This is a genomic window from Bradyrhizobium sp. 61, from assembly GCF_023073075.1.
GTDB lineage: Bacteria > Pseudomonadota > Alphaproteobacteria > Rhizobiales > Xanthobacteraceae > Bradyrhizobium > Bradyrhizobium barranii.
This window is the reverse complement of sequence record NZ_JADPIU010000085.1, coordinates 1-56,130: the sequence shown is the minus strand read 5'-3', so window position 1 is coordinate 56,130 and position 56,130 is coordinate 1. Positions and strand designations below refer to the sequence as shown.

At 62.3% G+C, this 56,130-nt stretch carries 56 protein-coding genes and 1 pseudogene (1 of these 57 only partly in view); 25 read left to right on the top strand and 32 right to left on the bottom strand.

The genetic code is table 11. The annotated features are described in order from the left end of the window. A protein-coding gene (locus tag IVB46_RS36250; protein WP_071917324.1) for a cyclase family protein crosses the window boundary here: on the top strand, positions 1–84 show its end. 699 nt of this gene lie to the left of the window's left edge; the window shows 84 of its 783 coding nt (coding positions 700–783); its start codon lies off the left edge, out of view; the stop codon is at positions 82–84. A 4-nt stretch (positions 85–88) separates the two neighbouring features. On the opposite strand, the gene IVB46_RS36245 is transcribed toward IVB46_RS36250, so the two are convergent. The 6 genes from IVB46_RS36245 to IVB46_RS36225 form a co-directional block, all read right to left on the bottom strand. After that, a complete protein-coding gene (locus IVB46_RS36245; protein WP_028149678.1) occupies positions 89–817 on the bottom strand; it encodes a Crp/Fnr family transcriptional regulator in 729 nt (242 codons plus the stop codon). Between the two features lie 282 nt (positions 818–1,099). Further along, positions 1,100–1,225, bottom strand: a complete 126-nt coding sequence (locus IVB46_RS44975) for a hypothetical protein (RefSeq protein WP_256461316.1) — start codon at positions 1,223–1,225, stop codon at positions 1,100–1,102. 83 nt (positions 1,226–1,308) lie between these two features. Next, positions 1,309–2,022, bottom strand: a complete 714-nt coding sequence (locus IVB46_RS36240; protein ID WP_208087833.1) for a helix-turn-helix domain-containing protein — start codon at positions 2,020–2,022, stop codon at positions 1,309–1,311. A 127-nt stretch (positions 2,023–2,149) separates the two neighbouring features. Continuing rightward, positions 2,150–3,253, bottom strand: coding sequence for an ABC-type transport auxiliary lipoprotein family protein (locus IVB46_RS36235; protein ID WP_208087834.1), 1,104 nt, complete (start codon positions 3,251–3,253; stop codon positions 2,150–2,152). A gap of 3 nt (positions 3,254–3,256) precedes the next feature. Then, positions 3,257–4,024 (bottom strand): ABC transporter ATP-binding protein, encoded by a 768-nt coding sequence (locus IVB46_RS36230; protein ID WP_208087835.1) that lies wholly within the window; start codon positions 4,022–4,024, stop codon positions 3,257–3,259. Positions 4,025–4,026: 2 nt separating this feature from the next. Beyond that, a complete protein-coding gene (locus IVB46_RS36225; protein ID WP_208087836.1) occupies positions 4,027–5,163 on the bottom strand; it encodes an ABC transporter permease in 1,137 nt (378 codons plus the stop codon). A 176-nt stretch (positions 5,164–5,339) separates the two neighbouring features. On the opposite strand from IVB46_RS36225, the gene IVB46_RS36220 reads away from it, so the two are divergent. Together IVB46_RS36220 and IVB46_RS36215 are read left to right on the top strand one after the other, a co-directional pair. Next, positions 5,340–5,615, top strand: coding sequence for a hypothetical protein (locus IVB46_RS36220; RefSeq protein WP_208087837.1), 276 nt, complete (start codon positions 5,340–5,342; stop codon positions 5,613–5,615). Then, on the top strand, positions 5,616–6,098 hold the full coding sequence (locus IVB46_RS36215) for a phage holin family protein (protein WP_208087838.1): 483 nt from the start codon (positions 5,616–5,618) through the stop codon (positions 6,096–6,098). 9 nt (positions 6,099–6,107) lie between these two features. On the opposite strand, the gene IVB46_RS36210 is transcribed toward IVB46_RS36215, so the two are convergent. After that, complete coding sequence (locus IVB46_RS36210; protein ID WP_208087839.1) at positions 6,108–8,801, bottom strand: bifunctional acetate--CoA ligase family protein/GNAT family N-acetyltransferase; 2,694 nt, start codon at positions 8,799–8,801, stop codon at positions 6,108–6,110. A gap of 69 nt (positions 8,802–8,870) precedes the next feature. Then, positions 8,871–9,710, bottom strand: a complete 840-nt coding sequence (locus IVB46_RS36205; protein WP_208087840.1) for a universal stress protein — start codon at positions 9,708–9,710, stop codon at positions 8,871–8,873. A 183-nt stretch (positions 9,711–9,893) separates the two neighbouring features. On the opposite strand from IVB46_RS36205, the gene IVB46_RS36200 reads away from it, so the two are divergent. From IVB46_RS36200 to IVB46_RS36190, 3 genes are all read left to right on the top strand, one after another. Beyond that, positions 9,894–11,417: a bifunctional aminoglycoside phosphotransferase/ATP-binding protein gene (locus tag IVB46_RS36200; protein WP_247303293.1), complete on the top strand. Its 1,524-nt coding sequence runs from the start codon at positions 9,894–9,896 to the stop codon at positions 11,415–11,417. 25 nt (positions 11,418–11,442) lie between these two features. Beyond that, on the top strand, positions 11,443–12,417 hold the full coding sequence (locus tag IVB46_RS36195) for a CHAD domain-containing protein (RefSeq protein ID WP_208087842.1): 975 nt from the start codon (positions 11,443–11,445) through the stop codon (positions 12,415–12,417). A gap of 92 nt (positions 12,418–12,509) precedes the next feature. Continuing rightward, positions 12,510–13,238: a CBS domain-containing protein gene (locus IVB46_RS36190; RefSeq protein ID WP_247303237.1), complete on the top strand. Its 729-nt coding sequence runs from the start codon at positions 12,510–12,512 to the stop codon at positions 13,236–13,238. An 18-nt stretch (positions 13,239–13,256) separates the two neighbouring features. On the opposite strand, the gene IVB46_RS36185 is transcribed toward IVB46_RS36190, so the two are convergent. From IVB46_RS36185 to IVB46_RS36175, 3 genes are all read right to left on the bottom strand, one after another. After that, on the bottom strand, positions 13,257–13,721 hold the full coding sequence (locus IVB46_RS36185; protein WP_175618118.1) for a RidA family protein: 465 nt from the start codon (positions 13,719–13,721) through the stop codon (positions 13,257–13,259). 15 nt (positions 13,722–13,736) lie between these two features. Then, positions 13,737–15,428 (bottom strand): benzoate-CoA ligase family protein, encoded by a 1,692-nt coding sequence (locus IVB46_RS36180; protein ID WP_247303239.1) that lies wholly within the window; start codon positions 15,426–15,428, stop codon positions 13,737–13,739. Between the two features lie 148 nt (positions 15,429–15,576). After that, complete coding sequence (locus IVB46_RS36175) at positions 15,577–16,068, bottom strand: MarR family transcriptional regulator (protein ID WP_028149664.1); 492 nt, start codon at positions 16,066–16,068, stop codon at positions 15,577–15,579. A gap of 275 nt (positions 16,069–16,343) precedes the next feature. Between IVB46_RS36175 and IVB46_RS36170 the strand changes: the two genes are divergently transcribed. Further along, positions 16,344–17,519 carry an ABC transporter substrate-binding protein gene (locus IVB46_RS36170; RefSeq protein WP_247303241.1) on the top strand — a complete coding sequence of 392 codons (1,176 nt, stop codon included), beginning with the start codon at positions 16,344–16,346 and terminating at the stop codon, positions 17,517–17,519. 27 nt (positions 17,520–17,546) lie between these two features. Continuing rightward, a complete protein-coding gene (locus IVB46_RS36165; protein WP_085405775.1) occupies positions 17,547–18,002 on the top strand; it encodes a cupin domain-containing protein in 456 nt (151 codons plus the stop codon). 9 nt (positions 18,003–18,011) lie between these two features. Here IVB46_RS36165 and IVB46_RS36160 read toward each other — a convergent pair whose 3' ends face one another. The 3 genes from IVB46_RS36160 to IVB46_RS36150 all read right to left on the bottom strand — a co-directional run bounded on the left by IVB46_RS36160 (position 18,012) and on the right by IVB46_RS36150 (position 21,133). Beyond that, positions 18,012–19,262 carry a flavin-dependent oxidoreductase gene (locus tag IVB46_RS36160; RefSeq protein WP_028156622.1) on the bottom strand — a complete coding sequence of 417 codons (1,251 nt, stop codon included), beginning with the start codon at positions 19,260–19,262 and terminating at the stop codon, positions 18,012–18,014. 241 nt (positions 19,263–19,503) lie between these two features. Next, positions 19,504–20,340, bottom strand: coding sequence for an enoyl-CoA hydratase family protein (locus IVB46_RS36155; RefSeq protein ID WP_014493756.1), 837 nt, complete (start codon positions 20,338–20,340; stop codon positions 19,504–19,506). 31 nt (positions 20,341–20,371) lie between these two features. After that, positions 20,372–21,133, bottom strand: a complete 762-nt coding sequence (locus IVB46_RS36150) for an SDR family oxidoreductase (protein ID WP_247303243.1) — start codon at positions 21,131–21,133, stop codon at positions 20,372–20,374. 210 nt (positions 21,134–21,343) lie between these two features. On the opposite strand from IVB46_RS36150, the gene IVB46_RS36145 reads away from it, so the two are divergent. From IVB46_RS36145 to IVB46_RS36125, 5 genes are read left to right on the top strand one after another with little or no spacing between them, the layout of a single operon-like run. Beyond that, positions 21,344–22,141, top strand: coding sequence for an alpha/beta hydrolase (locus IVB46_RS36145; protein WP_247303245.1), 798 nt, complete (start codon positions 21,344–21,346; stop codon positions 22,139–22,141). Between the two features lie 12 nt (positions 22,142–22,153). Next, positions 22,154–23,443, top strand: a complete 1,290-nt coding sequence (locus tag IVB46_RS36140; protein WP_247303247.1) for an acyl-CoA dehydrogenase family protein — start codon at positions 22,154–22,156, stop codon at positions 23,441–23,443. A 2-nt stretch (positions 23,444–23,445) separates the two neighbouring features. Continuing rightward, entirely contained in the window at positions 23,446–24,972 is a 1,527-nt protein-coding gene (locus IVB46_RS36135) for a long-chain fatty acid--CoA ligase (RefSeq protein WP_247303249.1), read from the top strand. Then, the gene (locus tag IVB46_RS36130; RefSeq protein WP_247344687.1) at positions 24,969–26,057 is read left to right on the top strand and encodes an NAD/NADP-dependent octopine/nopaline dehydrogenase family protein; all 1,089 of its coding nucleotides are present in this window, start codon (positions 24,969–24,971) and stop codon (positions 26,055–26,057) included. Before IVB46_RS36135 ends, IVB46_RS36130 begins: the two co-directional genes overlap by 4 nt. 3 nt (positions 26,058–26,060) lie before the next feature. Further along, positions 26,061–27,053: a 3-hydroxybutyryl-CoA dehydrogenase gene (locus IVB46_RS36125; protein WP_247303251.1), complete on the top strand. Its 993-nt coding sequence runs from the start codon at positions 26,061–26,063 to the stop codon at positions 27,051–27,053. Here IVB46_RS36125 and IVB46_RS36120 read toward each other — a convergent pair. The 6 genes from IVB46_RS36120 to IVB46_RS36095 all read right to left on the bottom strand — a co-directional run bounded on the left by IVB46_RS36120 (position 27,050) and on the right by IVB46_RS36095 (position 33,402). After that, complete coding sequence (locus tag IVB46_RS36120; protein WP_028156630.1) at positions 27,050–28,096, bottom strand: peptidase M29; 1,047 nt, start codon at positions 28,094–28,096, stop codon at positions 27,050–27,052. The genes IVB46_RS36125 and IVB46_RS36120 overlap by 4 nt on opposite strands. A 39-nt stretch (positions 28,097–28,135) precedes the next feature. After that, positions 28,136–28,903, bottom strand: a complete 768-nt coding sequence (locus IVB46_RS36115) for an ABC transporter permease subunit (protein WP_247303253.1) — start codon at positions 28,901–28,903, stop codon at positions 28,136–28,138. Then, the gene (locus IVB46_RS36110; RefSeq protein ID WP_247303255.1) at positions 28,900–29,685 is read right to left on the bottom strand and encodes an ABC transporter permease; all 786 of its coding nucleotides are present in this window, start codon (positions 29,683–29,685) and stop codon (positions 28,900–28,902) included. The genes IVB46_RS36115 and IVB46_RS36110 overlap by 4 nt, the downstream gene beginning before the upstream one ends. After that, the gene (locus tag IVB46_RS36105; RefSeq protein ID WP_049826286.1) at positions 29,682–30,527 is read right to left on the bottom strand and encodes an ABC transporter ATP-binding protein; all 846 of its coding nucleotides are present in this window, start codon (positions 30,525–30,527) and stop codon (positions 29,682–29,684) included. The genes IVB46_RS36110 and IVB46_RS36105 overlap by 4 nt, the downstream gene beginning before the upstream one ends. 120 nt (positions 30,528–30,647) lie before the next feature. Then, positions 30,648–32,342 carry a dihydroxy-acid dehydratase gene (ilvD, locus tag IVB46_RS36100; protein ID WP_247344682.1) on the bottom strand — a complete coding sequence of 565 codons (1,695 nt, stop codon included), beginning with the start codon at positions 32,340–32,342 and terminating at the stop codon, positions 30,648–30,650. A 76-nt stretch (positions 32,343–32,418) separates the two neighbouring features. Next, entirely contained in the window at positions 32,419–33,402 is a 984-nt protein-coding gene (locus tag IVB46_RS36095) for an ABC transporter substrate-binding protein (protein WP_085405924.1), read from the bottom strand. A gap of 166 nt (positions 33,403–33,568) precedes the next feature. Here IVB46_RS36095 and IVB46_RS36090 point away from each other — a divergent pair, with 166 nt between their 5' ends. Further along, positions 33,569–34,477 carry an NAD(P)-dependent oxidoreductase gene (locus tag IVB46_RS36090; protein ID WP_247344679.1) on the top strand — a complete coding sequence of 303 codons (909 nt, stop codon included), beginning with the start codon at positions 33,569–33,571 and terminating at the stop codon, positions 34,475–34,477. A gap of 24 nt (positions 34,478–34,501) precedes the next feature. Here the strand turns inward: IVB46_RS36090 and IVB46_RS36085 are convergent, their stop codons facing one another. The 5 genes and pseudogenes from IVB46_RS36085 to IVB46_RS36065 form a co-directional block, all read right to left on the bottom strand. Beyond that, the gene (locus tag IVB46_RS36085; RefSeq protein WP_247303269.1) at positions 34,502–35,065 is read right to left on the bottom strand and encodes a flavin reductase family protein; all 564 of its coding nucleotides are present in this window, start codon (positions 35,063–35,065) and stop codon (positions 34,502–34,504) included. A gap of 9 nt (positions 35,066–35,074) precedes the next feature. Beyond that, positions 35,075–36,304: an acyl-CoA dehydrogenase family protein gene (locus IVB46_RS36080; protein ID WP_247344676.1), complete on the bottom strand. Its 1,230-nt coding sequence runs from the start codon at positions 36,302–36,304 to the stop codon at positions 35,075–35,077. A gap of 188 nt (positions 36,305–36,492) precedes the next feature. Beyond that, positions 36,493–37,761: a CoA transferase gene (locus IVB46_RS36075; RefSeq protein WP_247303272.1), complete on the bottom strand. Its 1,269-nt coding sequence runs from the start codon at positions 37,759–37,761 to the stop codon at positions 36,493–36,495. Between the two features lie 237 nt (positions 37,762–37,998). Continuing rightward, positions 37,999–38,465: pseudogene (locus IVB46_RS36070) on the bottom strand (GNAT family N-acetyltransferase). Between the two features lie 17 nt (positions 38,466–38,482). Further along, positions 38,483–38,824, bottom strand: a complete 342-nt coding sequence (locus tag IVB46_RS36065) for a hypothetical protein (protein ID WP_247303295.1) — start codon at positions 38,822–38,824, stop codon at positions 38,483–38,485. Between the two features lie 538 nt (positions 38,825–39,362). Here IVB46_RS36065 and IVB46_RS36060 point away from each other — a divergent pair. The 3 genes from IVB46_RS36060 to IVB46_RS36050 all read left to right on the top strand — a co-directional run bounded on the left by IVB46_RS36060 (position 39,363) and on the right by IVB46_RS36050 (position 43,817). Next, entirely contained in the window at positions 39,363–39,707 is a 345-nt protein-coding gene (locus tag IVB46_RS36060; RefSeq protein WP_247303297.1) for a response regulator, read from the top strand. A gap of 239 nt (positions 39,708–39,946) precedes the next feature. Next, positions 39,947–41,476, top strand: a complete 1,530-nt coding sequence (locus tag IVB46_RS36055; protein WP_247303274.1) for an FAD-dependent monooxygenase — start codon at positions 39,947–39,949, stop codon at positions 41,474–41,476. A 352-nt stretch (positions 41,477–41,828) separates the two neighbouring features. Continuing rightward, positions 41,829–43,817, top strand: a complete 1,989-nt coding sequence (locus IVB46_RS36050; protein WP_247344671.1) for an acyltransferase family protein — start codon at positions 41,829–41,831, stop codon at positions 43,815–43,817. A gap of 582 nt (positions 43,818–44,399) precedes the next feature. Here IVB46_RS36050 and IVB46_RS45150 read toward each other — a convergent pair. The 3 genes from IVB46_RS45150 to IVB46_RS36035 form a co-directional block, all read right to left on the bottom strand. Beyond that, positions 44,400–44,837 (bottom strand): hypothetical protein, encoded by a 438-nt coding sequence (locus IVB46_RS45150; protein ID WP_346016153.1) that lies wholly within the window; start codon positions 44,835–44,837, stop codon positions 44,400–44,402. A 330-nt stretch (positions 44,838–45,167) separates the two neighbouring features. Further along, positions 45,168–45,695, bottom strand: coding sequence for a Cache 3/Cache 2 fusion domain-containing protein (locus tag IVB46_RS36040; RefSeq protein ID WP_247303278.1), 528 nt, complete (start codon positions 45,693–45,695; stop codon positions 45,168–45,170). A gap of 491 nt (positions 45,696–46,186) precedes the next feature. Then, the gene (locus IVB46_RS36035) at positions 46,187–46,594 is read right to left on the bottom strand and encodes a hypothetical protein (protein ID WP_247303280.1); all 408 of its coding nucleotides are present in this window, start codon (positions 46,592–46,594) and stop codon (positions 46,187–46,189) included. Between the two features lie 389 nt (positions 46,595–46,983). Between IVB46_RS36035 and IVB46_RS36030 the strand changes: the two genes are divergently transcribed. From IVB46_RS36030 to IVB46_RS36020, 3 genes are all read left to right on the top strand, one after another. After that, positions 46,984–47,670 carry an SOS response-associated peptidase gene (locus IVB46_RS36030; protein WP_247344666.1) on the top strand — a complete coding sequence of 229 codons (687 nt, stop codon included), beginning with the start codon at positions 46,984–46,986 and terminating at the stop codon, positions 47,668–47,670. Positions 47,671–47,882: 212 nt separating this feature from the next. Continuing rightward, complete coding sequence (locus IVB46_RS36025) at positions 47,883–48,083, top strand: hypothetical protein (RefSeq protein ID WP_247303285.1); 201 nt, start codon at positions 47,883–47,885, stop codon at positions 48,081–48,083. Beyond that, the gene (locus tag IVB46_RS36020; RefSeq protein ID WP_071911797.1) at positions 48,080–48,274 is read left to right on the top strand and encodes a hypothetical protein; all 195 of its coding nucleotides are present in this window, start codon (positions 48,080–48,082) and stop codon (positions 48,272–48,274) included. Before IVB46_RS36025 ends, IVB46_RS36020 begins: the two co-directional genes overlap by 4 nt. 39 nt (positions 48,275–48,313) lie before the next feature. Here IVB46_RS36020 and IVB46_RS36015 read toward each other — a convergent pair whose 3' ends face one another. The 3 genes from IVB46_RS36015 to IVB46_RS36005 form a co-directional block, all read right to left on the bottom strand. Then, the gene (locus tag IVB46_RS36015) at positions 48,314–48,562 is read right to left on the bottom strand and encodes a hypothetical protein (RefSeq protein WP_014493719.1); all 249 of its coding nucleotides are present in this window, start codon (positions 48,560–48,562) and stop codon (positions 48,314–48,316) included. Between the two features lie 674 nt (positions 48,563–49,236). Beyond that, positions 49,237–49,551: a hypothetical protein gene (locus IVB46_RS36010; RefSeq protein ID WP_166100204.1), complete on the bottom strand. Its 315-nt coding sequence runs from the start codon at positions 49,549–49,551 to the stop codon at positions 49,237–49,239. 546 nt (positions 49,552–50,097) lie between these two features. Beyond that, complete coding sequence (locus IVB46_RS36005) at positions 50,098–50,298, bottom strand: hypothetical protein (RefSeq protein ID WP_085405745.1); 201 nt, start codon at positions 50,296–50,298, stop codon at positions 50,098–50,100. Positions 50,299–50,652: 354 nt separating this feature from the next. Here IVB46_RS36005 and IVB46_RS36000 point away from each other — a divergent pair, with 354 nt between their 5' ends. From IVB46_RS36000 to IVB46_RS35985, 3 genes are all read left to right on the top strand, one after another. Beyond that, entirely contained in the window at positions 50,653–50,814 is a 162-nt protein-coding gene (locus IVB46_RS36000; RefSeq protein WP_247303287.1) for a hypothetical protein, read from the top strand. 942 nt (positions 50,815–51,756) lie between these two features. Continuing rightward, positions 51,757–51,948 (top strand): hypothetical protein, encoded by a 192-nt coding sequence (locus IVB46_RS35990; RefSeq protein ID WP_155795049.1) that lies wholly within the window; start codon positions 51,757–51,759, stop codon positions 51,946–51,948. 594 nt (positions 51,949–52,542) lie between these two features. Then, a complete protein-coding gene (locus IVB46_RS35985) occupies positions 52,543–52,728 on the top strand; it encodes a hypothetical protein (RefSeq protein WP_028153023.1) in 186 nt (61 codons plus the stop codon). A 34-nt stretch (positions 52,729–52,762) separates the two neighbouring features. Here IVB46_RS35985 and IVB46_RS35980 read toward each other — a convergent pair whose 3' ends face one another. Next, entirely contained in the window at positions 52,763–52,936 is a 174-nt protein-coding gene (locus tag IVB46_RS35980) for a DUF3606 domain-containing protein (protein WP_071911790.1), read from the bottom strand. A 710-nt stretch (positions 52,937–53,646) separates the two neighbouring features. Here IVB46_RS35980 and IVB46_RS35975 point away from each other — a divergent pair. Further along, a complete protein-coding gene (locus IVB46_RS35975; protein WP_249807719.1) occupies positions 53,647–55,014 on the top strand; it encodes a divalent metal cation transporter in 1,368 nt (455 codons plus the stop codon). 246 nt (positions 55,015–55,260) lie between these two features. Then, complete coding sequence (locus IVB46_RS35970) at positions 55,261–55,875, top strand: tetratricopeptide repeat protein (protein ID WP_247315905.1); 615 nt, start codon at positions 55,261–55,263, stop codon at positions 55,873–55,875. Positions 55,876–56,130: the final 255 nt, after the last annotated feature.

The window sequence follows — 56,130 nt, the reverse complement described above, 5'->3', positions numbered from 1 at the left end:
ACGGTCTCATGCTTCCCGGTGAAGATCGAGCGAGCGTCCGCAGGGTGGACCCGAGCGGTCGCCATCGTCGACAATCAGGTCTGAGGCCTCACTCGCCGTCCAGGCCGCTCGCGGCGAGGTCGCGCAACGCATCGGTATCCAGCACGACGATGGCGCCGTGCTCGAGACGGACCCAGTTGCGGCCGGCCCAGGCGCGCAATTGCTTGTTGATGCTCTCGCGCGTCATCCCCACCATCTCGCTGATCTCCTGCTGCGTGATGGCGAGCGTGCCGCTGCCGGAGTCGAACTTGCGCTCTTCGGTGAGACCGAGCAGCGCGCTCGCAAGCCGGCCCGGCAGATTTTGCAGGATCACCTGCTCGACCTGCTGGCTGGTCCAGCGCAGGCGCGCGCAGAGCAGCTCGATGAACTTCATCGCTAGCGCCGGCTGGCTCTTCACGAATGGCAGGAAGTCGCGGCGGTCGATGATGTAGAGTTCGCAATTGGTGTTGGCAGTCGCGTCGGCCGAGCGCGGCGCGCCATCGAGAACCGCGATCTCGCCAAAGATTTCTCCCGGACCGATCAGATTGAGAATAGCGTTCCTTCCATCCGGCGACGAAGAGGAAATCTTCACTGTTCCCGTGATCACCGCGAACAGGTTGTTGCCGGGATCGCCCTTGGCGGCGATCGTCGCACCGCGCTTCACCGTGGTGTGCTTGGCATAGCGGCAGAGCTGATCGAGCGCATCTGGCTCCAGATCCGCGAAGATCGGGTGCTTGCGCAGGACCGATAATTTGTTGCCCGCCGCTTGTCGGGGGTCGCCGGTCTTGTCCTGAGGCACGCCGCTCGGCTCCTAAGACTGCGAGGCACTGGAGTTCCTGCGTAGTCAACGTTAGCAGGCTTTTCAACCGGAAAGCATGTGCACGGTTTGAGCCAAATACGGCGAAAATGCCGCGGTCGGGCGCCAAGGCGGCATCCGGGGGATGAGCCAATGTGTCCCGGTCGATGCAGAGTTGCAGCTATCGCGCGCACCATTGCGTTGAGGCGCTGCCGAACGGCCGCGAGCTGGCCGTGGAAGCCTCCGCGGCAAGCACGGTAAAACGCGATTGTGATCTCGGGACCGTCAGTGCTTGGCGTCCGAATCGGGGCGACCTGCGCTGGTTTGCCGGTCTGCCCATGCCAAGGCCCCGGCGAATGTGACAAAAACGACCACGACAGCGATCGTCACCAGCAGTGCGTCAGTCGGCATGATGCCCTCCCCTGTTATTTTGGGCATTATTGGCGGCGCACGACCGCCGTCATTGATTGGGATCAAAATTGGCGAGCGCCGGATCAGGCCGCAGCCAAGGCCTCGACCTTCGCCGGATCGAGCAGGCTGATGCCGCCATGAACGATCTCGATCACCCCATGTCGCTCCAGCTTGGTGAAGGTGCGACTGACGGTTTCGATGGTCAGGCCGAGATAATCGGCAATGTCCTGACGACTCATCGGCAGCTGAACCGTGTCCGACGCCCCCTTCAGCGAGAATAGCCGCTCGCGCCAGGCGAGCAGAAACGTCGCGACTTTCTCGTCCGCCGATCGGCGGCCGAGCAGGACCATGTGGTCGCGCGCCTGGCTCAACTCGCGAATCGCCAGCTCGTTGATCCGCCTGAGGAGGTGCGGCCGGCTCTCGACGAAGCGGCCGAAGGGCGCCTTCGCGAACTGGCACACTGTGACGCCACCGATCGCATCGGCCGAAAAATTGTGACGGCCGGAAATATTCATCCCCAGGAAATCGCCTGGTAACGCGAATCCCACGATCTGCCGCCGACCGTCGGGCAACAGCTTGTAGAGCCGCATGACGCCGTCGAGGAGATTGTAGAACGAGGTCGTGCTGTCCTCCTCGGAGAAGACGGTCTCGCCCCCGTCAAAGAGGACGCGGCGCCCCAGATGCTCGAATTCCCTGAGCTCGGCCGGGTCCAGCGACGAGCACACCGCGAAGTCGCGGACCGCACAATCGCGACAGAAATGCCCGTTCGGCTCAATCGTCACCACGGAAGCCTTCATCTACCGCTCCAAGCACCGGCTGCCCCGCATCAGGCCGAGCCCACCGCGCGGGCTGCATTTTACTGCACTGCGCCAAAGCCGATTGACCCAGATCAATTTTGGCGGGCATGGCCGTCTTGTGCTGTTGCTAGACCGCCTGCACCGTCCAGCCGATCAGCTCCTTTGCAATGCGGGCGAAAGCTGTGTCGAACGCTGCGACCGCCGCGGCCGGCTCGACCTTGTCAAGCGTCTCGCTGGTCTCGACGAGGCGCGACGCCACCACTTTGCCGTTCTTGTCGACGATGCGTGCCGACAGTCCGATCTCGACCCGAGCCTCGCCTTCCGTGGCGATCCGGAAGCGCCTGATGTCGATCAGGAGCTGGTAGTCCGCCTGCCCGAGATCGCTCGTGCGCAAGGGCGCGTGGGCGATGTCGTAATTCTCAAAGCTGTCGATCAGCCGCGCCTGCACCAGTTTTGGAATGCTGTCGGCCCAGAGGAATTCCGCAAAACCCGGATTATCCCCGCTGGGTGCAAACAACATCCGCTGGGTCTGGAGCATCGCGACCGCGGTCGGCTCGGGAATCGCCAGTGACGCCGAAAGCGTCTTGCCGGCCGGCCCAAGATTCTGCGGCGTGCGCAGGTCGTAGGTGATCTTCTGCGCCGGCGTCCCGCCGCCGGTCATCTTTTCGAGGCCTGCCAGAATACCGTCGATTTTGCCGGTGTTGCGCGCGAGCCCGTCGGAGAATGTCTTGAGGTTCGCGATAGTGTCCTTCAGCGGACCGGAATTGTCCTCCAGCACGGTGTCGACCCGTCGCAGCGCATCGCGCGCAGCCTGCGTCATGCTCTGGCCTGCACCGGCCTCGGCGATCAGGGTCACGGGCTCGCCGGCCTTGGCAACGATCATGCCGCCCTCCAGCGTCACCACCGGCACGCCGGTCAGCCCCTGGAAATCGAGCCCGACCTTCGTGTCGGTACGCACGGGTGTCGTCGAGGCAACCGAGATCGTCGCATTGACGAAGCGCGGATTATCCGGCGCGAGGCCGATCTGCGTCACCTCGCCGACCCGGATGCCGTTGAACAGCACACCGGCACCGACCAGCAGGCCCGGCACCGGCCCCTGGAATTGCACATGATAGTTTGCGCGCGGCCCGATGCCGCCTGTGTTGTTCAGCCAATAGACGAAGCCGAACACCGCGAGGATAGCGGCCAGCACGAAGCTGCCGATCAGCACGTAGGGAGCGCGGGTTTCCATGTCTCATCTCATCTCGTGTTGCAGCATCTGAGAGCGCTTGCCGTGGAAATAGGCGCGCACCCAGGGATGCTCGGATTGCAGCAATTCGCGCATCGGGCCGATCGCCACGATCTTGCCGTCGGCGAGCGCGGCGACGCGGTCGCAGACCGTGGTGAGGCTCGCAAGATCATGGGTGACCATGAACACGGTGAGGCCGAGGGTCTTCTGCAGCGTCCCGATCAGCGCGTCAAAATCGCCGGCGGCGATCGGGTCGAGACCGGAGGTCGGCTCGTCCAGGAACAGGATCGGCGGATCGAGTGCAAGTGCGCGGGCTAGCGCCACGCGTTTGGTCATGCCGCCCGAGAGCTCCGACGGATATTTGTCGGCGTCCTGCGCTCGCAACCCGACCATCTCGAGCTTGGCGATGGCGATCTCGTCCATCAGCTCCTGCGACAGCACGAGATTTTCGCGGAGCGGAAACTGCACGTTTTGACGTACCGTCAGCGAGGAGAACAGCGCACCTTGCTGGAACAAAATGCCCCACGTCGTGGCCGCGCCTTCGGTGCGGCCACCGATCGGCCGTCCCATGACTTCGATGCTCCCGCCCTGGCGCGGGATCAGGCCGATGATGGTGCGCATCAAGACCGACTTGCCGCCGCCGGAGGCACCGACGAGCCCGAGGATCTCGCCTCGGCGGACGTCGAGCGACAGATGGTCGAGCACGGTCTGGCGGCCGAAGCCGACCACGAGGTCGCGAACGCGGATCGCGAATACCTCTTGCGATTCGTCCATCGTCACATTCCGATCGAAGCGAAGAAGATCGCGAATAAGCCGTCGAGCACGATCACCAGGAAGATCGATTTCACCACCGACGTGGTCGTCTGCCGCCCGAGCGATTCCGCGCTGCCCTTCACACGCAATCCTTCGCTGCAGGCGACGATCCCGATCACCAGAGCCATGAAGGGCGCCTTCAGGATGCCGACCTCGAAATGGGTGACGGAGATGGCCTCATGCAGCCGCGCGATGTAGATCGCCGGTGCCATCCCGCCGTAGAACTGCGCAACCAGTCCTCCGCCATAGAGCGCCGCAACCGCCCCAATGAACGCGAGGATCGGCAGCGCGATGACGAGGGCTGCCACTCGCGGCAATATCAGGACATGGACGGGATCGAGGCCCATGGTCGAGAGCGCGTCGATCTCCTCGCGCATCTTCATCGAGCCGAGCTCGGCCGTGTACGCGCTCCCCGACCGGCCGGCGACCATGATGGCGACGATCAGCACACCCAGCTCGCGCAGCACCAGGATGCCGACCATGTCGACAGTGTAGGACTCCGCACCGAACCTGCGGAAATGAAAGAACCCCTGCTGGGCGATGATGGCACCGATCAGGAAGGTAATGAGAACGACAATCGGAATGGCCTGCCAGCCGATCCGGTAGAGCTGATAGACAAGCGATGTCAGCCGCAGCGAGCGTGGCCGGCGCAGCACGCCGATCACGGCGATGAACAATGCACCCAGCATTTGAAGAAAGATCGTGACGTCTTCGCGCGCGCCAACCGTAGATTTGCCGAGATCGCCGAGCCTGAGCAGAATCGGGTTTGGCGCGGCCGCAACCGCCGGGGGGTGGCGGTTGACCTGACGCACCTCATCCATCAGGCCGCTGAAATGATCGGCAACGCCGACGAATTCGGCCGATCTGCCGGATGATGCGGCCCGTCGCGACAGCTTCTCCAACACCCAGGCGCCGAGCGTGTCGAGCGCGCTGACGCCGGACATGTCCAGCGTCACGGCACTGGATCGATCGACATCCGCTCCGACCGATCGGGACAGCGTTTCGAGCGCCGACACATTGGCTGCCGTCCACGGCCCTTCCGGGCGCAATTTCAGCACATCGCCGGAGGGCGTTGCCAGCAACAGCGGTTCGGAGTTCACGCTTCCACCTCATCGGGACAATTGGTCCCCATTCAGCCGCCACTTCTAGGCCAGCATGTGGCGGCCGGGTTGACCTGTCTCAACACCAGGGCCACGCGCCGTCCCTTGACGCAAATCAAGCGCGGCCGCGCCGCCGGGCCTTAGGGTCGCTTCCATTCAAGGGAGTTCTCAAATCCATGTTCAACAGCGACAGGATGAGCGAAGAACTGCGAGCGCTGAAGGTTGACGTCACGCGTCTGCTGAGCACCGCAGGCGAAGAGATGTTCGACAGCTCGAAAGACCGGGCCGAGGCTCTGGCCGATCAGATCAAGGCCGCGCTTGCCGAGCTCGGAGAAACCGTCAGCGACGAGCAGGAGCAGCTTCAGCGCCTCATTGTGGAACGCCCGGTCACATCGCTCGCCTCCGCTTTCGCACTCGGCGTCGTCGTCGGCGTCATGCTGAGGAGACACTAAGTGAATACCGAGAATGTCGTCAAACATCTGCGCGTGCTGTGGCGCGCGGACAGGATCATCGCGGACATCAAGCTGCGCCATCTGTTGATCGGTCTCGGCCTGCGGGCCTTCGCGGCCCTGATCGCGACATTCGGGCTCCTGATGCTGGAGCTGTCGGCCTATTTCGCGCTGGTCCAGATCTGGAGCGCAATTGCGGCGGCTGCCATCCTCGGCACCGTCAATTTCGCCATCGCGGCGGTTCTCTTCGTCGTTGCCGGCCGTCCTCCATCCGGCCGCGACATCGAGCTCGCCAATGAAATTCACGGCGCATCCATCGAAGCCTTGCAGCTCGAGGCGCGGGCGCTCCAGGCCCAGGTGTCAGGCGCGGTCCATCATCCGCTCAGCACGATTGTGCCGGTGCTGGTGCCGCTGATCGCGATCATCGTCAAGAGTCTGCGGAAAACGGCCACGGAATCCGCCGCATCGCGCGAAGCGCACTCGTGATCGGAACGCTCAGAGCTTGAGCCTGACGTCACAGAGGTCGGGCTCGGTCGAATCCGGCTTCACGTCGAAGCCGAGCTGGCGGCACATCTCAAGCATTGTGGTGTTCTCCCTGAGAACATCACCCGAGATGGTCTTCAGCCCCTCCGATCTCGCATAGTCGATGATCAACTGCATCAACGCCCATCCGAGCCCCCTGCCCTTGAGGTCGGAGCGCAGCAGGATCGCATATTCGCCGCTCTCATAGACCGAGTCCGAATGGAGCCGGACCACGCCGACCATCTCGCCGGTCGCTTCGTCGAATGCGATGAAGGCCATTGCGCGGGCATAATCGAGCTGGGTCAGGCGCGCGATGAACTCGTGGGTGAACTCCTTCATCGGCGCGAAGAAGCGCAGGCGGAGGTCGTGCGCCGTGACGTGACGCAGGAATTCGTGGATGGTCGGCTCGTCCTCGGGACGCAGGGGCCGTACGAAGATGCGCCAGTCATCCTTGAGCGCCAGGCGGCGCTCCCACTGCGACGGATAGGCCCGGACGGCGAAATTGGCCGGGCCGGAGCCGGCGAATTTGCGCTGCGGCGGCTCCACCGCGACGCGGGCGTCGACCGCGGTCACGCCGGTCTCGTCCGCAAGCAGTGGGTTGATGTCGAATTCACGGATCTCGGGAAGGTCGGCGGCCATCTGGGCGAGCTTGACCAACACCATCGCGACGGCGTCCGGCTCGACCGCGGGTACGTCGCGATAGGCCTGCAGCAGCCGTGATACGCGCGTGCGGCCGATCAGGTCGCGGGCGAGTTGCAGATCGAGCGGCGGAAGCGCCAGTGCCTTGTCGTTGATGATCTCGACCGCCGTCCCGCCCCGGCCGAAGACGACAACGGTGCCAAAGGTGGGATCGTCGGCAAGACCCAGGATCAGCTCGCGCGCCTTCGCCTTGACGACCATCGCCTGCACGATGACGCCCTCGATGCGGGCTTCGGGACGGAGCTTCCTCGCCCGCGCGAGAATGTCGGTGGCAGCCGCGCGCACGGCCTCCGGCGTGGTCAGATTGAGGACGACGCCGCCGACGTCCGACTTGTGGACGATGTCGCGCGACATGATCTTCAGCACGACTGTGACGCCCTGCGCGAACATCTCGCTGGCGTAGGCGACAGCCTGCTCGACATCGGTTGCAGCACGGGTCGGTACCATCGCGATGTCATAGGCTCCGAGCAGGTGCTTGATCTCGATGGGCTCGAGCCATTTGCGGCCGTCCGCGATCGCAGCGGCGACGATCTGCCTGGCAGCCCGGGCGTCAGGCACGAACGTGTCGGGCATCGCGGGAGGAACCTGGCTCAGCTCCTCTACGACCTCGCGATGCCTCACGAGATGCATGAAGCCGCGCACCGCATCATCTTCGGTCGGATAATTCGGAATGCCCGCGCCGGAGAGCGCCTGAACGATGTTCTGATCGGCTCCAACCCAAGCCGCCAGCACGGGCTTCGCCCATCGACGCTGCTTCTCGCGATATTTGCCGACGAGCTCCGTCACGGTCGCGGCGATGTCGGCCGCCGGGGCGATCGCGGTCTGCACGTTGAGGACGAGGACGGCATCATTATCAGGGTCTGCGAGCAGCACCTCCAGCGCCGCCGCGTACCGCGATGCATCGGCATCACCGACGATGTCGACGGGATTTGCACCGGACCAGGTCGGCGGCAGCACTGCATCGAGGCTCTTGCGCGTCTCAGCCGAGATGGATGCCGGGATTCCACCAAGGTCCACCAACCGATCCACGGCCAGGACACCGATGCCGCCGCCATTGGTGAGGATGGCGAGACGCTTTCCCGCCGGCGGTTCGACGCGACCGAGTGTCTCGGCGCAATCGAACAGCTCGCGCAGATCGGAGACCCGCAGGACGCCCGCACGGCGGAACGCGGCATCATAGACGGCGTCGGCGCCGGCGAGCGCGCCCGTATGGGTTGCCGCCGCTTTGGCACCCTGCGCCATGCGGCCGGACTTCACCACGACGACCGGCTTCACGCGCGCCGCGGCCCGTGCCGCCGACATGAACTTGCGCGCGTCCTTGATGGCTTCGATATAAAGCAGGATCGCGCGGGTCTTGGGGTCCATCGCGAAATGGTCGAGCAGGTCGGCAATATCGACATCGATCTGATCGCCGATCGTGACAATTCCGGAGAACCCGACGCCGCGCTGCGCAGCCCAATCCACCATTCCGGCCGCGATCGCGCCGGATTGCGAGATCAGCGCGAGGTTGCCCGCCCCCGGCATGTGCGCGGCAAAGCTGGCATTGAGGCTGACGCCGGGCATCATGATGCCGAGGCAGTTCGGCCCAATCAGCCGCATGCCGTATTTGCGTGCCGCCGCGATCGCGGCCTCGTGCAGGGACCCAGGTCCGTGACCGAGGCCCGCCGAGACGATCAGCGCGCCGGCCGAGCCACGACGTCCGGCCTGGTCGATAATACCGGGGACCTCGCGCGCCGGCGCGGTGATGACCACGAGCTCGGGCACGAAGTCCAGCCTGTCCAGACTGCCCACCGCGGCGATGCCGCCGATCTCGGCATGGCGCGGATTGACGAGGCCGAACCGACCCTTGAATTCGGCCTTGTGAATATTCTCAAGAACGGCGCGGCCGACGGAGACCGGGCGGGCGCTCGCGCCGACAAGCGCAACCGAACGCGGCGACAGCAGATTCTTCAAGCGATAGGTTGACATGAAAGCAAATGCGCCCGGTCGGTGGCGGTTCCGATGGTTGGCGATCAGGCCGATAAACTGGCGATGCGCCTAGTGCGAGATAATAACCCAGCACGGCGGCTGGCCAATGACGGTCTTTGTCACACCACCCCAGACGATCTCGTTCAGGCGTGAATGATGGTAGGCGCCCATCACGATCGCATCCATGGCATGGGAATTCGCCCAGCTCCCGAGCACCTTGCCGATCGAGCTGCCGCCGCCCTTCGTCGTTTCGAACGAGGCGTAGACCCCGTGTTCCCTCAGATGGTCGACGAGCGCGGTTCCGGATTGCACGATGGCATCGGTCTTGTCGTCCGCCACCGTGACCACCCGGGCGGATGAAGCAGCCTGAAGAATGGGCAGCGCGTCGCCGACGGCCCGCGCGGCACGGGCGGAGTGATCCCAGGCGATCATGACGTTCTCGAACTCCGGTCGCAGCTCGTCCACATGCTGTTCCGGGCAGAGCAGCAGCGGCCGGCCGGATTCGAACAGGAGCGTTTCGATGATGCGTTCCGTTTGACTGTCATGCGGCCTCACGGGGACCAACGTCAGATCGCTGAAGCGCGCATGCTCGGCCAGGATCGACGCCATCTGGTCCGCCGGCACCTTACCCGATCGGCTTTGGGCACGAATGTTGGCGCGGGAGGCTGCATTGGTGAAGGCGTTGAGGAGTTGCTGCACGTCGCTGAGCTCACGCGAACCGCTCGCCTCCGGGGGATCCAAATCGCCAGGGATGATGACCTTCGGCCGCACGAAAACATCTTCCTCGAGCGCGAGCGCGGTGATCCTGGCGCCGAGGTCGGCGGCGACAGCCACGCATGTCGCGATCGCGGCGAGGGCCGGTCCGCGCGGTTGGCCGACAAGCGGCAGAAAGACATCCTTGATGGGCATCGGGATTCTCCTTACCGGTTAGGATAAGCCACCTTTCGCCGGGAAGCTTGATCCTCCTCAAGGCGGGAACACCGCGCAGCCAGCCGACGACAGGCTTTGACCGATGTCAAGGACTGGCCCCGATCCGCCTCTAAGGATTAGCCTGCTGCCTCACCGCTGACGCATCTGGAAATGCCTGCTGAGATGACAGACGATTCTGCAATCCAGGAACGGGTCTTCGAAGCTCTAAACGCGCGTCCTGGCGTAAAGCGGATCGACACCCACGCAGCGTCGGTGTTTCTCGACGGAACGCGCGCCCTGAAGATCAAGCGGGCTGTCAAGTTTCCATTCCTCGACTATTCGACGCTCGAAAAGCGCGAGGCGGCCTGCGAAGAGGAGATCAGGATCAACCGGCCGCTCGCGCCGCAAATCTATCACCGCGTCGTGGCGATCACGGAGGAACCGGATGGATCGATCGAGATCGACGGTGGCGGCCGGCCGATCGAGTATGCGGTCGACATGTCCCGCTTCGACGAAAACCGGACGCTGGACCATGTGGCAAAAGCCGGCCCGCTGGATGCAGAGCTCGCTCCGGCCATCGCGGATGCGATCGCAGCATCGCATGCGAGGGCGCCCGTCGCGGATGGCGCCGCATGGATTGCCTCCATTCCTGCGCTGATCGATGGCAACAGCACCGGGCTGCGCAGCGGTGGCCATTTCGAAGCAGCAGAGGTTGATCAGCTTGACAAAGCCTCACACCGGGCATTCCTGCGCGTCCGCGCTACACTGGAAGAACGCGCGCGCCACGGTTTCGTGCGCCGCTGTCACGGCGACTTGCATCTTGCCAATATCGTGCTGATCGACCGGCAGCCTGTCCTGTTCGACGCGATCGAATTCGACGCGCAGATGGCGACTGTGGACGTGCTCTACGATCTTGCGTTCACGCTGATGGACCTGCTGCGCCATGACCAGTCGGCCACGGCCAATGCCGTCCTGAACCAGTATCTGATGACGGCGCCCGACGAAACGCTCGACGCCCTGGCGGCGCTGCCACTGTTCATGTCCATGCGCGCCGCGATCCGTGCGCAGGTGGCGCTGGCGCGACTGAGGCGGCTTGATGCCGACGGCCCCGGCACTCTCGACGAGGCGCGCCGCTATTTCGAGCTCGCCCGGGCTTTGATTCATCCCCCCGCCCCTCGCCTGATCGCGGTTGGCGGACTGTCGGGCACCGGCAAATCCGTGCTCGCCCGCGCGCTGGCGCCCGTCGTGGCGCCACATCCGGGCGCCGTCGTGCTGCGCAGCGACGTCATTCGCAAGCAGCTGTTTCAGGTGGGACACACCGAACGGCTACCGCCGTCCACGTACCGGCCTGACGTGACGGCGCGCGTCTACGGGGTGCTGATGCAGCGCGCCCGGCAGGTTCTGGCGCAAGGCCACTCGGCAATCGTCGACGCCGTCTTTGCGCGCGAGACCGAGCGAGACGAGATGGCCGCCCTGGCACGCGAGTGCAGCGTACCGCTCAATGGACTATTCCTCGTCGCCGACCTCGCCACCCGCCAGGCGCGAATCGGCGGCCGCCGGGGCGACGCGTCCGACGCCACGCAAGAGGTTGCCGCGCAGCAAGAGCACTATAATATCGGCCATGTCGGTTGGGCGACCATCGATGCATCCGGGACACAAGCGCAGACGCTCCAGAATTGCCGGGACGTAATCGCTGAGGGCAAATAAGGCAATCTGATTGGCGCGGGCTAGGATGGCGCGACCCACCACGAGTTCGATGGCGACCGCTCGCGCCAAGCCTGCGGCGCGGCGCAATGTTCTGCCCGGCCGCCTCAGCCCCGGCATGGCCTGCGACACCGCGTTCCGGATTATCGCCCGCCGCCACCTCGATGCCGTCCTCGCCCAGCACGATGGCACCTGCCACGGCGATCCCGAGGCGCTGCATCAGATCCGGATCGCACTGACGCATCTGCGCACCGCCATCCGCTTCTTCTCGCCCATGGTCGACGATGCCCTGCGGCCGAATGTCTGGGCCGAACTGAAATGGCTGAACAGCCAGCTCGGCATGGTGCGCGACCTAGACGTGGCGATCGAGCGGGTTATCGCCGAAAGCGGAGGCGAGCTTGACGTGATCGCCGAGCTTCAGCATTGGGACGAGAAGCGCGCCGAGAGCCACCGCCTGCTGGCGCGCGCGCTGCAATCGGCGCGGTATCGCCGTCTTGTCGAGCAGACCTCCGCCTGGATCGAGAGCGGTCCTTGGTCGACCCGGCGCAGCAAGGAGGCCATCCGATTGCGCCGCTGCCCGCTTGCCGACCACGCGACGGCGCAGCTCACGGAATGGGAAACGACGCTGCTCAGGAAGGCGCGGAAACTGCGCAAGCTCGACGTCGGAAAACGGCACAAGCTGCGGCTCCTCAACAAGCGGCTGACCTATTCGATCGAATCGCTAGAGGATTTGTTTGCAGACGAATCGCTGACCAAACAGAAGTCGATCCTCAAGCAATTACGCAAGGCGCAGAAGTCCCTCGGGCAATTGAACGACGATGCGCGAGGGCAAACCCTGGCAGCGTCGCTGAACGAGGCCGTCCCCGAGGCGGGCATTCGCTTCCACAACCGGAAGCGCCAAAAGAAGCTGTTGCGGACCGCCTCGAACGCTTACCGGAAACTGGACATGGCCAAGCCGTTCCGCTCCTCCGACCTCGCCCCGAATGCGGAGCCCGAGGATTAGGTGCGGACCAGCTTGACTTGGGTCAAATCAGCTTCCTGCCGGTGACCTAAGCTCCACACATCGATATTCGTGTGAACTTGCGGAGCTTCCCCATGCGCGCCCACCAGATCATGACCCGCTCGGTCATCTCGGTTGCCCCTCACACCAGCATCGTCGAGGCGGCAAACATCATGTTGAAGCGGCACGTCAGCGGCCTCACCGTGGTCGACGATGCCGGCAAGCTGGTCGGCGTGGTCTCCGAGGGCGATTTCGTTCGCCGCAGCGAAATCGGCACCGAGCGCAAGCGAGGCCGCTGGCTGCGGTTCATCCTCGGCCCCGGCAACTCCGCCAGCGATTTCGTCCACGAGCACGGCCGCAAGGTCTCGGAGGTGATGACCGCCTCGGTCGTGACCATCACCGAGGATACGGCGCTCGCGGAGATCGTTGATCTCATGGAACGGAACAACGTAAAGCGGCTGCCGGTGGTGCGCGGCGACAAGGTCGTCGGCATCGTCTCGCGCGCGAATTTGTTGCAGGCGGTGGCGGGGCTCGCCCGCGAGGTACCGGATCCGACGGCCGACGACGATCACATTCGCGGCCGTATCACCGACACCATGGAGAAAAACGACTGGTGCCCGTTCGGACTGAACGTCATCGTCCGGGACGGCATCGTTCATCTCAGCGGCGTCATCACCGAGGAACGCGCGCGTCAGGCCGCCGTCGTCGCGGCGGAGAACGTCGAGGGCGTCAAGAAGGTGCACGACCATCTGTGCTGGGTCGACACTGTATCGGGCGTCTATCTGAATTCGCCCGAGGACGACGATCTCGCCAGGGCCAGTTAGGCGCGAACCGAAGGCGACTTAGCGGGGAATGACGGCCGTGGCTTCGATCTCGACGCGCGCCGCCTTCTCGACGAGGCGGACGACCTGCACCAGCGCCATCGCAGGATAGTGCGCACCGAAGGTGGCACGGTAGCTCTTGCCGAGCTCCCTCAGGTTCGCCAGGTATTCGTCCATGTCGACGACGTACCAGGTCAGCCGCACGAGGTGCTCGGGCCGCGCACCCGCCTCGGCTAATATCTCGGCGATGTTGCTCAGGGCTTGGCGCACCTGTGCGACAAAGCCGTCCGCGAGACGCTCCTCGGCGTCCCAGCCGATCACGCCGCCGGTGACGACGATGCGTCCCTCGGCGGCCATGCCGTTGGCATAGCCTTTCGGTAGCGGCCAGCCGGACGGTTGGAGCACCTGCGCCCTGGAGCCGGTTTCGCTCTCGGCTGCTGTCGGCAGCACCGCGAGGTGCGGGCCTTTCGGCGTCGTCACGGACAATTCTTCATCCTTCTCTTATTCCGCCGCAACGCCAGAGGACGTCGCTGCAGCCTGCGCCAACTGCCGCAGGGCAAATCGCTTCAACTTGCCGGTCTCGGTCTTCGGCAGTTGCACCACGAACTCGATCGCGCGCGGATATTTGTAAGGCGCAATCTCACGTTTGACATGCTCCTGCAACTCCGCTGCGAGTTGAGCGTCCGGCGTCACACCTGGGGCGGCGATGACATAGGCCTTCACGATCATGCCACGCGCCTCGTCCGGCGCACCGACGACGCCGCACTCGGCTACGGATGGATGCGTCAGCAGCGCCGCCTCCACATCCGTGCCCGCGATGTTGTACCCGGCTGACACGATCATGTCGTCGGAGCGCGACTGGTACCAGAAGTAGCCGTCGCTATCCATCAGATAGGTATCGCCGGTGATGTTCCAGCCGTTCTGGACGTATTTGCGCTGCCGCTCGTCGGCGAGATAGCGGCAGCCGGTCGGGCCGCGCACCGCGAGCCGCCCCATCGTGCCCGGCGGCAGGTCATTGCCGTCGTCATCGACGATTTTTGCTTCGTAACCCGGCACGGGTTTGCCGGTTGCGCCGGGACGGATCTCGTCCACGGTCGCGCTGATGAAGATGTGCAGCAGCTCGGTCGAACCGATGCCGTCCATCAGCTTGATGCCGGTGGCCTTGAGCCAGGCATCGAATGTCGGCTTGGGGAGGGTCTCGCCCGCAGAGACGCACTTTCGCAGCGAAGAAATGTCGCGACCCGCGAGCTTGCCGATCATGGCGCGATAGGCGGTTGGCGCGGTGAAGCAGACCGAGGTCTTGTATTGCTCGATCGCCGTCAGCATGTCGTCCGGTGTCGTCTTCTCCAGCACGACGAAGGAAGCGCCGATATGCATCGGAAACAACACGCCGCCGAAGCCGAAGGTAAAGGCGAGCGGGGCTGAACCGACGAAGCGATCCTTCCGCTCCGCCCTCAAGATGTTGCGCGCATAACCGTCGCAGACCGCCAGCATATCCCGATGGAAATGCATGGTGCCCTTGGGATCGCCCGTCGTGCCCGACGTGAAGGCAATCAGGCAGATGTCATCGGCGGCGGTATCGACCGCCTTGAACTCCGGGCTCGCATCAGTAATCAGCGCCTCGAGCGAGTCCGACGCGCCGTTGCCCCAATAGACCACGTGCTTGAGGCCGGGCGCCGCCGCTTTCGCCTTCTCCATCTCCTCCGAGAGTTTTCCATCGCAGAGCGCGAGTGTAATCTCCGCCTTCTGGATCGGATAAGATAGTTCCTTGGCGCGCAGCAGAGGCATGGTCGCCACGACGATGCCGCCAGCCTTGATCACCGCGAGATAGGTCGCAACCATCATCGGATTGTTGGCGGAGCGCAGCAGCACGCGTCCGCCGGTTACGAGACCAAGCTTGCGAACCAGCACGTCGGCGATGCGGTTCACGAGCGCTTGCAGCTCGCGATAGGTGTAGCTGACGGCCGGACTGATGACGCACGGCGCGTCGCCGTGGCCCTGCTCGACCCAGCGGTCGAGAAAATAGCTGACGCAGTTCAATCGCTGCGGATAGTGCAGCTCCGGCCGCGTGAAGATGAATTCGGGCCAGAACTCGCGCGGCGGCAGATGCTGCCGTGCGAATGTATCGACGTGGGCTGTCGCGGCGTTACCGTCATACGAGCCCGACTCTTGAGCCTTAGCGGCGTTGGCCATCGCACGCTCCTTTCAGCATGGAAAGCACCCGGCAGCATCATCTGGAAAACATTTTAGGCTTAAAACAATTCGGCGCAATAGCGGATTTTGGGCATCCCATGCATTTTCCGGCGGCAAGGTGGGACTGGCGGGGTGCCCCGCTGGCGGACTACGGCCGGCGGCGACCGGCCGATTTCTGCGCCGACGCCTTTGTCTTGGCCAGGAGCCGCATCAATTCGCGGACATCCTTCGGAGTCAGGTCGGCGAACAGATCGGCGATCCAGGTCTCGTGCTCCGCAGCCATCCTGCGAAACTCGGCGCGACCCAGCTTTGTGAGGCGGATCACCTGGACGCGGCGGTCCGTCTCCGAGGTGCGCCGGTCGAGATGGCCCGATTCCACCAGCCGTTCGACGAGGCCGGTGACGTTGCCGTTGGACACCATCATGCGCTTGGAGACGTCGGACAGCGTCATGCCATCGGGCGCCTTGTCGAGCTGCGCCATCAGGTCGAACCGGGGCAGCGTGACGTCGAAGCGCTGTCGCAGGCGGCCACGGACTTCGCCTTCGATCAGGGTGGTGCAGGTGAGCAGACGCAGCCACAGCCGAAGCTCTTCGGCGTGGTCCTCCGGCGTCTCGACGGCTTTGGTCTCGGAATCGAGCATCTCGATGCAGTCACTCATGGCCGGCCCTGGCGCCAGCACGGATTCCCCAACGTTTTGAGCTTCAAATAAATCGGCCCCGGCCGCAAGCCTAAAGCTGCAACAATCGACCGCACCGAATTTCTTTAGGCTTCAAATAACTGGCGCGCCGCTTGCATGCGCACTGCCCGCAGGATGGCCACGCCTTGAGCTTGCTTGCCGCGGCCGCCATCATCGGCATAAGCTTGGATTGGAGTACGCGGCTTGCTGCGCAAGCCCGATCGTCACGGGGACACATCATGAAGACGCAAACGACCTTGGCCGCTGCCGCCCTGCTGCTCGGCACCGCGGTGAGCCCTTCCCTCGCCCAGGAGAAGATCAAGCTGGGCGTGGTCGTGACCCTGTCGGGCCCCGCCGCCGCGCTTGGCCAGCAGGTCCGCGACGGCTTTGCGCTCGCCGTGAAGGATCTCGGCGGGAAGATGGGGGGCCGAGATGTCGAGGTGATCGTCGCCGATGACGAGTTGAAGCCCGACGCAGCGGTCACGAAGGTCAAGGGCCTTCTGGAGCGCGACAAGGTCGACTTCGTGGTGGGCCCGATCTTCTCCAACATCCTCCAGGCGATCCACCGCCCCATTACGGAGTCCAAGACGTTCCTGATCAGCCCCAACGCCGGCCCATCGACTTTCGCCGGTAAGGACTGCAACCCGTTCTTCTATGTGACGTCGTACCAGAACGATCAGGTCCACGAGATCCTCGGCAAGGTGGCGCAGGATCGCGGCTACAAGCGCATGTATCTGATGGTGCCGAACTATCAGGCCGGCAAGGATTCGGTGGCGGGCTTCAAGCTCGACTACAAGGGCGAGATCGTCGAAGAATCCTACATGCCGCTGAACACGCTGGACTTCCAGCCGGAACTTTCCAAGATCTCGTCGCAGAAGCCCGATGCGCTGTTCACGTTCATGCCGGGCGGCCTCGGCGTCAATCTCGTCAAGCAATACCGGCAGGCCGGCCTTGCCGACAGCATTCCGGTGCTCTCGGCTTTCACGGTGGATGAATCGACCTTGCCGGCGCAGCAGGATGCGGCCGTCGGCATGTTTGGCGGCGCGAACTGGGCGCCCAATCTCGACAATCCCCAGAACAAGAAGTTCGTCGCGGCCTATGAAGCCGCCTACAACGTCGTGCCCGGCACCTACGCTTTTCAGGCCTATGACGCCGCGATGCTGATCGACAGCGCGGTCAAGGCCGTGAAAGGCGATCTCTTGAACAAGGATGCGGTTGGGGCTGCGCTGAAGAAGGCCGACTTCACCTCTCTGCGCGGCGCCTTCAAGTTCAACACCAACGGCTATCCGATCCAGGATTTCTATCTGACCAAGGTCGCCAAGCGTGCGGACGGCAAGTTCCAGACCGAGATCGTTCAGAAAGTCTTTGAGAACTATGGCGACCGCTATGCCAAGGACTGCAAGGCGGCAAACTAAGCCGCACCGCATTACGGGAGGACTACAATGAAGAGCGAAATCACCGGCATCACGCGGGCTAATGAAGGGATCCAGGGCATTTCCTGGAACATCCTCGGCCAGACCTATGTGCCGAAGAGCAATACCGAGCACAGCTTCTCCTGGCACGCGACATTGCCGCCGGGCACATTCGTGCCGCCGCACATCCATCCCGACCAGGATGAGTATCTCTACATGCTCGAGGGCAAGCTTGACTTCGTGCTCGGCAATTCGGAGTCGCAGGCGACCCCGGGCGATCTGATCCGCCTCGGCATGGGCGTGCCGCACGGCATCTTCAACAAGTCGGAGCAGACGGCAAAGGTGCTGTTCTGGGTGTCGCCGACCCGCAAGCTGTTCGACCTGTTCTGGGGCCTTCACAACATGAAGGAACAGAAGCCGGAGGACGTGGTGGCGATGGCCGCCGAGTTCAACATCCACTTCCTGCCGCCGCCGCCCGGCGGCTAGGAGCTAGTCTTAAGCGCGCACCGCCGCCAGACCCGGCACGGCGGCGAAGCCGGCCTTGGTGGCATAGCCGCGCACGATCGCCTCGCGCTGGGAATAGCTCAGCACGTTGTCGACGTTGTCGAAGCCATCGGGCGCAAGCTGCTCGACGGCGTCGATGACGCCCTCGGGGCCGCCGCGCCGGTTGGAGCGGACGATGTCAGCGGTCATCGGCAGACGTTTCTTCTCATATTCAAGCAAAGCCTGGCGCGGATGCTCGGCGCGCACCAGCGCATCGGCAAGGCAGCGCGCGTCGAGGATCGCCTGAGATGCGCCATTGGAGCCGACCGGATACATGGGATGCGCGGCGTCACCGAGCAGCGTAACGCGCCCGGACGACCAGTAAGGCAAGGGATCACGGTCGCAGGTCGGATATTCGTAGAATTCCGGCGTTGCCGAGATCAGGCTCTTGACGTCGATATAAGGCACCGAGAAGCGCGCGACATGCGGCATCAACTCCTCGCGCCGGCCGGGCCGCGACCAGTCTTCCTTCCGGGGCGGCGGGGCATTGCCCTCGCCGACCTTCACCAGCACCGCCCAGTTGGTGAGACGGCTCGCCGGACTCGATCCCTCTGCGATCGGATAGATCACCACCTTGGCGTTGAGGCCGCCGGCCACGATCATCGACTTGCCGGTGAGGAACAGCGGCCAATCGCGCGCACCGCGCCATAGCATCAGGCCGTTCCAGCACGGCGGTCCCTCGTTCGGGAACAGCGTATCGCGAACGCGTGAATGGATGCCGTCAGCGCCGATCAGGATATCGCCGCGCGCAGTATGAATGTGCGCGCCCGAGCGGTCGAAGAAATAAGCGGTGACGCCGCCCTCGTCCTGCGTGAAGGCGCCGAGGCGGCAGCCGGTGTGAATTGCCTCCGGCCCGAGCCGCTCCTCGACGGCGCGATGGATGACGCCCTGAAGGCGGCCGCGGTGAATCGAGAATTGCGGCACGTCATGGCCGGCGTCGATGCCGCGGGCCTCGCGCCATACCTCCTGGCCGTGGCGATTGAGGTAATAGAGCTGGTCGGTGCGGATCGCGACGTCGTCGAGCTGCTGGAGGAGACCGAGGCCGGCAAGCTCCCGCATCGCATGCGGCAGCGTGTTGATGCCGACACCGAGCTCGCGGATGGTGTCGGCCTGTTCGAAAATCTCGCACCCGATGCCGCGCGAGCGCAGCATCAATGCCGTGGTGAGACCACCGATACCGCCACCGACGATAATCGCCTTCATCGCCCTTACTCCACTCGAAAATACGCCAGGCAATGGGGCTAAAGTCGCACGGGCGGTCACTCCGCCGCAAGCGGCTTTGTCGCCTCCGCCTTGAGCTCGGCCCGGGTCTTGGGCTTAGCCTTAATTCTCAGCTCCTCGAGATCCCGCCGGTCGCGCACGTTGTTGCGGAAAATCTGATCTTTTCCGGGCAGGTATTGCGGCGCAAGTCACCGTTGCTGGCTTCCCGCAGCAAGTCCGGGGCTCAGTCGCCCCTGAAGACCGGCTTGACCTTGTTGGCGAATGCTTCAAAGGCGCGCTCGAAATCCGCCGTGGTCATGCACAGCGCCTGAGCAACCGCTTCCGCTTCGATCGCCTCTTCAATCGACATCGCCCATTCCATCGCCAGCATCCGCTTGGTCATGGTGTTGCCGAAGGTCGGGCCTTCCGCAACCTGCTTGGCCAGCAACTGCGCCTGGGGCAGCACCTGCTCGGGCGTGACGATGCGGCTGAAGAAGCCCCAGCGCTCGCCCTCCTCCGCCGTCATGAACCGGCCGGTGTAGAGCAGCTCGGAGGCGCGGGACTGTCCGATGATCCGCGGCAGGATCGCACAGGCGCCCATGTCGCAGCCGCCAAGGCCGACCTTGTTGAAGAGGAACGCGACCTTCGCGCCGCTCGCCGCAAGCCGCATATCCGATGCCATCGCGATGATCGCGCCGGCGCCGGCGCAGATGCCTTCGACCGCGGCCACAATGGGTTGAGGGCAGGCCCGCATCGCTTTGACGAGGTCGCCGGTCATCCGCGTGAAAGCGGTCAGCCCCTTGGTGTCCATCTTCACGAGCGGGCCGATGATCTCGAACACATCGCCGCCGGACGAGAAGTTACCGCCGGCGCCGGTGACGATGATGGCCTTGACTGCATCATCGAAAGCGCAGGCGCGGAAGAAATCCGTCAGTTCCCGATAGCTCTCGAAGGTCAGTGGATTCTTCCGCTCGGGACGGTTGAGCGTCACCGTGGCAACGCTGTCGACCACCGCCAGCAGGAAGTGCTGCGGCGAATAATCCGCGAGCGGCACGGTCACAGGATTGGCTGGTCTGCTCATGCGATCTCCTAACTATGTTTGTTCCGCGCTACTAGATTTCGCCGCCTGCGACTGCAATCGCCTGCCCGGTGATCGCACCAGCGCCTTCGCCGCACAACCAAAGCACTGCGTCAGCCACCTCTTGAGGCGTGATCAGCCGTCCCTGCGGATTGTGCTTCGCGAGCTCGGCGATCGCCTGCTCGCGGCTCCTGCCGGTCTTCTTCATGATGTTTTCAATGCTGCCGGCGACCAGATCGGTGTCGGTGAAGCCCGGACACACCGCATTCACAGTCACATTGCTTCCGGCCGTCTCGAGGGCAAGAGAGCGCACGAGACCGACGACGGCGTGCTTCGCCGCCGTATACGCGCTGACATAGGCGTAGCCCTTGAGCCCTGCCGTCGAGGCAATCGCGACGATGCGGCCATAGGGACGATCCTTCATGCCCGGCAGAACGCCCTGGATGGCATGGACAACGCCCATGAAATTGACGTCCAACATGCGCGCAAACAGGGCAGCGTCCGATTTCGCGAACGGCGCGGATTCTGCACTTCCCGCGTTGGCGATCAGGATGTCGATCGGCTTTCGCGCGCTCGCTTCAGCGATAGCGGCTTTCAGTGATAATTCGTTCGAGACGTCGGCGATCGCAGCAAAATGCGCGGCACCTGCGCCGACCGCCTCTTCTAGAACAGCGACGTTCCGGCCGAGCACCGTCACGGTTGCGCCTGCTCCGACAAGAGAGGCTGCGACGGCGCGGCCGATGCCGCGACCGCCACCGGTCACGAGCGCGTGCGGCGAGTGCGGCAATCCGGACATGCGCTGGCTCCTTGGCTCTGCTGATCGTTCCTCGATATATTTTAACCTTCAAGTTTTTGCAACGAAGCTGCCGTAGCGCCGCGAACGCCTTCGCGCGAGAGACCGGCCCGAAAATTGCTTTAAGTATAAAATTATCGCTTCCCATCCCCTACAGGCCTGTTAGCATCGACCGGCCGAGCAAAAGGATGTCGCGTGTCGCAGCCTGCGCCAATGATAACAAAAGACGGCCGCTTCGCCTATGAAGCCGCGGGCGATCCGGACGCGACACCCCTGATTTTCCTGCATGGCATTGGCGGCGCGGCACGGGCCTGGCGGCAACAGCTTGCGAGATTCAGCACCCAGTTCCGCGCGATTGCATGGGACATGCCGGGCTACGGCGGATCGGCGCCGCTCGCCAGCGTCAGCATCGCGGCCCTTGCCGATGCGCTCCAGCAATTCATTGAGCAGCTTGGTGCAACCAAGCCAATTCTGGTCGGCCATTCGATCGGTGGCATGATCGTCCAGAAATGGCTGGCGCAATCCCCGAAACTGGCCCGCGCGGTCGTCCTTGCGCAGACCAGCCCGGCCTTCGGCAAGGCCGATGGCAATTGGCAGAAATCGTTCATCGCGGCGCGGCTTGGGCCGCTCGATCGCGGCGAGACCATGAAGTCGCTGGCTCCCTCCCTGGTGAAGGAGCTTGTCGGCGACGATCCCGATCCGAAGGGAATGGAGCTTGCGCGCGAGTGCATGGCAAGCGTGCCCGAGGCGAGCTATCGCGCCATGATGCTGGCTTTGATGGGCTTCGATCAGCGCAGCACACTCAAGGACATTTCCGTCCCGACGCTGTTGCTGTCCGGCTCCAAGGACAACAATGCGCCTGCCCCCATGATGGCAAAGACAGCAACATTCATTCCCTCTGCCGAATATGTCGAGCTGGCTGGTGTCGGCCATCTCGCCAACCTTGAACGCGCTGACGCGTTCGACGAAGCCCTCGGCCGGTTCCTGAATTCCGTCGCAACCAAAACGTAGGATGGCTGCGCAATGACCATGCAAGTCAGCAAGAACATCGGCGTAACCGACAAGGTCGCGCTGGATGCTCCGATCTTCGATCCCGTCGCATTCCGCCTGAACGACGAGCAGGCCGGCATCATCGCGCGCGCCCGCGAGATCGGCCAGAGCGTGTTCGCTGGTCGCGCGGCGACTTACGATCGCGAGGCGATCTTCCCGACTGAGAATTATCGCGACCTGCATCGCGTCGGCCTGCTCGGCATCGCGGTGCCCAAGAAGCATGGCGGGCTCGGCGCGAACTATCAAACTTACGCACTGGCGGCAGCGGAAATCGGCCGCTATTGCGGCGCGACCGCCCTCACCTGGAACATGCACGTATGCTCGACCCTGTGGTCAGGTCCGCTCGCCGACGATCTCGACATGGACGCGGAGACCCGCGCCGAGCACGAGCGGCGGCGCGCGGTTCATTACAAGCGTATCGTCGAGGATGGTGCGATCTACTCGCAGCCCTTTTCCGAGGGCGGAGCGGCCGCGGCCGGCGGTGTCGCGTTCGGCACGGAAGCAAAGCCCGTGAAGGGCGGTTGGATCGTCAACGGCAAGAAGATCTTCGCATCGCTGTCCGGTCATGCCGACTATTACGGCGTGCTCTGCACCGAGATCGAGGAGGGCGAAAAAGCCTCGCGCCGCAACACCCTTTACCTCGCGATCTCCGCGAAATCGGACGGTGTCTCGGTGGTCGGCGACTGGGATCCGCTCGGCATGCGCGGCACAGTCTCTCGCACGCTGCTGTTCAAGGATGTGTTCGTCCCTGAGGATTCCGCGCTGATGCCGCGTGGCGTCTATTTCCAGGCGGCGATGCGCTGGCCTCACATGTTCCTGACGCTGTCGCCGACCTATATGGGCCTGGCGCAAGCCGCCTATGATTTCACCGTGCGCTATCTTCGCGGCGAGGTACCGGGCATGCCGCCGGTCAAGCGCCGGATGTACCCGACCAAGCAAATCGCGGTCGCGCAGATGCAGATCAAGCTCGAGCAGATCAAGGCGATCTGGTTCCAGGCGATCACCGAGGCCCACGCCAATCCAAGCAAGGAGCAGGTGCTGCGCGCCTATGCCGCGCAATATTCGGTGATGGAGGGCGCCAATGAGCTCGCCGCGCTCGCGATCCGCACCTGCGGCGGTCAGGCCATGCTCCGCTCGCTCCCGCTGGAGCGCATCTATCGCGACAGCCGCTGTGGCTCGCTGATGCTGCCCTGGACCGCCGAGCTCTGCCTCGACCGGATCGGGCGCGAGGCGCTGTACGAGGCCGGTGAAACGGACGACTGACCGTGGACCTCTGTAGTCTGATCGATCGCAACGCGGCGTTCGCGCCAGACAAGACGGCGATCGCCTTCGAGGGTGAGCGGCTGAGCTTCGCCGCACTCGCCGCGCGCATCGAACGGACCGCCACGGCGTTGAGGCAGGAGCTCGGCGTCGGCCGAGGCGACCGCGTCGCAATCCTGAGCCTGAACCGGCCGGACTATCTGGTTCTGCTCTACGCATGCGCGCGACTTGGTGCGATGCTGGTGCCGCTGAACTGGCGGCTAGCGGTTGCCGAGCAGCGCTTCATTCTCACCGATGCGGGCGCAAAGGTCCTGGTACTCGAGCAGGCATTTGCGGGAGTTCTCCCGGAGCTTGCGCCGGGGACGACCGTCATCGGACTCGACTTCACGCCACCTCGTGGCGCGACATTCGAGGCGTTGCTGGCTCGCAGCGAAGGCAGCGGCCGCAATCCGCACACTGATCTCTCCTGCCCGCTTCTGATCGTCTACACGTCAGGAACGACGGGACGGCCGAAGGGCGCAGTTCTGCGGCAAGAAGCCTTGTTCTGGAACGGCGTCATGAGCCAGCACATGCACAACATGACGTCGGATGATCACGTGCTGACGGTGCTGCCGTTCTTCCATGTCGGCGGCCTCAACATCCAGACCACGCCGGCGCTGCAGCTTGGTGCGACCGTCACGATCCACGCCCGCTTCACGCCGGATACTGCGCTCGCGGCCATTGAACGGGAACGACCGACCCTGACAGTGATGGTGCCTGCAATCCTCCAGGCCGTGAGCGAGCATCCCGCCTGGACAACGACCGATCTCTCGTCGCTCAAAGCCGTCTCGACCGGCTCGACCATCGTGCCACCGCACCTGATCGACCGCTTCGTGGCGCGCGATGTTCCGATGCTTCAGGTCTATGGATCGACGGAAACCTGCCCCATCGCAGTCTACACCCGGCTTGGCGGCGATCTTTCGCGCGCGGGATCGACCGGACTTGCCGGCCTGTGCTGCGAAGCGAAGGTGATCGATCAGGTCGGCAATGAGGTCCCTGCGGGTGCGCCGGGCGAAATCGCCGTACGAGGGCCCAACGTGTTCTTCGAATATTGGGGCAATGCGGATGCCACGCGCGATGCGCTGCACGACGGTTGGTATCGCACCGGCGATGTCGGCCTGTGCGATGCCGACGGGTATTTCTGGGTCCGCGACCGCAAGAAGAATGTGATCATTTCCGGCGGCGAGAACGTCTATCCGGCCGAGGTCGAGCGCGTCCTGCTCGAACATCCCGATGTCAGCGAATGCGCCGTGATCGGCCGGCCGGACCCGCGCTGGGACGAGGTGCCGATCGCCTATGTCATCGGGCGGTCCGGCTCCCGGCTCGAAGTGGACGAACTGAGAGCGCATCTTCAGACGCAGCTCGCCCGTTACAAGGTTCCGCGCGACATCGTCTTCGTCGACGACCTGCCGCGCACGGCACTGGGCAAGGTCCAGCATTTCCTGCTGAAGCAGCTTGATGCGCAGTCGCGCGTGCAAGGAGAAGCATCTTGAAGATTGCAGTTCTGGGTGGGGGAAACGGCTCTTTCGCGGCCGCGGGCGATTTTGCGCTGTCGGGGCATGAGGTCCGGCTCTGGCGCCGCGACACCGATCAGGTGACGGCGCATCGCGCGGCCGGCTCGCGCATCCTGGTGAAGGATCATAATGGCCGGCACGATGTGAAGCTCGCGCTGGTGACGACCGATATCGCCGAAGCAATTGATGGCACCGAGCTGATTCTGTGCCCCGCCCCTGCCTTCGCGCAGCCGGACATTGCTCGTTTGCTCGCTCCGCATTTGCGGAACGGCCAGGTCGTGTTCCTGCCGCCCGCCACATTCGGCTCGATGATCTTCGCCCAAGCCGCGCGGGATGCCGGAAACCACGCCAAGGCAAGCTTTGCCGAGACCGGCACGCTGCCTTGGCTGACCCGCAAGCACGGGCCGTTCGAGGTCGCAATCACCATCCGTGCCAAGCGGCTGCCGGTCGGCGTGTTTCCGCTCGATCAGGCCGCGCATGCACTCGAAGTGATCGGACGCGCTTTCCCCGATGCGATCGAGCCCTGCGGCGATGCGCTCTCCGGCGCGCTGATGAATGCTGGGCCCATCATTCACCCGCCGCTGATCGTGATGAACGCCGGCCCGATCGAGCATTTCGAACGATGGGACATCCACAAGGAAGGAACGCAGGCCGCGATCCGCCGGGTGACCGACGCGCTCGACGCAGAACGGATCGCGGTGCGAGAGGCGCTTGGCTATGGCGCACCGCATTTTCCGCTGGCCCACCACTACGCCAAAGAGGGCGAGATCTGGATGTATGGCCGTGGCTCGCACGACCGGCTGACCGATTCCGGCGACTGGCGTGAGCGGATCGTGCTGACCGAGCACCGCTATATGCGTGAGGATCTGCGGCTTGGGCTGTCGCTGCTGGTCTCCGCCGCCGCCCTGGCGGGCACGCCCACACCGTTGGCCAAGGCCTTTCTGGCCATCGGCGGTGCGATTTGCGGCGAGGATTTTGCGCAGCGCGGCCGAACGCTCGAGACGCTGGGGCTTGGCAATCTCAGCAAAGCCGAGCTCCAGGCGCTTCTTCGCAGGGGATTTTGACCGATGACCAGCCGCGCCAACATTGCCTGCCTCGGGGCCGGCCGCATGGGGCGCGGCATCGCCGTCGCGTTCGCCTACGCAGGGCATATGGTCACGATGATCGACATCAAGGGCCGTTCCGCGGAAGACTTCGCCAGGCTGGAGGCGGACGCGCTCGACGAAGTCAGGAAGACCTTTGCCAGCCTGTCGAAGCTGGGACTGCTGAGCGAGGCGGATGTCGATCCGCTTATCGCACGGGTCTCGGTGGTGCCAGCGAGCCGAAGCGGCGCAGCGCTGTCCGGCGCCGGAATGGTTTTCGAGGGCGTTCCCGAGATCGTCGAGCTCAAGCGCGAGGTGCTGGGGGCGGCTTCAAAACAAGTCGGCCCGGATACGATCATCGCTTCGACCACGTCGACCATCCTCGTCGACGATCTCTCCGGTGCGATCGTGAACCCTCGCCGCTTCCTCAATGTGCACTGGCTCAATCCAGCCTACCTGATCCCGCTGGTCGAGGTTTCACCCGGCAAAGCCACCGATCCCGCCATCATCGATGAGGTCAAGGCGCTGCTCGAAGCCATCGGAAAGGTCCCCGTGGTCTGCGCGGCGACGCCCGGCTTCATCGTCCCGCGCATCCAGGCGCTGGCGATGAACGAGGCCGCACGCATGGTCGAGGAAGGCGTCGCCAGCGCCGAGGAGATCGACAAAGCGATCCGTTACGGCTTTGGCTTCCGCTATGCCGTGCTCGGACTGCTCGAGTTCATCGACTGGGGCGGCGGCGACATCTTGTACTACGCCAGCCGGTACCTCGAAGGCGCGCTCGGCAGCGACCGCTATCGCACGCCGGACGTCATTTCCCGCAATATGCAAGAAGGCCGGATCGGCTTGCGAACGGGTGCCGGCTTCCTCGATTATTCAGGCATGGACGTCGATGCCTATCGCGTGAAGCGGCTTCAGGCCATGGTCGACCTGCTCCGGCATTTCGGCCTCGCGCGCCCACCGGTCCTCGACCGCAGCTAGCCGAAGACGTCCTGCAGCACGCCTTCGCGAACGACCGCGACGCCATCGAGTTCGATCGTCGTTCCCATCATCGGCAAATCAAAGTGGCCCGCCGTGTAGCGGCCGGCAAATTCGTTCGCGCCGGTCGAGAACAGGAAATTGCCGGAGACGGCACGAATTTCAGTGCCGTTGGTGTCACGCTGGTCATACATCGAGAGGGCTTCGTAGCGGGCTCCCGGATTCATACCGAAACCGACATGCGAGACCGCATAGGCCTCGCGATCGCCCCACGCTGCGAGATAGGCGCGCATCATCGCCGCATCCGTGCCCTCGCCCTCCAGCTCGACAACATAATCGTCCTTCAGCGTCATTTTCACTGGGGACGCCAGGTAGCGCTTGAAGGTCAGATTAATGTCACCGGGGGCCATCACCAACGTCCCGTTGATCGTTCCGCTCTTGGGAAAGCTGACCACAATGCCACCGGGCCAGTGCGCCAACGTGCCCGGCTTGTCGGTCCAGCCCCACACGCCGACCGTGGACGCACCGACCATGTCAACGTCGAGCGCCGTGCCGGCTTTCGATGTCACGCGCATCCGCTTCGTCCCACGCAACAACTTCGCCGCCGCGCGAACGCGTTTCTCGAGTGCGGGATCCGGCACCATCCGCTCCAGCGCTTCCGGGTGTTCGTTGGAGATCACCAGTATCCGCGCACCGGCCTTGAGGATCTCCGGCGTCTCCACCGCGTGCATCAGGCCCTCGATGGTGCAATCCACCACAAAGCCGGCCTGCTGGAGTGCGGTGATGACCGGACCAAGCCGCTGGATTGCCTCGCTTGCCCCGGTCGAGCGAACCGGCACGATATTCCGGTTACGCGGCGTCGGCATCACCACATGAAACGGCCGCGCGCCCATCCGCAGCAGGGCGAGCTCCGCCAAATGAACGTTCAGCGCACGCGATTGGGTTTCCGAGAGGATCGCCGCGGTGTCGCCGGCCTTGACGGCGCAGCGCTCAAAGATCTCGCAAAACGCGTCGATCCATTTTGCCTCGATGCGATCCGCCAGCATGGTTCACTCCCGGTCTTCTGGTTTCTTTGTTCAGTCAGATCACGCTTCGGGGAAGCCCCGCAAGAGATACGATCGCAGGGCACCCAGCAAGCCGTTCAGGATCAACCCCAGCAGCGAAATCGTGATCAGTGGTACGAACATGTCGACGGCCTGAAAGGTTCGGGCCGCCGTCACCAGCACATGCCCCAACCCGTCCGTCGACGTGATCATTTCGGCCAGAAACACCACGATGCAGGAAATAACAAGGCCGATCCGGCAGCCGGTCAGGATCGAAGGCATCGCCGCCGGCAAAACCACCTTGAACAAGATCTCATAGCGCGGCGTTCCCGCCGCCATGGCCGACCAGATCAGCTTCTGCTCCACAGCCGATGCGCCGTAGTAGGTGGACAGCAGAATGGGAAAGAGAGCGTCCGCCGCCACCAGCGTGATCTTGGATCCGTGGCCGAAGCCGAGCAGAAGCAGCAGCGCCGGATAAAGTGCGACTTTAGGCAACGGCGCCAACACGCGCACGATTGGCCGAACCACGGCATTGATCGTTGGATTGGCGGCCGCGGCGATGCCAATACTTACGCCGAGCACGACCGCAATCGCAAAGCCGGCAAACAGCCGGATCAGGGTCGCCGCGATCTCCTGCTGAAACGTCCACGTCACGAGTTGCTGGAGCAACCTGCTGAAGACATATCCCGGCGGTGGCAGCAAGACCACAGGCGCAAAGCCGAATGATACGAGGCCTTGCCACACCGCGATCACCAGCACAATTGGCACGAGCCCAAGAACGACGTTTGCTGAGAGAAGACGCGATGTCATGAGAAGCTCAGTGGCATGTCGAACTGAGGCTCGGACCAGCGCACCAGCCGTGCGCGGACCCGCTCGAAAATAGCATCGAAGCAAATTCCCATCGCCCCCACGATGATGATCATCGCGAAGACGGTGTCGTATTGGCCCATGTCCAGCGCATTGAACAGAATGTTGCCGGCGCCGGACTGGCGGGCGATCATCTCGCTGGTGATCATCGTGATCAACGCCAGCACGAGACCTGTGCGACATCCGGTCAGGATCTCCGGCAGCGCCGCGGGCAGCACGATCCGCACCAGCCGTTGCAGCGGCGAAAGTCCCATCGCGGCGCCCGACCACAGCATCTTCTCTTCGACGGCCTGGGCGCCCTCAAAGCTGTGATAGATCACGGGAAGGCTGACGCCGAGGAAGATCACCAGCGTCTTCGTGATGTCGCCGACGCCCAGCCAAAGCATGATGATCGGCATCAGCGCCGCTTTCGGCACCGGATAGATCACCATCAGAAGCGGGTTGAAGAAGGCCGCGACGGCGCGGCTACGCCCCATCAACAGACCCAGCGGGATCGAAACCAGCACGGCTACACCGAACCCGATCGCCATGCGGCGAAGCGAGGCCAGGATGTTGATCAGCGACTCCTTGTCGCCAAGGATGTCCGGGATCGCGCGGATCGCCTCGATCGCCGTCGGAAAACTGTCATTCTTCAGCGCGAGCGACGCGACCTGCCACACCGCCAGCAGCCCGATGCAAGCGAACACCGGGGCGGCACGTCTGGCGGCGGCAGCAGTCGATATCATGACGGCGATCCGGTCTCGTCGACCTCGTCGAACATGCGCTCGATGTCGACGACATATTTCTGGTAGCGCGGATCGAGCAACAGCTCGTTGCGGCGACGCGGCCGAGGCAGATCGATATCGATCACCTGCCGAATGCGGCCGGGAGATTTCGACATCATCACGACCTTGTCCGACAGGAACACGGCCTCGTCGACCGAATGGGTCACGAACAGGACCGTCTTGCGGTCACGCTCCCAGATGTTTAGGAGATCATTCTGGAGGCGTGTACGGGTGTGCGCGTCGAGCGCGCCGAACGGCTCGTCCATCAGCAGAACCTCAGGGTGGTAAGCCAATGTCCGGGCCAGCGCGACGCGCTGCTTCATGCCACCCGAGAGCTCCTTGGGATAAAAGTTCTCATAACCTTTGAGGCCGACCATCTCGATCAAGGCCTGGCTCTGTGCTCCGGCCTCGGTGGCAGGCACACCTTGCTGGCGCGGGCCATACATCACATTGCCCAACACGGTCTTCCAGGGAAACAGAGCGAACTCCTGAAACACTGGTCCGCGATCCGGACCCGGCCCCGTGATCGTCTGTCCCTTCATCCTCGCCACGCCGCTGGTCGGGCTGACGAAGCCGCCGACGATATAAAGAAGTGTCGACTTTCCGCAGCCGGACGGACCAAGGATGGAGACGAAGGCTCCTTCCTCGATCGTCAGCGAGATGTCCGATAGCGCCAGATGATCCTTGCGCGCCGAGGTCTGGAAAACCTGGGAGACGCGGTCGATCTCGATGATCGCAGAAGCCGGCCTTTGTGACGTCACCGGATTCACCCATTCGCTCGATCTCGAAGGCACTACCCTCATCCTCTCGCTTGACTCACGCGCGAACGTCACGCAACCGATCCGCTGATGTCCTCCATCAGCTGATCGAGCTTAGCAAGAAACTTGCCAGACAGGCGGTCATTCTCGCACGGAAGCGGCGCGTCATTCGAACCAAGGCCATTCTGCAGGGCCCTCATGTGTGACGGCTCCGCCCGGCGCCTGTCCGACCAGCCGCGCATACTTTGCGAGCGCACCTGCACGGTGACGGGGCGGCCTCGGCTTCCAATCGCGTCGGCGCGCCGTGAGTTCCTGCTCGTCGACCAGCATATCCATCCGCCGGTTTGCGGCATCGATCAGGATCCTGTCGCCGTCGCGAACAAGCGCCAACGGACCGCCGACAAACGCTTCGGGGGACACGTAGCCGATGCACATGCCGCGAGTAGCGCCGGAGAACCGTCCATCGGTGATCAGGGCCACTTTCTCGCCCATACCCTGGCCGTAGATCAGCGCGGTAACGCCGAGCATCTCGCGCATGCCCGGGCCGCCGACTGGCCCTTCATTGCGGATCACCAGCACCTCGCCCGCCGTGTAGGCGCGGTCACGGACCGCTTTGACACACGCCTCCTCATCTTCGAAGACGCGCGCAACGCCCTCGAAGTGCTGACTCTTCAAACCTGCGACCTTGATCACCGCACCGTCTGGACAGAGATTGCCCTTTAGAACCGCCACGCCACCATCAGGCATGATCGGCGCACGAGACGCGTAAACGACTTCACCGTCGGGAGCGTTGGCCGCGCCATATTCTTCGGCGAGCGTGCGCCCGGTGACGGACAAGCAGCTCCCATCGATGTGCCCGCTCTGGATCAACTCGCGGATCACGACGGCCGCGCCGCCGATGTCGTAGACATCCTTCGCAGTGTACTTGCCGCCCGGCCGCAAGTTTCCGATCAGCGGCGTCCTGGCAAAGACCTTGCCGACGTCATCGATCGTGAATGCGATCCCGGCCTCATTCGCGATCGCCGGCAGATGCAGCGCTGCGTTGGTCGAGCCGCCCGTGGCGGCAACAATCGCCGCGCCGCTCTCGAGGGATTTCCGAGTCACGAGGTCGCGCGGCAGCGGGCCGCCACGTTCCAGCATCTCCATCACCAGTCGCCCGGCGCAGCGCGAGATCTGTGCACGTTCCGCATAGACACCGGGTACCATCGAGACGTTGGGAATGGTCAGCCCCATCGCCTCCGACACCATCCCCATCGTGTTCGCGGTAAACTGGCCGGCGCACGCACCAATGGTCGGCAGGCAGGCGCGCTCAATCCGTTCGAGCGTGGCGCCGTCGATCTCTCCGGTCATGAAGCCGCCGACAGCTTCATAGGAGTCGAGCACCGTGAGAGTCCGCCCGTCTACCCGGCCCGGCAGCGAGCTGCCGCCGTAGATGAAAATGGACGGTACGTTGCAACGAACCATGCCCATCATCACGCCGGGAAGCGTCTTGTCGCATCCGCCGTACCCGATCAGCGCGTCATAGGCGAGACCATGAACGACGGCTTCGATTGAATCGGCAATCAGCTCGCGTGAAAAGAGAGAAAACTTCATTCCCTCGTGATTCATGCTGATGCCGTCGGAGACCGATACGGTGGAGAATTCGCGCGGCGTGCCGCCAGCCTCCTCGATTCCCGTCTTGGCCGCGGCCACTTGGAAGTCGTGGGTCATATTGCAGGGCGTCTGCTCGCCCTTCATGCTGACGACGCCCACCATCGGCTTGGCGATCGCTGCGTCGTCGAGCCCCATTGCGCGCATGAAAGCGCGGTGCGGGGCCCGGTCGAGGCCGTCAGTCGTGACCCGTGATCGCAACTTCTTCATGCGCGCATCTTTTTCATGCAACGTCCGGGATGATCCGGGACGCCTCGCCCCCTTGTTCGGACAATTCGCCCGTTGCCTATTCCAGCGGCGCGACGATCGTCGCGTGCTTGAACTGCATGGCATCCAGCTTCGGCAGCATTCCGGTCTCCGCGTAGATGTCCAGCATCTTCTGGATCGCGGGGAAGTTCGGCGCCGCACCTGGATCGCGGCCGAAATCGTTGTCCTTGAGCAGATAGGTCTCGAGCACCGGAATAGGCGCCTTCAGAACCTCATTCACGACCTTTAGCGTCTCTTCGCGGTTGGCCAGCGCTTTCTTCATACCTGAGGTAATGTCACGGACGTAGGCCTTCACCAAGTCGGGGTTCTTGTCGACGAAATCAGCGCGGCAGGCTTCCAGGATGTGCACGATGTTCGGCATCGCCTGCGACAATGAGAACAGCTTTCTTGTACCACCCTTCGCCTCCGCACGTGCGGCAAAGGGCTGGTTCATGTTGACCGCGTCGACGCGGCCCTGGCGCAGCGCATCTTCGGAGACGGCAAAGCCGACCTCGACCAGCTTGATGTCCTTGGCCGGATCGACGCCATTCTGCTTGAGCAACAGGTTGAAGGGGCCTTGCGTGCCGCCCCCGATCACGGAAATGCCGACCGTCTTGCCCTTGAGATCGGCGATCGTCTTGATCGGCGAGTCATCCATCACCGCCCAATAGACCGAGAAACCGCCGGGCTTCTCGAAGACGTGCTGCGCCACGATGTAGGCCTTGAGATTGCCGCCGACCACACCGTTGGCCAGCGAGAGCGGCGCTTGCGTCGCGCAATCCAGCGCGCCGGCCGCCAATGCCTGCGTCATCGGCGCGGTGCCCTGAAATTGGGTCCATTCGATGTTGTAGGCCTTGCCGATATTGGGAAACTCAGCTGGCCTGCGCATCATCCAGTACTTGGATTCCTCGGCCGGGATGGTCCAGCCGACGCGAATGGTCTGCTGTGCCCATGACGGGGCTGCCCCCGCGCTCGCAGCCGCGGCCGCTCCCAAAGCCAGGATCCACTTCGAAACGGTTCGCATCGTGCCCACTCCGCTGCTCCGGCGCCGACCGGCGCCGCCCAACCCGACCACTCAAATGTTTCATGGTTCAAACAATCAGGCAAGCCATGCGAGCCGGACGGTTTCGCTGTCCGACCTGCAATGTATGGTAAGGCGGCGTTTGCGCTGCGACAGAAGGAGGCAACCTATGGCTGATGCGAGCAAGACAAACCCGCAGGGCGTCGAGAGGCTCGGCTATCTCGGCCTTGGACTGATGGGAACGCCGATGACCCGGCGCCTGCTCACAGCCGGCCATCAGGTCGCTGTCTGGAATCGTTCGGAGGGCAAGGTCGCTCCGCTCGTCGCGGCCGGCGCCAGGCGCGCAGCCACGCCCCGCGACATGTTGACGAACGCGGATATCGTCTTCATGTGCGTGACCGATGCCGCCGCCGTCGAAGAGGTAATCTTCGGACCCGAGGGTCTTGCAGCGGCTTCCGGCGCAGGCAGGCTCGTCGTCGACTTCTCGTCAATCCATCCCGGCGCCGCGCGCGATCTTGCAGCGAGGCTGAAAGACGCGAATGGCGCGGGCTGGATAGATGCGCCGGTGTCCGGCGGCACCAAGGGCGCAGAGGAAGGCACGCTCGCCATCATGGCCGGCGGAGAAGCTGCTGACATCGAGCGGGCACGGCCCTATGTGCTGCACATGGCACGCAGGTTCACCCACATGGGCCCGATCGGGGCTGGCCAAACCACAAAACTCTGCAACCAGGTGATCGTCGGATGCGCGATGGCCGTTCTGGCGGAAGCAACGCGCCTTGCCTCGAATGCGGGGATTGACGCAGGCCGGCTGCCCGAAGCGCTCGCCGGCGGCTTTGCGGATTCCATCCCGCTTCAGCTCTTCGTGCCGCGCATGGTCCAGGGCATCCACTCGCCGCCGCTTGGCCATATCGCGACAATGCTCAAGGATCTCGACACGGTCGCCGATGTCGCCCAGGCGACGTCAACGCCGGTGCCGATGGCGACCCTCGCGGGACAGATATTCAGGCTGGCCAAGGCTGCACGCGGCGCCGACGCAGACGCTTTGGAAATCTACAAGCTCTCGGCCACAGACCGCTGAGCCGACGAGCGTCCTTGAATCGCCTTATCGCGACTTCTTGCGTTCATCATCAGCCAGGAACCGGCCATACCCCCCGCGCGCAAACAGCAGGGGCTCCTTGGCACTGTAGGCGTAGGCCTCGACCGCGCCGAGAAAGATGACGTGGTCACCGCCATAATAGCGATTGACCGATCGGCATTGAAAGTTGGCGACACTCTCGGCAAGGACCGGCGCGTTCCCGAGGCCCGGGGTCCAGTCGACCCCGGCGAACTTGTCTTCGGACGATTTTGCAAATTTGTTCGCAAGCGTTTGCTGCGACGTGCCGAGTATGTGAACGGCGAAATGGCTGGCGTTCTGAAACACGGGGAGGCTTGAGGAATAGAATCCGAGGCTCCAGAGGACCAGAGGGGGATTCAAGGAGACTGACGCGAACGAATTGCAGGTGATACCATAGGGCTTACCATCAGCGGCCATGGCCGTGATGATCGTTACGCCCGTTCCGTATGTGCCTAGCGCGTTGCGAAAATCACGAGGATCGATCGGCGAGCTGTCGCTGGCGAGTTCGTTGGCTGGATCGGAAATGGCCGGCTGCTTCGGCAGATCATTCATCGGCCGGCCTCACAGCGTGAGATTCTCGGACGGCAGGCCCAGAGCCACCCGTCCGTAATTGGTTCCGGCCGCATCGAAGTTGAACGCAAGATGCGAGTTTATCGCGTGCGCATCGCGGAACTGCCGCTGCAACACGCCCGTCGTGAACAGACCGCGCGCTCCGCTCGCCGCAAACAGCATCGAGACCGCGTCGGTGCACAGATTCACGGAAAATGCGCCATCGCGACGATATCTGGTCTTGGTCGCCATATCAGGAATACGGCCGCGCCTTGCATCTTCCATTGCATTGACGCAAGCCGAACGCATGATCAGGCGCGCAGCGTCGATCTTGGCCGAAGCCTCCGCGATCTTGATCTGCGTGCTTTGAAAGTCGCTGAGCTTGGCGCGGTTGTAGGTCGAGATGCGATGACGCGCGACCTCCGCATAATCGTCGAGGCATGCTTGAGCGTTCCCCAGCGCGACGCCGGAGAGGACGTAAGGAAACAGCGAGAACACGGGTAGCGCATACAGCGGATTGGGATTGACCTTGCTTCCCGGCGTCGGGCCGCCGGCAAGATCGCCAACCGCGACCGTCATATAGTCGGCCACGAAAGCGTCCCTGACTTCGACATCGCAGGAGCCGGTACCGCGCAGTCCCGTGACATTCCAGGTGTCGAGCACCTTGTAGTCGACTTTCGGCAACAGGAAGATTCGGTACTCGATCCCGTCTGCTTCGTCGTCAGAATAGACAACGCTTGCAAGCATGTTCCATTCGCAGGAGGCAACGCCCGAGGAAAACGGCCAGCTGCCGTGCAACCGGTAGCCACCCTCGACCCGCGTGGCGCGTCCGGCAGGAAAAATGAACGAGGATGCAATCAGCGCGTCCGGATCGCGGTCCCAGACCAGATCCTGCGCCTTTTGCGCGAACATGCCGAGCATCCAATGATGGCTCGCCAGGTTAGCGAGATTCCACGCCACTGATGCATCCGCCATTCCCAGCAGTTCGGCGCAGTCGACAAGAGCGACATAGTCAAGCTCGGCACCGCCGATGCGCTTCGGCTGCAGCATGCGGAACAGGCCAGCGTCGTGGAGATCCTTCTCGGTTTCCGTCGGAAGATGCCGCAGTTCCTCCGTGCGGGCGGCCCGCTCCCGCAGCCGCGGCACGAGCGCCCGGGTCCTCGCGATCATTGCCGCATAGGCACGTTCGCCGACTTCCTGCCCCGTCGGCTGGCCCATGCTCGGCTCTTGACCAGGCGCCATTCGAGTCCCTCGCTTTCACATAGTTATGCGGCGGGAACTTCGCCAAATCAAGCTGGGCAGCGTTTACGTTGCGTGGTCGCCCCGCACCCCGGCTGTTCACAGGAATGCGATGTCGCGTATACCGTCTTCTCAAAGCAGCTATCCGCAAGCTTAGCGATGCCTGGCTCCATGGAGCTGACCGCTCAGGCTTAGCCTGATGTCGATGGCTTGCCTGATCCAAAGACGCCCTTCTGAGTGAATTCCGAAATCTGGCGCTCGTCGTAACCGAGCGTATCACGCAGGACGTCTTCGGTATGCTCGCCTAACAGGGGCGCAGCGACGGGATCAATCGCTCCCGTCAGGCTCATATTGATCGGAGGTTCGATATTGGGGACCCACTCTGCAGTACGGTGCGGAATCCTGTTCAGGCGATGGCGCTCGCGGGCCTCGGGCGCATTGAACCCCTCCTCGACCGTTCGGAGATAGCCGACCGGGATATTGGCCAGCTTCATCTTCGCCATCCAGTTCTCGAGGGTATCGCTCGCAAAGACCTCTGCGATGGCTGCCCGCAGGAGCTCCTTGTTCTCAGAGCGCGCTTTGCGCGACGCGAACTGCGGATCAGTGATCAAATCGGGCCGGTTCAGCACCTCGACCACCAGCCGGCGATAGAGCCGGTCGTTGGCGCAGGCCATGTAAAGCGGCCCATCGGAAGCTTCATAGACACCAACAGTGGGGGACCCGTTCGGCGAATTGCCGAACCGGCCAGGGTTTTCGCCGTTGATCAGATAGGCCATGCCGTAGAAGCCGGTCATGCCCATGGCGACGTCGAACAGGGCGACCTCGACATGCTGCCCACGGCCGAGCCGATCGCGCGCCAACAGCGCCAGCAGGATGGCGTTGCAGGCGGACATCCCCGTCGCCATGTCCACGATCGGGGGGCCGGTACGAACCGCAGGCCCGTCGGCAAACCCATTGAGGGACATGAAGCCGCTTTCCGCCTGCGTGATGGGATCGAAGCCGGGCCGCGCGGCAAATGGTCCTGAGCGTCCGTAAGCCGAGATCGAGCAATAGACCAGCCGCGGGTTGAGCGGCGCGACCGCCTCGTAGTCGAGGCCGAATTTCTTCATGACTCCACTTGAAAAATTCTCCACGACCACATCCGCCTTCCGGATCAGGTCCAGCGCGATCTCGCGAGCCTGCGGCACGGTCAGGTCGAGCGCGATACCGCGCTTGTTGCGGTTCAGGCTCAGATAGGCGGCGCTTTCGCCGCCGATTTCGGCGTGCTCGTAGGCGCGCGTATCGTCGCCGCCATCCGGATTCTCGATCTTGATGACGCGTGCACCGAAATCGGCAAGCGTCTGCGTGCAGGCCGGCCCCGCCACGACCCGCGTAAAATCGACGACCAAGAGATCGTCGAGCGCGGTAGGCGCGCCCGTCGCCCGCAACGAACGTTCCGGTAATTGAGGCTTGGTGGGCATCGACGGCGCTCCCTTACATCGGCTTATGGTTGCCGAATTTCCTGCAAGAGCAAACTTAAAGCCCGCCACCACCAACTTCGCAAGTGCTTCACCCGCATCGCTTCAATACGCAAAAAGGGCCCGGCAGCCATCAAGCTGCCGGACCCCCGAACATTTTGGGCGTACGAGGCCACGCCGTGTCTGGCATTGGCCATCCTACGCCGAGAAGAGCACGTTCCGCATCACGGGAAACCCCGCTCAGCGAAGCCACTTCCGCCAATAGAGCGTGTGCGCCCAGGCCCAGGGCACCTCTGGCTCGAAGAGCCGATAGCCCGCCTGGATGAAGTTATTCGCAGAGACCGGATTGTCAGTCGTATCAGAGACAATGGCATCCCATCCGACACGCCGCCCCCTCGCCTCGATCACACGCATCAACCTGCGCTGCAGTCCCCGCTCCCAATGCCGTCGCAGCACGCCGACCCTCGAGAAGTAGCGCCGTTTCGAATGTGCGTCGACGGTATGACGCCGGCAAATGCGACCGCCTCATCGCCATGTTAGGCAAGCCACCACGCTCCCAACTCGAATTGCGGCATGGCCGCCGCGTCGAAGAACGTCGACCGATGCAGATCAGCCAACGTATCGACGAGGTCGTCATCGGGTGCATCAACGATGCGAATTTTGTACGGCCCGTTTGCGGGAAATAGCGTGCGTGCAAGTGCAGTGATGTCGGCACCGTGGGAGCTCACTTGCCCAGCACGACCCTAACGCCTAGCAAAGCGGCCCCCATCAGTCCGGTCGCGATCACCGTGATAACGGCCTTGAAGGTGTAGCTCTGCGCCTGCTCCACGCTCTTTCGCCACCTCCGCACGTGTTGGAGATCAGTCCTTAGCTCCTTCCGGTCGTCGTGTTCGATTCCGAAGGAAGTTAGCACCGATGCGACGGCCTTCAGTACGAAGGCATCGATGCTCTCCTGTTGCAGCCTGTGTTGCTCGGCAAGCGTCTCAGCCACGATCGCCCTGATTTCATCATCTGGTTGATGATCCTTGCAACGTTCTCGAGACCTCGCTTGGCGAAGTAGAAGGATACAATCAGTCTCGGTCAGCATCCGCGCCTTAGACGTCTTCCGTCGCGCGGGCGGGCGGGCCGGCTCGCTCGCGAGCTCGCCTTCGATCTCATCGCTCAAGAAAACGTCTCCCACAACACGATTGCAACCAGGCCCGCGCGCGAGTGCGAGCGATATCAGTTAGGCGGTCATCATCTCTCCACGAAAAAGAAAAAAGGCGGCAGATCGCGCGACCAAGCGCGATCGTTTCGGGCGCGAACCCTATGTCCGTGAGCCCCGAGACCGCGCCGGCGCGGGCAACGGACCCGGCGCCGCGCCGGTCGGCGTTCCTTGAACGTGGTCTAGCGAGTGCGTGGCCGGATGCGCGGCCACCGTCCGATCTCAAAATCGAGACGAAAAACCCGCGGCGGGTGTTTCCAGCGCGGGTGACCAAACTCGTCTCGTTGATGTCATTTGCCAGTGTTTCGACATGTCAAACATCCCTCGTTCGACCACACCGTGCCGGAACTTAGCCGAAGAGCGGCGCGTTTATTCCTTCAGTCAAAGGACCGTGCGCGCGATGAGCCATGCTGTACTGGTTGTTGACGACGATCCCGGCGTCCTCGACGTCATCGTGGGCATGCTGGAAGATCTCGGCTGCGAGGTGACAAGCGCCCAAAGCGGCCCGGATGCGCTTGATCGGCTCAGGCAGAACGAGAACATCTCCATCCTCATCACGGACATCAACATGCCGGGCATGGACAGTCACGAACTGGCCGAACTGGCGAAGCGGCTACGCCCGGAATTGAAGATCCTGCAATTATCGGGGCGCGAACCGCGGCGCGGGGGCCTGCCAATGATCAGGAAGCCGTTTTCGTTCGAGGAGCTCGCCGACACCATGCGGCGAACCACCGGCGTTCGCTGAACGCCAGAGCCCAAAAGAAAACCCGCGGCGGGAGCTCCCGCGCGGGTCGAACCAAACTCATGTCGATGATGCCATTCTGCCGGTGTTTTGCCCGACGTGTCAACGCGGCGAACGCGGAAGAAGGAGTCATTCCTCCCAGCTTGATATGTGGTGCGCAAGGGGCTTGCTTCAAGTCCCCCGCTCTGCCGTAGAACCCCCGACCCAATGAGCATCCAAAGCAGCGACGCGAGGGGGTCCACATGCCTGTATTGCTTCCGTCGTCCCGGCCGCGCGGCCGTACCGAGCGGGCCGGCGCCAGCCGCGCGAGTCACCATGCCGTGCTGATCGCCGGCGGCGGCCCGACCGGTTTGATGCTGGCCGCCGAGCTCGCGCTCGCGGATGTCGACGTCGCCGTGGTCGAGCGGCGCCCGGATCAGGAGCTCGTCGGTACGCGGGCCGGCGGATTGCACGCGCGGACCATCGAGATCCTCGATCAGCGCGGCGTCGCGGAGCGCTTCCTGCGCGAGGGGCAAGTCACCCAGCTCGCGGGCTTCGCCTGGACCAGGCTCGACATCGGCGATCTCCCCACCCGGCACGCTTATGGCCTCGCGCTGCGGCAGAGCCACATCGAGCGCATCCTGGCCGACTGGGTCGAGGAGCTCGCGGTGCCGATCTATCGAAACTCCGAGGTGATCGGCTTCGTTCAGGATGCGACCGGCATCGACGTTGCGCTCGCCGGCGGCAAGACATTGCGCGCAAGCTACCTCGTCGGCTGCGACGGCGGTCGCAGCCTGGTACGCAAGAAGGCCGGCATCGATTTCGTCGGCTCCGATCCGACGCTCAGCAATCTCATGGCCGAAGTCGAGATGCGCGACGAGCCGGTATGTGGTCTCCGCCACGACGCCATCGGCTTTCATGGCCTCAGCAAGGCGGAGAGCGGTCGCGTGCTGGTCGTCGTGACGGAAGCGACGCTCGACCGCACCGGCGAACCCGGCCTGCGCGATCTCAGCGATGCGCTCGTCGCCGTGTACGGCACCGACTTCGGGCTCCAAAATCCCGCCTGGATCTCCCGCTTCACCGATGCGGCGCGGCAGGCCGTGTCCTATCGCCGGGAGCGCGTGCTGCTCGCCGGCGATGCCGCGCATATCCATCACTCCGTCGGCGGGCAAGGCCTCAACACCGGCGTGCAGGACGCGGTCAATCTCGGTTGGAAGCTGGCGCAGGTGGTCAGGGGCATTTCGCCCGACGGCCTGCTCGACACCTACCACGCCGAACGTCATCCCGTCGCTGCGCGCGTCTTGCGCAACACCATGGCGCAAATCGCCATGCTCCGCCGCGGCGAGGCCGGCCTCAAGGCCGCGCGCGATGTGGTGTCCGACCTGCTCGCCATGGAGGAGCCGCGCAAACGTTTTGGCGCGATGATGAGCGGACTCGATATCCGCTATGATCTCGGCGAGGGACACGAGCTGCTCGGGCGCCGGATGCCCGATCTCGACTTGATCGTCGAGGGCCATCCGCAGAGATTGTTCACGCTGCTGCACGGAGCGCAGGCCCTGCTGATCAATTTCGGCAAGTCCGGCGGGTTCGACATCGCACCCTGGGCAGATCGCATCAGAGTCATCAACGCCAGCCACGACGGCGCGTGGGAGCTCCCCGCCATCGGGCAGGTCGCCACGCCCGAAGCCGTGCTGGTTCGGCCAGACGGGCACGTGGCGTGGGTCGGAGATGAAAGCCAACGAGGGCTCGAGGACGCGCTGACCACCTGGTTTGGACCGGCTGCTGCGGCGTAGCGCGCGAACGTCAGAGGCGCCATACAAACAAAGCCCGCGGGATTCCGCGGGCTTGATTGGCATCAGGTTTTCGAAACACGGCTCAATATCCGAACGTTACGCCGCTCGCTGCTCTCCGAAGGCAAAGGTCACACGTTCGAATCGTGTCGGGGGTCTAGCGCCCCGTCCACTCCCTCGTGCATCTGTCTTTTGCCTTTTTCCCCTAGAGTTAGACCCCAATAGCGGGATTGGCCCTAGCTGTTCGTCTAGATCGCTGTTCGGAGGGTAGGACGGCTACCTTTATTAGAAACCAAAATTGAGGTTTACACCCTGAAATCCTCTCAGGTAATAGACTGCAATCCAGTAGAAATATTTGGAAACGTTGCAGCTTCTGGTGGCCTCATTGGAGATGATAGGTTCGGAGGGAACGAGCTTTCGCGGGGAAATCGTTCAACTTCGAGCGATTGCTGTCCTGAGCGTTCTGCTGTTTCACTTGAAAGTACCGGGCTTTCAGGGCGGCTTCGTCGGAGTCGACGTCTTTTTCGTCATCTCCGGCTACTTGATCACTCGCAATATCCTCATGGACGACGCTGGCGGTCGCTTTTCCTTTAGCGCGTTCTACTTGCGACGAACGAGGCGCATCTATCCAGCCCTGATCTTCACGGTGCTTATGACGTACCTGTCGGGCGCGTTGTGGACGGCGCCTCTACTGTTTCTCGATATTGCGAAGGAGTGCACGCATGCGCTGCTGTCGATCGCAAACATCCAATATTGGAGAGAAGCAAGCCATTACTTCGCAGCGAAGTCGGACGAACTCGCCCTGCTTCACTGTTGGTCGCTGTCGCTTGAAGAGCAGTTCTATCTTATTTGGCCCGCACTCCTGATCGCCGCGGCGCGCGTTGGATGCATAAGATCGGCAATCGTCCTGTTGTCGCTTGCATCCTTCTTGGCCACGATATGGGTTGGCCCCATCGACAGCTCTGCCGTATTCTTCTTGATGCCGTTTCGCATGTTCGAGTTCGGTTGTGGCGCCTTGGTGCTTTTCGCCGGTCAAACGCCACGCCGCCAATCGGTCCGTGAATTGCTTTCGGCGGCTGGCTTCGCTGTGATCTTGTCCAGTGCCCTTTTGTTGCAGCCAGACACGTCACGGCAAGAATTGCTCGTTATGATCCCATGCCTTGGCGCTGCTGCTGTGATTTGGACCGGAGATACAACCTTCGTTTCTCGCGCTCTACGCTCTCAGGCGCTAACCGCCATCGGAACAATCTCGTATTCACTCTATCTTTGCCACTGGCCGATCATTTTCTACTCGCGCTTCATCTTTGGTGAGGCGGCCGACACTGCTGGAGGCAATATAGTCATGCTTGTGACGATGCTTTTCGTCGCTACCAGCATGTACCATTTCGTGGAACGTCGCTTCATCGTTGCTGGAGGCGCAGCCTCTGGAGCGCCGTTGAAGACATTGATGAAATTCAGCGCGGCTATTCTGGCATTTGCGATTCTGACTCACGCAACATTCATTCTGAAGGGTTTTGCATGGCGGGTGCCTGAGTCGGTTTTGGCGGATGGAAGGCTCGACAGTTCTCCCACTACTGATCAAGTCGTTTGGCCGCCGGGCCTACCGATTGTTGACTTGGCTGGAGACTCCCATGCTGAAATGTACGTGGCGGCAATGTTGCCGTTAGTCGAGAGCCTAGGTGGAAACCTTCAGTACGTTGGCACTGCCGGATGCCCGATTGTCAAAGGAGCAGCCATCAGATCGCGACGACGCGTGGATTGTCTTCGGGTTCGCGATGAGCAAATCGCTCAACTTGAGACCCAAACGCACCCGCTGATATTCATCCAGCGGTGGGAAACCTATGACGATGCGGGCATCGATTACGACCAACCAGGCATGTGGCCGAACGATGCTGGATCGTTCGCCAAGCTCGAAGCGGCCCTTTCTGAGACGCTACGCGTGTTAACGCCTGTTCGGCGTGTAATGATTGTGGGCGCCCAAGTTCCTGCCGGCTGCGAGATCAATCGGCCGCGGTTACTTCAAGGGCCGCTGCCTCATGTGCCACCTCCTCCATGTGCGCCCATGTCAAAGGTGAACGCGGTAGCGGCGGGCGCAGCCATCAATGCAATGCTCGCTCGTGTGCAGTCTAAGTATCCCGGAAGGGTCGACTTGCTCAAACCGGTCGATTATCTCTGCGACCAAACGTGCCCAACGTATCACGCAGGCCATTGGCTTTATTGGGACGCTACGCATTTTACCTTGGCCGGATCGACTTTCATGACCGATAGGGCTGCCTCAACATTTCGCACGTTCATCCTGGGTGGATCGAACGCGATGTCTTCAGGCGCACCAACTGAGAACTGATCCATTTCGCCTTCGCGCTCGACGAGGTCCGTCCTCTCGCATACTTCGTCGTGCGCGTGGTGCACGTTGTCGATCACGTATGAAGTAACAGGAGTAAGATTCGGGTTCATGCACGAGCTCTCCTGTGTCCGACAAGTACACGCTGGGATGTGCGCCAACTTAAACTTGCGAAAAATGACGGATTTTTTTGTGGGGGCATCAGATAGGTTGACGCTTGCAAGTTTCCCCCATGCCGCGCGTGCGTCGGCAAATTGTGGTCGCAGCACTGTCACAACGGTCACATCAATTCGGCTTGCCTCGGCTTGACCTTTGGGGGGTACGCCCCCTAACATATTGTAGTGATCGCCAGTGTTTTCAGGGACTTTTGAGACTTGCACTAGAGAGACGCCAAGCCCACCGAACCGGTCGCCTTGCCCTCCAATGCAGCCGTTTCACCTGGCGAGCCGACGTCTAGAGCCGGGCTCTGTGGTCTGTATGCAAGCGCGTCGGCCATCCGGCGCGGCCAACCGGTCAATTCCGCAATGCCTTGAGCTGGGGGATCTCGCTCAATCCGCGTTTGGCGCGGCTTCTGTCGGTCAGCGCTCATGTATTCTCCTGCGAACGCAGCCAAAGCTCTTCGTGAGAGACGTCGAAATCGCCCGTCGCGCCGATGCTTCCAAGAACGCTTAGCGGTTCGCGGAGCACGGATTCGTCAAGATGGGCCTCGAACGTTTGACCGTCGCCGGGATTTACAATGACCCGCTCGATGCGATGAATAAACTCAAGGGGCTTACCGTCTTCATTCGCGATGGGCTGCAACGGCTTGCCCCATCCGCGATCGAGAATGGCATTGGCGGCCGAGACACGTGCATGCGCTGGAGCATTCTTGTCGAGCATGATCTTCACGAGAGTATTCACGGCGTGTACCGTGTGCGTCCGCGCCAAGGATTTGATCTCAGTCATCGTTCGCTGCTTCAAAGTTCTGCGAGCCGCCTCCCTCGCCAACGCCACTTCAGAGCGCTTGTTCACCAATTCGGTCATCTGAAAAACCCCTTTGCAATCAGGTCCGGTCCTGGATCGAGAATAAAAAAAACCCGCGGCGGATGAATCTCCGGCGCGGGTACGAACGAAATCGTCTCAATGATTGTATTATGCCAGTGTGTTGCCCGACGTGTCAAAGACGCCAAAGCGGCTCCGGGTGCGGGTCGCGCCGGCGCCGTCATTCCAACCGGCAAATCGGCGACGTCGGTTTTTGGGATTTGAGCAGAAATTCTCTGCTCAACCAGAGTATTGCCGGTTTTGACCCAACTCGGACCTCGACAGCTACGGCCGCGCGTCCAGTGTTGCCAGACGATTTCTTATGGCTCTCAACTACTTCTTGTAGCCGACGTAATAGATGCCGATTTCGGCGCCCGTACTGTCCTTGATCGGTTCATATCCGGTTATGTAGGGCGTACCCAGTATAGGCACCTCGCCGTAATGGCTCTTCCCCGCCTTGATCGATTCAAGCGCTGGCCCGGCTAGGACGGTGCCAACTGCTCGGCCGCTTCCATCGGGTTTTGGCACACTTGTGGATACTCGGACATATTCGCCTCCGTCTTTTGCAAACAGCGTGGCCGTCATCCCTTTGCCGTCCTCGCTTCCAACCGCGTCGACGATGTCAAAGTTGTTATTGATCTTAGTCGTGCCGAAATGCAGAGCGGGTGCGTCTTTACCCCCAACAGCTTCCCTTCCTTCGAGCTTGGGGGCTCCTAATTTCGCCGTCATAGCTTTTAAGGTTTCCATCGATTTCGTTACTCTCGGATCCGCTTGGGCGTGCCCGGTGCCCGGCATTAGTGTAGAGGTTGCAACAAGGCATGCGGCGGCGATAATGCCGACCAGAAAGGTTTTCCGATCCATTGTAAGCTCCTGATGTGAAATGCGGCATTTTCCTTCACGCGCACATCACGCGGTGTGCACGTCATTCGCGCCTCGGTTTTGACTGCGATTGAACAGACCAGAGATTACAGGTCTAGGAATTTGCCCGCCGACGGCATCAGCGCTGCCGCTAAGATAATTGGCGAGTACAGGACTGTCGGCACGTCCTCATGGCAGCTCGCAAGAGAAGTTACATCACTTCTGCCTTGCCGCAAAGCGCGGTCGCGGCCCGCGCGTTGGCACACGGTTCACTCTGCTTCAAGGTCCTGCTTTAGATTTGTAGTCGGGGTACCCGAAACTGACGAGCCCGTCGGCACTCGAGCAGTCACAGAAGTGCGCTGTGTTGGGCAGACCGGACATAGGCGACACGGTCGCTGATCGATGCGATTGACCGAGGCGGTCCTGCACGCGGATGGCGCGTTGTCGCATGCACCATCCGCACCCACAATCGATCTCTTGCGAAGAAACGAGCGTTAAGCCTTCAAGTCGGTGATCCGCATAATCGCGACCACATTCCCATCGTTGAACGCCTGTTCTTTTGTTTCCTTGTTGCAGGTCCAGACAAAATTCTTCTTGCCCGTAAAGGTCTTTCCCTCCTGCTCAAGCCGAAGCTCCCCTTCGGTGATATGGCAGACCATGGCATTCATCATCGGGGGCCCCATGGTCTTTGACCCCGACTGCATAATGATATCGCGCATTGAGACGGTCTTAAAACCTGGGATCAAGGATGGTGTTTCGCCTTCATATTCGCGCACCACGACACCTGGCCAAGGCGTCGTATCCTTGTAGCTTGTGGCTTGAGCGGCGGCTGGCTTGACCATGGCAGCCGAAACCGCAGCCAACGCGATTCCCAGTGCGGACCTTCGATCGATCTTGCTCATCGCTTTCTCCCGACGTTACCGAACGAGCCGCCGCGTAAGCAGCGCGCAAAGTTCGTGGTGAACGGTGGTACGAAACCGAAAAAAGAACGGTCTCTAAGAGAGCGTGCTTGCCGACGGCACAAGTGCTGCTCGTTTGCCCGGACGGTGATTTCGGCACGTCCCGCTTCAAGGGGCAGTGGCACTCTACGTCACCTGACGCATCCGGGAAACAGGTGGCGTCACACGAAGACACTGTGGCCCCTAAGCAATGTCCGGAATTGGCCCTTAATGCACAGGCCAACCTGACGTCTGTTTGCCCATTGATGTGAATACAGACATCATTACGACTAGCGACCCCCCTCACTCGAAATTACCTTTGGCCGGGCGAGCGGTAAGGAATAATCGTCTCCATGTGCAATCTGTATTCGATCACCACCAATCAGGCCGCCATCGCCGGGCTCTTCCGTGTGGTCCGTCGCTACGAGGGCAACTTGCCACCAATGCCGGGCGTATTTCCGGATTACCCGGCACCGGTCATTCGCGACGCAGGCGGGGGCGAACGGGAGATTGTGATGATGCGTTGGGGCATGCCGCCACCACCGAGCAAGCCCGGCCCGCCCGTCACCAACATCCGCAACACCTCGTCGCCGCACTGGCGCGCATGGCTCAAGCCGGAGCATCGCTGTCTCGTGCCCGTCAACAGTTTTGCTGAGTATGCGCCTGAGCCGAATCCGGAAACAAAGAAGAAAGACGTCGTGTGGTTTGCGATAGACGAGACGCGGCCGCTGTTCGCGTTCGCCGGTATCTGGACAACTTTCAAGGGCGATCGCGGTACGAAGTCAAAGCCCGTGCCTGGACCTCATCAGGTCTATGGTTTTCTCACGACGGCGCCGAATGCCGTTGTCGAGCCCATTCATCCAAAGGCAATGCCGGCGATCCTGACGACGGCCGAAGAACGAGATGTTTGGCTGGGGGCGCCATGGGACGAGGCTAAGGCGCTCCAACGGCCTTTGTCAGATCAAGCGCTTAAAATCGTGGCGCGGGGCGCAGACAAGGAGGATAGACCTTCAATCGCCGACGCCACTTCCGTTCAATAGTGAACTTAGGAACTACCTGCACGCGATAGGAATAAAATTGCTCAAACCGAGCTGCGATGACGCCCGAGAGATTCTTCGAACCAATTAACAAATGATACAGACTCTCCTCGGCCCGAGGCGTAGAGTTGAAATATCACCGCACGGCACTTGGCATCGGTCGGTGATGAGAACGCCAGTTGCGCTCCCGCCCACTCTGACGAGGGAGCAGTGTCATGCTGAAGCGGCGTCGGGTTAAACAGTCCAAAACTCTCCACGAGCGGCTCGCAGACGAGGCCGCACGCCTTCGCGAGGAGGCCCAGGTGCTTGCGCCGGGACGCCGCCGTGAGATCCTGCTGCGCCGGGCGCGACAGGACGAGACGGCCATCCAGATCGAGTCCTGGCTGCATTCGCCCGGCCTGAGGCCGCCGACATGACCCGGCAATACCGCGCCTATCTGGTCGGCGAGAACGGCGTGTTTCGCTCCGCCGAAGCATTCGAGGCTGACTCCGATGCATCCGCGCTTCGCGTCGCACAACAGTTCACGCGCCGGGGCAACGTCGAGGTCTGGCATCTCGACCGGAAGATCGGGCTGTTGAAGCAAGCTACGCCACCCGTCGCAGCCTGACCGGCAGCCACGCTGCCCCAGCCGCCGCATCGGAAGGTGTCACTCCTCCGCAAGCTTGCGCTCGATATAGGCGTCCACCGTCTCCGCGAAGGAGCGCTGCACCCCGACCGCGGCACCGTGCTGGTCGAGCGCGTCGCGCTGGAGCACGCGCAGGCCGCGCCCGCGGAGGCTGGCCGGCGCGGTGTTCAGGTATTGATCGATGGCGCCTTTGGCGAGCGGAATGGCCCTCGGATCGCCCCTTGCGATCAAGAGACGCAAGAGGCTCTGGCAATCGGCCAAACCGGGCATGGCTCAGCCTTCAGCGTTGCTGCGATTTCGGCTTCGGCCGCTTGACCGGCTGGGTGTGCGTGCCGAACAGCGCCAGCAGAAACGCGACTTCTTCCTTCGAACCGACCTGGATCATGACTTGTCTCCTTCTCGCTCCGTTGGTCGGGGCCAACGGGCGCGGCGTTCAGGACAATCTGGTTTCAGCAATGTTTCAGGCGTGTTTCGTCGAGACCCAAAACGATCTCTAGAAAACGATCTACAGGTGCCTGCTGAACGTCTGGCGGCGATGCCGCCGGTGTTTTTGTCCCAGCCCTAACTCGTGAAAACGGCCCCGGCGCGGGACGGGGGGCTGGGGGCGCCGGAGCCGCCATTCCAGGCCGGCCATCGGCGGTGGGCCGACCACAAAACTAATTCCAGTTTGGAGCAAGAAGTTCCAAAGGGGACCTGGCAAAGCGAACAGCTCAATACTGAGGACGCTTCAACAGCTCCGGCAATCGCGAGATTGCCGTTGCGATCCGTCGCGCCTCGTCGCGCGATAGATACTGGTGGGCATATTGGTAGCCCCACGAGTGCAGATCATCGCGATGAAGAACGCAGCAGATCGTGAAGCCGTTCGCGTCCTTGACTCGGAAGCACTCCTCTTCCGCGATCATGACCCACGGCGCCGGAAACCGCCTGAGATTGTCCATCCATGATCACGGGCGTGCGTGGCCCCGTTGCTGCTCAATTCCGTGCGGTACGAGGCGGCGCTTGGCAAGACCAGTCCGCGGCGTTGTCGGCGGCCGGCGCGGAACGAAGAGGCTGCGCACGAGAATAGGCTCGCTGTCGCCGAGCCGCGTCCGCTCCTGAACCAGGCCGCTCATCACCACGCGCATCTTCATGATCTCTTCCGCCACGAAGGTGCAGTCCTCGTCGCGATTGATCTGCTCGTGCATGATGGCCTCGGCCTCTCGCATGCTGACGCGTAACGCTCTGACGATGTTGCGGATTTCATTGATGCGGTTGTCCACGGCCCATCTCCATCTGACGATGGCACGATAAGAACAAATCATGAACAAATAGTCAATCCGGGAGATCTTAAGTTCATGCGGATTGCTGGCAGATCAGGACACTGGGAAATTTACCGATCTGGTTCACATTTGTTATGGCAAGGATTTGTTAACCGGGAAAAAATGGCAACCCGGGGAGCTGGTTAGAGCATTTTCATTTCGGAATTATTGAAACCCGGAAGCATGAGGGGCCGCTGCCAAAACAGCGGCCCTTTGCTTTGACACCAGCGAAGGCGGATCAGGACACTGAACGGCGGGCGGATAACTCCAGAGCTAACCGCCCTCTCGCGTGCACCGCAAAGGAGATGGAAGTCGCCGCAAAAGGCCGCCAACTGAGGCGGCCTTACTATTTCGTGGCTTCTTGCCTCGCTTTCATTATTGCGAGATGGCCGATAACGGCTGCCTCAGTCCTACCAATCTTTCTGGCCACTGCGGCCAACCGTAGGCCTGAAGCGCGAAGCTCCAATAACTGCCGCTCCTCCTCGCGAGTCCACCTGCGCAGGCCTGTCACTTCGGCGGCTGCAAGCCGGGTGAATTTAGCCACTCGCTCATGTGCGAGCCAGTCTCGCACTGGCGTATCCTCTGCAGTAGATGCTCTCGCTCGATACCTGGGAGAGTAGTCTTAGCCTGCTCGCGCAGGCGACCGGCTTCCGCAGCAAGACGTTCTTCGAGGGATTCGATCTGCTTGAAACGACGCCGCTCAGCCATGGCGCGCTCCTTTCCATGAGAGGAAGGCGGGAGCGCAAGTGGCGTTCTCATCACAGATAAAAGCCAAGGGCCGTTCTGCGATGAATGGACAATAGCATTGCGGTGTTGGAGTTCCTTGCCAAATGTTAACTTTCAGGTCGGCGCCCGAGTGTTCATTTGGCGGAACGCTAACGTTCCCAATCCGTTCCGGAAATCCAAAATAGCCGAGCGGAGATCTTCACGTCGAGTTCATCAGGCCAGTCCTAAACCCCGAGCCCATAACGGTACGTAGGTAGGAAACATGTCCTTTGACCCGCCGCTGCGGTTGACTGGCTTGATGCCTACCGCGCCGGCGACATCGAAACGATTTTGGGAATGTATGCCGATGACGCGATCGTCCATTGCGCCTGCGACGGCCTGAAGACGATTTCGACCCGGCAAGGCCTGCGCGCCTATTGGGTCGACCGTCTCAGGGATTATCCCGCTTCGCATCTGGACGATCTCCGTCCGTCCGAGGGCGGAGCAGCCATTTCCTAAAGCGCGCGATGGCGTCGTGAGCGCAGTCCTCACCTTCAATGCGCCCGGCAAGATTGCTTCGCTGACGTGCGGGCCTTTGAACCAGGGCGGGTACTCATAAAGGAGCAGACGTCGGCTTTTGGGGTCTAAGCAGAAATTCTTTGCTCAATCAGAGTATGGCCGGTTTTGACCCGGAACGGACATTCTGAGTGTTGAAAGTCGCGCGCCAAGTTTCACTAACTCGGCGGGTTGCAGGTATCACTGACAAGGGCAATCGGCCTGACGCACAGTGTCTTCGTTCCATTCAATGAAGCCATCGGCATTCTTCGAAGGTGCGCGAAACATTTTCGCATCCCTGTAACTTGAGTTAATCGTGGGGCCTAATCGAAAGGTCGCGATATGGAACCGACCAGCAGAATATCGGACCACATCGATCATAAGACTGCCCGGTCGATCTGTGACGAGGTGGGTGACAGATTGCAACAGAACTTATCTCTCGAAGCCTCGCCTCTGCCGTCGTACCTCGAACGTCTAGTCGATGAATTGCGCAAACAGGAGCGTCATCCAATTGATGGCGTCGCAGCGCCCGCTAACCGTTTCCTTCATGCGACGCGACGGGTAGTCGCGGCCGTCTGAGCGCGTAAAGAAGAAGCCGTCGCCGCGCTCAACCCGGCGGCGGCTTTTCCGCTAATCTTGTCAGGTATGCCGCCGCTCGATCTTCCTCGTCTCACCACGTGCCTTCTCGGCCGCGTCATCCGCCAAGGCCCATAGCAGCCGCATCCCGGCCGATGGCCCGAAGTCGGCTTCTGACCCCGGCAGACGTTTACTGGGTTAACTTTTGTTCTGGCGTCGCTCTGGTTCCGGGTGCACACTGGTTCTCTCACCGCTCGGCACCGTGCTTTGATCGGTGATGAGAACGCCGGTTGCGCTCCCGCCCAATTCACGCAGGGAAAGGAGAGTGCCATGGGACGACGCTCACAATCCCACATTGACGACAATCTGGACGTGGAAAGAGCCCGCATCATAGCGGAACTGAAAAATACGCCGCCAGGACCGCAGCGTGATCTTCTCGAACTCAAACTGCGCCAGCTCGAAACCGTTTCTCATATAGACGGATGGCTAACGTCGCCGGGCCTACAACCCCCGGAGGAATAAGGCCGTCTCGGGCCAACCGAGGAATAGATCAATGAATTCGACTCATCGAACGATTTGCGAACGCGAGTGTATGTAAACACGCAGTAACTCAAAATACGGGCTTCAAGCATTGGACGGGCAGCAGAAGCAAGAGTACCGTGCATATATTATGGGCCTCGACGGACATATCGAGGTTCGCATCGATCTAATGTGTGAGGACGAAACCGAAGCCAAGAAACGCGCCAGATCCTTAGCTGACGGGTGCGACGTAGAGCTATGGTGTCAAGATCGAAAGATTGCGGAATTTAAGAGTGAGTAAGGCCGCCTCAGTTGGCGGCCTCTTTCGTGCTCACCATCCTGCTACGTCACCTTATGGCCCTTCCCGGACCTCATGGAACGTCCGCTTCTGCGCCGCTCTTGGGGGCGAAGCGGACATCGCGGATTTATGAGTAACATGCTCGAGCCGCGTTCATTTTCTGCATCACGGCATCGTTTGCCCAACAGGTCAAACTTTATCCAAATGCGGCGAAGCGGATTCGGCGGAATGAAATCTCTCCGCGCCAAGCTGGGACATGCCCCTTGCGAGGGCGCATGGGCAAGCTGGAGATTCCGTCGATGTATTACGTCGCCGCCGCATTGCTGGTGCTGTCGGGACTGTTCTACTCCGCGAGCCATCACGAGCTCGGCCAGTTCGGTGCGAACGTGTGCAGCTATGGCAGCACGTTCTGCGACAACCCGGTGGTCGTCTTCACCGGCGGCGCCCTGGCCGCCGCCTGGGGCATGTTCGTCAGCGTCAAGTAGCAGCACGCGCCTCCGCGCGCATGCGTCGGATGCGTTACGTCGCCAATTCCTTGCGGACCGCGGCGGCCGAATTGCCGACCTTGTCGACGGCCTTTTGCAGCTCCTCCTTCGATATGCCGAGCGCGTGCGTCCAGTACTTGACCTCGTGGGCCTCGTGCATGTTGATCTTGCTGCGGTCCGGTTGCCCGCGCTTCGTCAGATTGTCCATCGCGTTTCCTCCCTCATGGAAGAGCAAAACGCCACCATGGACCGGCCGTTCCTAACGGCAGGACGAGACTCATTCGTCGAGGCTCACGCGTCGAGGCTTGCACGTCGAGGCTCAGACGTTCAGCCACAGCATGGAAGCGAGCACCGCTGAAAACAGAAACAGCCCGACAATTGCAATTCTGAAAACCAGATCGGCGGCCAAATGTGCCCCCTTTTGTCGTTGCAAATTCTTTGCTCGTACGGCGCGCGGCCCGGCCTTGTGCAAGGCAGGACCGCACCGTGACTTTGCTGCCGGGGCGGGTTGGAACGGCCCGTCAAGCGGCACCGCAACGCGCGCATCCAGCTTTGGTTCCAAATTTTCGGAAGGCGCGAATCAGAGCAACAACGATAACCCCGCCGGTCGGCGGGCGCCACTGGCATGAGAACCAGACCGTGCCGCGCGACGGCGCACAGTCGAGCAAGTGCTGCCTGATCGCCGACGGCTTCCGTGTCCAGGGATCGGCCGATCGTCGGCGACAAGCTCTGGCGCGCGGGGCCGGCGACCGCTTTGAACGGGAGGCAAAGGAAGAGCCCGCAACCGGTGACGGTGCGGGCTCGACGATCTCTGTGATGGTATCACTCTACAAGTGTGTTGCCCGACGTGTCAAAGGATGACGGGGCGTTGGCGTCAGCGGACGGCGCGACGCCGGCTGACGCAGGAACTTTGCGGCCATGACGCGCTTGAAGCACACTTCGCAATTCCGGAAGCCGGAAGGTCAGCCCCTGTCAAACCGATCGAAGCAGCACGCCGCCAAGCACGACAGCGCCGAAGGTTCGGCGAAGTCCGTGCCGGGGCTGCTGCAACGGCTGGGGCCCGGGCTCATCACCGGCGCAGCCGACGACGATCCGTCGGGCATCGCCACCTATTCGCAGGCGGGTGCGCAATTCGGCTACGGGCTGCTCTGGACGGTGTTTCTGACCCTGCCGTTCATGATCGCGATTCAGCTCGTCAGCGCCCGGATCGGCCGGGTCACCGGCAAGGGGCTCGCCGCCAACGTCCTGCAGCTCGCGCCGCGCTGGATCGTGCTGGGGCTCGTCTCGCTGCTCGTCATCGCCAACACCTTCAACATCGCCGCCGACATCGCCGCGATGGCGGAGGCGCTCTCGCTGGTCATCGGCGGGCTCAATCACGAGCACGCCCTGATCTTCGCGGCGGGCTCGACCCTGCTCCAGGTGTTCGTGCCCTATCGCCGCTATTCGCCGGTGCTCAAATTCCTGACGCTGACGCTGTTCGCCTATGTCGCCACCGCCTTCACCGTGAAGATCCCGTGGGGCACCGCGTTGCTCGCCGCGGTGTGGCCGAAGGCGACGATCAGCGCCGACTATTTCCTGATGGTCGTCGCCGTGCTCGGCACCACCATCAGCCCCTATCTCTTCTTCTGGCAGGCCTCGCAAGAGGTCGAGGAGATGAACCAGGGCAAGCGCGACAAGCCGCTGCGCGACCTTCCAACCGGGGGCGCCCCCGAGATCGCGCGCATCAAGGCCGACACCATCGTCGGCATGCTGCTTTCCAACAGCATCGCCTTCTTCATCATCCTGACCACGGCGACCGTGCTGAACGGCAATGGCATCACCAGGATCAACTCGGCGACGGAAGCGGCCGAAGCGCTGCGTCCGCTCGCCGGCGACTTCACCTTCGCGCTGTTCGCGCTCGGCATCATCGGCACCGGCCTTCTGGCGATCCCGGTGCTGGCCGGCTCGGCGGCTTACGCCGTTGCGGAGACTTTCGGATGGCACGCCACGCTGGAGGCGAAGCCGGAAAAAGCGGTCGGCTTCTACACCATCATCGCGGCCGCGACCATCATCGGCTTCGGGCTCGGCTTCACCGGCATCGACTCGATACACATGCTGGTATGGAGCGCGGTGCTCAACGGCATCGTTGCCGTGCCGGTCATGGCCATGATGATGCTGATCGTCTCGAGCCGTGCGATCATGGGCCGCTTCAAGGCCCGCTCACGGCTGGTCGCGCTGGGCTGGCTCGGCACCGCGATCATGGCGCTGGCCGTCCTCGCTCTGCTCGGCTCGTCCGCGATCGGCTGACCAGGGCGTGTACTCATAAGTGGCCGGATGGGAAGTCTGCTTCCGGGAGCATAGCAGACCAATTGTGCTCAACGTGAGTTCTTCGGATCTTGACCCGCTGCGGACATTGACCCGCTCATAAGACAACATTGCTGTCACACCAAATCTCGTTTTTCTAAATACCTTTCCAGGAATGTTTGAGGTAAGCCGGAGTTAACATGTTCGGCTGGATTGGGAGCTCGAAGGCGTAGCTTGCAGGAGGTTCCTATGGCCAACTTGATGATCAGGATTGTGACGCTGGCAACGTGTTCGATTGCGCTGATCGCTGCGTTCTCGGTCACTCCGGCTGTTGCGGCCCCGGGCACTGAGCCAGGTGGCAGTGAGGCAGACTATAGCGGAATGGGGCAACGCTCCGCTTATCCACCTTCGTTATACCCGAAGCGGTCGGGCAACAAGGCCAACCACGCGCCCAAGGCCAAAAAAGCCAAGCAGTCCCTGTTCGACGACCCCGCCTTTGCTCATGGGTACCGCGCAGCTTATTCGGCGGTCTACGACCGCACTGACTATGCCTCTGCGATTGAGCAGTTGAAGACGCTCGGCCACGACGATCACCCGAATGTGGCCAACCTCATCGGCTACTCATATCGCAAGCTCGGCGACTACAGGCAGTCGCAGCTCTGGTACGAGCGCGCGCTGAAGGCCGATCCGAACCATGTGCTGACCTGGCAATATTACGGTCTATGGCAGCTCGAGCAGGGCAACCGCGAGCAGGCCCAATATCATTTGAGTCGGATCGCGACGATTTGCGGGACTGGCTGCGAGGAGTACCGGTCGTTGGCCGCCGCGCTAGAGAAGCCGCCCGGCACTAGCCTGGTTTATTAGGACGCTTTGCAGCGGCGGTCAGAGCTCGGCGCTAACGCGACGGGTGAGGCTATGTCTGTTCATGGCCCGTAACGGACCTCCCGGCATGTCTGCTTTTGGGCCGCTACTGGGGCACAAGGGGACATTAAGCGCCGGCCCACTTTCTCGATTTATGAGTACACGCCCTTCTGTAATGGGCCCGATGATGTCAAGCCTCCCGAGTGAACGTCACGCCGCCGAACTCATGCTTCTGTCCGTGGTCAACGCCTGGCCGCC

Bases quoted from the DNA above. Each gene is read 5' to 3' on its own strand.
- IVB46_RS35985 (WP_028153023.1), top strand. From the start codon at position 52,543: ATGTATTACGTCGCCGCCGCATTGCTGGTGCTGTCGGGACTGTTCTAC.
- IVB46_RS36160 (WP_028156622.1), bottom strand. From the start codon at position 19,262: ATGAAGGCGATTATCGTCGGTGGCGGTATCGGTGGTCTCACCACGGCA.
- IVB46_RS36140 (WP_247303247.1), top strand. From the start codon at position 22,154: ATGACCATGCAAGTCAGCAAGAACATCGGCGTAACCGACAAGGTCGCG.
- IVB46_RS36210 (WP_208087839.1), bottom strand. From the start codon at position 8,801: ATGTCAACCTATCGCTTGAAGAATCTGCTGTCGCCGCGTTCGGTTGCG.
- IVB46_RS36125 (WP_247303251.1), top strand. From the start codon at position 26,061: ATGACCAGCCGCGCCAACATTGCCTGCCTCGGGGCCGGCCGCATGGGG.
- IVB46_RS36090 (WP_247344679.1), top strand. From the start codon at position 33,569: ATGGCTGATGCGAGCAAGACAAACCCGCAGGGCGTCGAGAGGCTCGGC.
- IVB46_RS36180 (WP_247303239.1), bottom strand. From the start codon at position 15,428: ATGGCCAACGCCGCTAAGGCTCAAGAGTCGGGCTCGTATGACGGTAAC.
- IVB46_RS36085 (WP_247303269.1), bottom strand. From the start codon at position 35,065: ATGAATGATCTGCCGAAGCAGCCGGCCATTTCCGATCCAGCCAACGAA.
- IVB46_RS36190 (WP_247303237.1), top strand. From the start codon at position 12,510: ATGCGCGCCCACCAGATCATGACCCGCTCGGTCATCTCGGTTGCCCCT.
- IVB46_RS36025 (WP_247303285.1), top strand. From the start codon at position 47,883: ATGCTGAAGCGGCGTCGGGTTAAACAGTCCAAAACTCTCCACGAGCGG.
- IVB46_RS36235 (WP_208087834.1), bottom strand. From the start codon at position 3,253: ATGGAAACCCGCGCTCCCTACGTGCTGATCGGCAGCTTCGTGCTGGCC.
- IVB46_RS36095 (WP_085405924.1), bottom strand. From the start codon at position 33,402: ATGCGAACCGTTTCGAAGTGGATCCTGGCTTTGGGAGCGGCCGCGGCT.
- IVB46_RS36205 (WP_208087840.1), bottom strand. From the start codon at position 9,710: ATGCCCATCAAGGATGTCTTTCTGCCGCTTGTCGGCCAACCGCGCGGA.
- IVB46_RS36040 (WP_247303278.1), bottom strand. From the start codon at position 45,695: ATGGATCGGAAAACCTTTCTGGTCGGCATTATCGCCGCCGCATGCCTT.
- IVB46_RS36115 (WP_247303253.1), bottom strand. From the start codon at position 28,903: ATGACATCGCGTCTTCTCTCAGCAAACGTCGTTCTTGGGCTCGTGCCA.
- IVB46_RS36000 (WP_247303287.1), top strand. From the start codon at position 50,653: ATGTATGCCGATGACGCGATCGTCCATTGCGCCTGCGACGGCCTGAAG.
- IVB46_RS36240 (WP_208087833.1), bottom strand. From the start codon at position 2,022: ATGAAGGCTTCCGTGGTGACGATTGAGCCGAACGGGCATTTCTGTCGC.
- IVB46_RS36110 (WP_247303255.1), bottom strand. From the start codon at position 29,685: ATGATATCGACTGCTGCCGCCGCCAGACGTGCCGCCCCGGTGTTCGCT.
- IVB46_RS36170 (WP_247303241.1), top strand. From the start codon at position 16,344: ATGAAGACGCAAACGACCTTGGCCGCTGCCGCCCTGCTGCTCGGCACC.
- IVB46_RS35980 (WP_071911790.1), bottom strand. From the start codon at position 52,936: ATGGACAATCTGACGAAGCGCGGGCAACCGGACCGCAGCAAGATCAAC.
- IVB46_RS36150 (WP_247303243.1), bottom strand. From the start codon at position 21,133: ATGTCCGGATTGCCGCACTCGCCGCACGCGCTCGTGACCGGTGGCGGT.
- IVB46_RS36005 (WP_085405745.1), bottom strand. From the start codon at position 50,298: ATGGCTGAGCGGCGTCGTTTCAAGCAGATCGAATCCCTCGAAGAACGT.
- IVB46_RS36155 (WP_014493756.1), bottom strand. From the start codon at position 20,340: ATGAGCAGACCAGCCAATCCTGTGACCGTGCCGCTCGCGGATTATTCG.
- IVB46_RS36230 (WP_208087835.1), bottom strand. From the start codon at position 4,024: ATGGACGAATCGCAAGAGGTATTCGCGATCCGCGTTCGCGACCTCGTG.
- IVB46_RS44975 (WP_256461316.1), bottom strand. From the start codon at position 1,225: ATGCCGACTGACGCACTGCTGGTGACGATCGCTGTCGTGGTCGTTTTT.
- IVB46_RS36165 (WP_085405775.1), top strand. From the start codon at position 17,547: ATGAAGAGCGAAATCACCGGCATCACGCGGGCTAATGAAGGGATCCAG.
- IVB46_RS36120 (WP_028156630.1), bottom strand. From the start codon at position 28,096: ATGCTGGCGGATCGCATCGAGGCAAAATGGATCGACGCGTTTTGCGAG.
- IVB46_RS36080 (WP_247344676.1), bottom strand. From the start codon at position 36,304: ATGGCGCCTGGTCAAGAGCCGAGCATGGGCCAGCCGACGGGGCAGGAA.
- IVB46_RS36055 (WP_247303274.1), top strand. From the start codon at position 39,947: ATGCCTGTATTGCTTCCGTCGTCCCGGCCGCGCGGCCGTACCGAGCGG.
- IVB46_RS36030 (WP_247344666.1), top strand. From the start codon at position 46,984: ATGTGCAATCTGTATTCGATCACCACCAATCAGGCCGCCATCGCCGGG.
- IVB46_RS36220 (WP_208087837.1), top strand. From the start codon at position 5,340: ATGTTCAACAGCGACAGGATGAGCGAAGAACTGCGAGCGCTGAAGGTT.
- IVB46_RS36175 (WP_028149664.1), bottom strand. From the start codon at position 16,068: ATGCTCGATTCCGAGACCAAAGCCGTCGAGACGCCGGAGGACCACGCC.
- ilvD (WP_247344682.1), bottom strand. From the start codon at position 32,342: ATGAAGAAGTTGCGATCACGGGTCACGACTGACGGCCTCGACCGGGCC.
- IVB46_RS36105 (WP_049826286.1), bottom strand. From the start codon at position 30,527: ATGAGGGTAGTGCCTTCGAGATCGAGCGAATGGGTGAATCCGGTGACG.
- IVB46_RS45150 (WP_346016153.1), bottom strand. From the start codon at position 44,837: ATGACCGAATTGGTGAACAAGCGCTCTGAAGTGGCGTTGGCGAGGGAG.
- IVB46_RS36060 (WP_247303297.1), top strand. From the start codon at position 39,363: ATGAGCCATGCTGTACTGGTTGTTGACGACGATCCCGGCGTCCTCGAC.
- IVB46_RS35970 (WP_247315905.1), top strand. From the start codon at position 55,261: ATGGCCAACTTGATGATCAGGATTGTGACGCTGGCAACGTGTTCGATT.
- IVB46_RS36200 (WP_247303293.1), top strand. From the start codon at position 9,894: ATGACAGACGATTCTGCAATCCAGGAACGGGTCTTCGAAGCTCTAAAC.
- IVB46_RS36195 (WP_208087842.1), top strand. From the start codon at position 11,443: ATGGCGCGACCCACCACGAGTTCGATGGCGACCGCTCGCGCCAAGCCT.
- IVB46_RS36015 (WP_014493719.1), bottom strand. From the start codon at position 48,562: ATGCCCGGTTTGGCCGATTGCCAGAGCCTCTTGCGTCTCTTGATCGCA.
- IVB46_RS36035 (WP_247303280.1), bottom strand. From the start codon at position 46,594: ATGAGCAAGATCGATCGAAGGTCCGCACTGGGAATCGCGTTGGCTGCG.
- IVB46_RS35975 (WP_249807719.1), top strand. From the start codon at position 53,647: ATGACGCGCTTGAAGCACACTTCGCAATTCCGGAAGCCGGAAGGTCAG.
- IVB46_RS36020 (WP_071911797.1), top strand. From the start codon at position 48,080: ATGACCCGGCAATACCGCGCCTATCTGGTCGGCGAGAACGGCGTGTTT.
- IVB46_RS36145 (WP_247303245.1), top strand. From the start codon at position 21,344: ATGATAACAAAAGACGGCCGCTTCGCCTATGAAGCCGCGGGCGATCCG.
- IVB46_RS35990 (WP_155795049.1), top strand. From the start codon at position 51,757: ATGGGACGACGCTCACAATCCCACATTGACGACAATCTGGACGTGGAA.
- IVB46_RS36075 (WP_247303272.1), bottom strand. From the start codon at position 37,761: ATGCCCACCAAGCCTCAATTACCGGAACGTTCGTTGCGGGCGACGGGC.